General features: G+C 62.0%; 57 protein-coding genes (1 of these 57 cut by a window edge). 26 read left to right on the plus strand and 31 right to left on the minus strand.

Features of this window, described 5'->3' with window-relative positions; translation table 11 throughout:
- Positions 1-7: 7 nt before the first annotated feature.
- Positions 8-898, minus strand: a complete 891-nt coding sequence (locus AC07VU_RS13475; RefSeq protein WP_457274666.1) for a hypothetical protein — start codon at positions 896-898, stop codon at positions 8-10.
- Positions 899-1,160: 262 nt separating this feature from the next.
- Between AC07VU_RS13475 and AC07VU_RS13480 the strand changes: the two genes are divergently transcribed.
- From AC07VU_RS13480 to AC07VU_RS13495, 4 genes are all read left to right on the plus strand, one after another.
- Positions 1,161-1,820 (plus strand): hypothetical protein, encoded by a 660-nt coding sequence (locus tag AC07VU_RS13480; protein WP_457274667.1) that lies wholly within the window; start codon positions 1,161-1,163, stop codon positions 1,818-1,820.
- A gap of 478 nt (positions 1,821-2,298) precedes the next feature.
- Positions 2,299-4,224: a TnsB C-terminal domain-containing protein gene (locus AC07VU_RS13485; RefSeq protein ID WP_457274669.1), complete on the plus strand. Its 1,926-nt coding sequence runs from the start codon at positions 2,299-2,301 to the stop codon at positions 4,222-4,224.
- Complete coding sequence (locus AC07VU_RS13490) at positions 4,217-5,149, plus strand: TniB family NTP-binding protein (protein WP_457274670.1); 933 nt, start codon at positions 4,217-4,219, stop codon at positions 5,147-5,149. Before AC07VU_RS13485 ends, AC07VU_RS13490 begins: the two co-directional genes overlap by 8 nt.
- Entirely contained in the window at positions 5,146-7,422 is a 2,277-nt protein-coding gene (locus tag AC07VU_RS13495; RefSeq protein ID WP_457274671.1) for a TniQ family protein, read from the plus strand. Before AC07VU_RS13490 ends, AC07VU_RS13495 begins: the two co-directional genes overlap by 4 nt.
- A 635-nt stretch (positions 7,423-8,057) precedes the next feature.
- Here AC07VU_RS13495 and AC07VU_RS13500 read toward each other — a convergent pair.
- Entirely contained in the window at positions 8,058-8,771 is a 714-nt protein-coding gene (locus tag AC07VU_RS13500) for an acid phosphatase (RefSeq protein ID WP_495030014.1), read from the minus strand.
- A gap of 365 nt (positions 8,772-9,136) precedes the next feature.
- Positions 9,137-9,748: a phage holin family protein gene (locus AC07VU_RS13505; RefSeq protein ID WP_009045167.1), complete on the minus strand. Its 612-nt coding sequence runs from the start codon at positions 9,746-9,748 to the stop codon at positions 9,137-9,139.
- Between the two features lie 143 nt (positions 9,749-9,891).
- Between AC07VU_RS13505 and AC07VU_RS13510 the strand changes: the two genes are divergently transcribed.
- A complete protein-coding gene (locus AC07VU_RS13510; RefSeq protein ID WP_457274675.1) occupies positions 9,892-10,869 on the plus strand; it encodes a hypothetical protein in 978 nt (325 codons plus the stop codon).
- A gap of 3 nt (positions 10,870-10,872) precedes the next feature.
- On the opposite strand, the gene AC07VU_RS13515 is transcribed toward AC07VU_RS13510, so the two are convergent.
- Positions 10,873-11,685 (minus strand): sulfite exporter TauE/SafE family protein, encoded by an 813-nt coding sequence (locus AC07VU_RS13515; protein ID WP_274304392.1) that lies wholly within the window; start codon positions 11,683-11,685, stop codon positions 10,873-10,875.
- Between the two features lie 112 nt (positions 11,686-11,797).
- Between AC07VU_RS13515 and AC07VU_RS13520 the strand changes: the two genes are divergently transcribed.
- Both AC07VU_RS13520 and AC07VU_RS13525 read left to right on the plus strand, forming a co-directional pair.
- Positions 11,798-12,568, plus strand: coding sequence for an AraC family transcriptional regulator (locus tag AC07VU_RS13520; protein WP_495030015.1), 771 nt, complete (start codon positions 11,798-11,800; stop codon positions 12,566-12,568).
- A 128-nt stretch (positions 12,569-12,696) separates the two neighbouring features.
- Entirely contained in the window at positions 12,697-13,014 is a 318-nt protein-coding gene (locus AC07VU_RS13525) for a helix-turn-helix domain-containing protein (RefSeq protein ID WP_274304394.1), read from the plus strand.
- On the opposite strand, the gene AC07VU_RS13530 is transcribed toward AC07VU_RS13525, so the two are convergent.
- Positions 12,996-13,553 carry an AAA family ATPase gene (locus AC07VU_RS13530; protein WP_457274678.1) on the minus strand — a complete coding sequence of 186 codons (558 nt, stop codon included), beginning with the start codon at positions 13,551-13,553 and terminating at the stop codon, positions 12,996-12,998. The genes AC07VU_RS13525 and AC07VU_RS13530 overlap by 19 nt on opposite strands.
- 102 nt (positions 13,554-13,655) lie before the next feature.
- Entirely contained in the window at positions 13,656-14,714 is a 1,059-nt protein-coding gene (locus AC07VU_RS13535) for an MBL fold metallo-hydrolase (protein WP_274304396.1), read from the minus strand.
- A 203-nt stretch (positions 14,715-14,917) separates the two neighbouring features.
- Between AC07VU_RS13535 and AC07VU_RS13540 the strand changes: the two genes are divergently transcribed.
- From AC07VU_RS13540 to AC07VU_RS13555, 4 genes are all read left to right on the plus strand, one after another.
- Entirely contained in the window at positions 14,918-15,526 is a 609-nt protein-coding gene (locus AC07VU_RS13540; RefSeq protein ID WP_274304397.1) for a TetR/AcrR family transcriptional regulator, read from the plus strand.
- Between the two features lie 227 nt (positions 15,527-15,753).
- A complete protein-coding gene (locus tag AC07VU_RS13545) occupies positions 15,754-16,830 on the plus strand; it encodes a diguanylate cyclase (RefSeq protein ID WP_495030016.1) in 1,077 nt (358 codons plus the stop codon).
- A 343-nt stretch (positions 16,831-17,173) separates the two neighbouring features.
- Positions 17,174-18,493 (plus strand): methyl-accepting chemotaxis protein, encoded by a 1,320-nt coding sequence (locus AC07VU_RS13550; protein WP_274304399.1) that lies wholly within the window; start codon positions 17,174-17,176, stop codon positions 18,491-18,493.
- Between the two features lie 91 nt (positions 18,494-18,584).
- Complete coding sequence (locus AC07VU_RS13555; protein ID WP_274304400.1) at positions 18,585-19,124, plus strand: DUF1003 domain-containing protein; 540 nt, start codon at positions 18,585-18,587, stop codon at positions 19,122-19,124.
- Between the two features lies 1 nt (position 19,125).
- Here AC07VU_RS13555 and AC07VU_RS13560 read toward each other — a convergent pair whose 3' ends face one another.
- Complete coding sequence (locus tag AC07VU_RS13560; protein ID WP_495030017.1) at positions 19,126-20,013, minus strand: LysR family transcriptional regulator; 888 nt, start codon at positions 20,011-20,013, stop codon at positions 19,126-19,128.
- 88 nt (positions 20,014-20,101) lie between these two features.
- Between AC07VU_RS13560 and AC07VU_RS13565 the strand changes: the two genes are divergently transcribed.
- Positions 20,102-20,821, plus strand: a complete 720-nt coding sequence (locus AC07VU_RS13565; protein WP_495030018.1) for a CTP synthase C-terminal region-related (seleno)protein — start codon at positions 20,102-20,104, stop codon at positions 20,819-20,821.
- A complete protein-coding gene (locus tag AC07VU_RS13570) occupies positions 20,818-21,147 on the plus strand; it encodes an antibiotic biosynthesis monooxygenase family protein (RefSeq protein WP_495030019.1) in 330 nt (109 codons plus the stop codon). Before AC07VU_RS13565 ends, AC07VU_RS13570 begins: the two co-directional genes overlap by 4 nt.
- A 27-nt stretch (positions 21,148-21,174) precedes the next feature.
- On the opposite strand, the gene AC07VU_RS13575 is transcribed toward AC07VU_RS13570, so the two are convergent.
- Entirely contained in the window at positions 21,175-21,507 is a 333-nt protein-coding gene (locus tag AC07VU_RS13575; protein ID WP_007925175.1) for a DUF2025 family protein, read from the minus strand.
- A gap of 250 nt (positions 21,508-21,757) precedes the next feature.
- On the opposite strand from AC07VU_RS13575, the gene AC07VU_RS13580 reads away from it, so the two are divergent.
- On the plus strand, positions 21,758-22,882 hold the full coding sequence (locus tag AC07VU_RS13580; RefSeq protein WP_495030020.1) for a glycerophosphodiester phosphodiesterase: 1,125 nt from the start codon (positions 21,758-21,760) through the stop codon (positions 22,880-22,882).
- A 10-nt stretch (positions 22,883-22,892) separates the two neighbouring features.
- Positions 22,893-23,573 carry a helix-turn-helix domain-containing protein gene (locus tag AC07VU_RS13585; RefSeq protein ID WP_495030021.1) on the plus strand — a complete coding sequence of 227 codons (681 nt, stop codon included), beginning with the start codon at positions 22,893-22,895 and terminating at the stop codon, positions 23,571-23,573.
- Position 23,574: 1 nt separating this feature from the next.
- Here the strand turns inward: AC07VU_RS13585 and AC07VU_RS13590 are convergent, their stop codons facing one another.
- Positions 23,575-24,462, minus strand: a complete 888-nt coding sequence (locus AC07VU_RS13590) for a sterol desaturase family protein (RefSeq protein WP_274304405.1) — start codon at positions 24,460-24,462, stop codon at positions 23,575-23,577.
- Between the two features lie 152 nt (positions 24,463-24,614).
- On the opposite strand from AC07VU_RS13590, the gene AC07VU_RS13595 reads away from it, so the two are divergent.
- A complete protein-coding gene (locus AC07VU_RS13595) occupies positions 24,615-24,932 on the plus strand; it encodes a PepSY domain-containing protein (RefSeq protein WP_007925169.1) in 318 nt (105 codons plus the stop codon).
- A 62-nt stretch (positions 24,933-24,994) separates the two neighbouring features.
- Here the strand turns inward: AC07VU_RS13595 and AC07VU_RS13600 are convergent, their stop codons facing one another.
- Positions 24,995-26,620, minus strand: coding sequence for a methyl-accepting chemotaxis protein (locus tag AC07VU_RS13600; protein WP_495030022.1), 1,626 nt, complete (start codon positions 26,618-26,620; stop codon positions 24,995-24,997).
- Positions 26,621-26,894: 274 nt separating this feature from the next.
- Here AC07VU_RS13600 and AC07VU_RS13605 point away from each other — a divergent pair, with 274 nt between their 5' ends.
- Entirely contained in the window at positions 26,895-27,917 is a 1,023-nt protein-coding gene (locus AC07VU_RS13605; RefSeq protein ID WP_102680540.1) for a transporter, read from the plus strand.
- 149 nt (positions 27,918-28,066) lie between these two features.
- Entirely contained in the window at positions 28,067-29,683 is a 1,617-nt protein-coding gene (locus AC07VU_RS13610) for an inorganic phosphate transporter (protein WP_495030023.1), read from the plus strand.
- Between the two features lie 137 nt (positions 29,684-29,820).
- Here the strand turns inward: AC07VU_RS13610 and AC07VU_RS13615 are convergent, their stop codons facing one another.
- The 6 genes from AC07VU_RS13615 to AC07VU_RS13640 all read right to left on the minus strand — a co-directional run bounded on the left by AC07VU_RS13615 (position 29,821) and on the right by AC07VU_RS13640 (position 35,600).
- A complete protein-coding gene (locus AC07VU_RS13615; RefSeq protein ID WP_495030024.1) occupies positions 29,821-31,143 on the minus strand; it encodes a purine-cytosine permease family protein in 1,323 nt (440 codons plus the stop codon).
- 111 nt (positions 31,144-31,254) lie between these two features.
- A complete protein-coding gene (locus AC07VU_RS13620) occupies positions 31,255-32,229 on the minus strand; it encodes a 5-oxoprolinase subunit C family protein (protein ID WP_495030025.1) in 975 nt (324 codons plus the stop codon).
- Positions 32,226-33,098: a 5-oxoprolinase subunit B family protein gene (locus AC07VU_RS13625; protein ID WP_495030026.1), complete on the minus strand. Its 873-nt coding sequence runs from the start codon at positions 33,096-33,098 to the stop codon at positions 32,226-32,228. The genes AC07VU_RS13620 and AC07VU_RS13625 overlap by 4 nt, the downstream gene beginning before the upstream one ends.
- Positions 33,095-34,483, minus strand: coding sequence for an acetyl-CoA carboxylase biotin carboxylase subunit (locus AC07VU_RS13630; RefSeq protein WP_277589446.1), 1,389 nt, complete (start codon positions 34,481-34,483; stop codon positions 33,095-33,097). Before AC07VU_RS13630 ends, AC07VU_RS13625 begins: the two co-directional genes overlap by 4 nt.
- A gap of 10 nt (positions 34,484-34,493) precedes the next feature.
- Positions 34,494-34,739, minus strand: a complete 246-nt coding sequence (locus AC07VU_RS13635) for an acetyl-CoA carboxylase (RefSeq protein ID WP_053262321.1) — start codon at positions 34,737-34,739, stop codon at positions 34,494-34,496.
- Positions 34,740-34,841: 102 nt separating this feature from the next.
- Positions 34,842-35,600 (minus strand): 5-oxoprolinase subunit PxpA, encoded by a 759-nt coding sequence (locus AC07VU_RS13640; RefSeq protein ID WP_495030027.1) that lies wholly within the window; start codon positions 35,598-35,600, stop codon positions 34,842-34,844.
- 140 nt (positions 35,601-35,740) lie between these two features.
- On the opposite strand from AC07VU_RS13640, the gene AC07VU_RS13645 reads away from it, so the two are divergent.
- The gene (locus AC07VU_RS13645; RefSeq protein WP_053262323.1) at positions 35,741-36,658 is read left to right on the plus strand and encodes a LysR family transcriptional regulator; all 918 of its coding nucleotides are present in this window, start codon (positions 35,741-35,743) and stop codon (positions 36,656-36,658) included.
- Between the two features lie 103 nt (positions 36,659-36,761).
- On the opposite strand, the gene AC07VU_RS13650 is transcribed toward AC07VU_RS13645, so the two are convergent.
- The 4 genes from AC07VU_RS13650 to AC07VU_RS13665 are packed head-to-tail and all read right to left on the minus strand — an operon-like array spanning position 36,762 to position 40,264.
- Entirely contained in the window at positions 36,762-37,364 is a 603-nt protein-coding gene (locus AC07VU_RS13650; protein WP_274304412.1) for a PqiC family protein, read from the minus strand.
- On the minus strand, positions 37,361-39,049 hold the full coding sequence (locus AC07VU_RS13655; RefSeq protein WP_274304413.1) for a PqiB family protein: 1,689 nt from the start codon (positions 39,047-39,049) through the stop codon (positions 37,361-37,363). Before AC07VU_RS13655 ends, AC07VU_RS13650 begins: the two co-directional genes overlap by 4 nt.
- Positions 39,042-39,656: a paraquat-inducible protein A gene (locus AC07VU_RS13660; RefSeq protein WP_053262326.1), complete on the minus strand. Its 615-nt coding sequence runs from the start codon at positions 39,654-39,656 to the stop codon at positions 39,042-39,044. Before AC07VU_RS13660 ends, AC07VU_RS13655 begins: the two co-directional genes overlap by 8 nt.
- Positions 39,656-40,264 (minus strand): paraquat-inducible protein A, encoded by a 609-nt coding sequence (locus tag AC07VU_RS13665; RefSeq protein ID WP_007925154.1) that lies wholly within the window; start codon positions 40,262-40,264, stop codon positions 39,656-39,658. Before AC07VU_RS13665 ends, AC07VU_RS13660 begins: the two co-directional genes overlap by 1 nt.
- A gap of 144 nt (positions 40,265-40,408) precedes the next feature.
- Here AC07VU_RS13665 and AC07VU_RS13670 point away from each other — a divergent pair, with 144 nt between their 5' ends.
- Positions 40,409-41,056, plus strand: coding sequence for a TetR/AcrR family transcriptional regulator (locus AC07VU_RS13670; protein WP_009045192.1), 648 nt, complete (start codon positions 40,409-40,411; stop codon positions 41,054-41,056).
- A 12-nt stretch (positions 41,057-41,068) separates the two neighbouring features.
- Here the strand turns inward: AC07VU_RS13670 and AC07VU_RS13675 are convergent, their stop codons facing one another.
- Positions 41,069-41,512 (minus strand): multidrug/biocide efflux PACE transporter, encoded by a 444-nt coding sequence (locus AC07VU_RS13675; RefSeq protein WP_007925152.1) that lies wholly within the window; start codon positions 41,510-41,512, stop codon positions 41,069-41,071.
- Between the two features lie 90 nt (positions 41,513-41,602).
- Here AC07VU_RS13675 and AC07VU_RS13680 point away from each other — a divergent pair, with 90 nt between their 5' ends.
- Entirely contained in the window at positions 41,603-42,457 is an 855-nt protein-coding gene (locus tag AC07VU_RS13680) for a LysR family transcriptional regulator (RefSeq protein ID WP_495030028.1), read from the plus strand.
- Between the two features lie 252 nt (positions 42,458-42,709).
- On the opposite strand, the gene AC07VU_RS13685 is transcribed toward AC07VU_RS13680, so the two are convergent.
- From AC07VU_RS13685 to AC07VU_RS13700, 4 genes are all read right to left on the minus strand, one after another.
- The gene (locus AC07VU_RS13685) at positions 42,710-43,960 is read right to left on the minus strand and encodes an RNA polymerase sigma factor (protein ID WP_274304415.1); all 1,251 of its coding nucleotides are present in this window, start codon (positions 43,958-43,960) and stop codon (positions 42,710-42,712) included.
- Entirely contained in the window at positions 43,960-44,451 is a 492-nt protein-coding gene (locus AC07VU_RS13690) for an SRPBCC family protein (RefSeq protein WP_053262329.1), read from the minus strand. Before AC07VU_RS13690 ends, AC07VU_RS13685 begins: the two co-directional genes overlap by 1 nt.
- A gap of 55 nt (positions 44,452-44,506) precedes the next feature.
- Positions 44,507-44,851, minus strand: a complete 345-nt coding sequence (locus AC07VU_RS13695; RefSeq protein ID WP_007925146.1) for a YciI family protein — start codon at positions 44,849-44,851, stop codon at positions 44,507-44,509.
- Positions 44,852-44,918: 67 nt separating this feature from the next.
- Complete coding sequence (locus AC07VU_RS13700) at positions 44,919-45,353, minus strand: YybH family protein (protein ID WP_123363013.1); 435 nt, start codon at positions 45,351-45,353, stop codon at positions 44,919-44,921.
- A gap of 193 nt (positions 45,354-45,546) precedes the next feature.
- Between AC07VU_RS13700 and AC07VU_RS13705 the strand changes: the two genes are divergently transcribed.
- Positions 45,547-46,032, plus strand: coding sequence for a GNAT family N-acetyltransferase (locus AC07VU_RS13705; RefSeq protein ID WP_495030029.1), 486 nt, complete (start codon positions 45,547-45,549; stop codon positions 46,030-46,032).
- A gap of 20 nt (positions 46,033-46,052) precedes the next feature.
- A complete protein-coding gene (locus AC07VU_RS13710) occupies positions 46,053-46,658 on the plus strand; it encodes a pyridoxamine 5'-phosphate oxidase family protein (protein WP_495030030.1) in 606 nt (201 codons plus the stop codon).
- 113 nt (positions 46,659-46,771) lie between these two features.
- Here AC07VU_RS13710 and AC07VU_RS13715 read toward each other — a convergent pair whose 3' ends face one another.
- The 3 genes from AC07VU_RS13715 to AC07VU_RS13725 all read right to left on the minus strand — a co-directional run bounded on the left by AC07VU_RS13715 (position 46,772) and on the right by AC07VU_RS13725 (position 48,809).
- Positions 46,772-47,269 carry a GNAT family N-acetyltransferase gene (locus AC07VU_RS13715; protein ID WP_277589451.1) on the minus strand — a complete coding sequence of 166 codons (498 nt, stop codon included), beginning with the start codon at positions 47,267-47,269 and terminating at the stop codon, positions 46,772-46,774.
- A gap of 320 nt (positions 47,270-47,589) precedes the next feature.
- Complete coding sequence (locus AC07VU_RS13720; RefSeq protein ID WP_150052622.1) at positions 47,590-48,078, minus strand: GyrI-like domain-containing protein; 489 nt, start codon at positions 48,076-48,078, stop codon at positions 47,590-47,592.
- 68 nt (positions 48,079-48,146) lie between these two features.
- Entirely contained in the window at positions 48,147-48,809 is a 663-nt protein-coding gene (locus AC07VU_RS13725; RefSeq protein WP_007925134.1) for a LysE family translocator, read from the minus strand.
- 255 nt (positions 48,810-49,064) lie between these two features.
- Here AC07VU_RS13725 and alaC point away from each other — a divergent pair, with 255 nt between their 5' ends.
- Positions 49,065-50,276 carry an alanine transaminase gene (gene alaC / locus AC07VU_RS13730; RefSeq protein ID WP_007925133.1) on the plus strand — a complete coding sequence of 404 codons (1,212 nt, stop codon included), beginning with the start codon at positions 49,065-49,067 and terminating at the stop codon, positions 50,274-50,276.
- Between the two features lie 182 nt (positions 50,277-50,458).
- On the opposite strand, the gene AC07VU_RS13735 is transcribed toward alaC, so the two are convergent.
- Both AC07VU_RS13735 and AC07VU_RS13740 read right to left on the minus strand, forming a co-directional pair.
- Positions 50,459-51,811, minus strand: coding sequence for a GntP family permease (locus AC07VU_RS13735; RefSeq protein WP_007925132.1), 1,353 nt, complete (start codon positions 51,809-51,811; stop codon positions 50,459-50,461).
- 83 nt (positions 51,812-51,894) lie between these two features.
- Complete coding sequence (locus tag AC07VU_RS13740; RefSeq protein ID WP_007925131.1) at positions 51,895-52,428, minus strand: gluconokinase; 534 nt, start codon at positions 52,426-52,428, stop codon at positions 51,895-51,897.
- A 215-nt stretch (positions 52,429-52,643) separates the two neighbouring features.
- Here AC07VU_RS13740 and gntR point away from each other — a divergent pair, with 215 nt between their 5' ends.
- A complete protein-coding gene (gene gntR / locus AC07VU_RS13745; protein ID WP_007925129.1) occupies positions 52,644-53,675 on the plus strand; it encodes an HTH-type transcriptional regulator GntR in 1,032 nt (343 codons plus the stop codon).
- Positions 53,676-53,682: 7 nt separating this feature from the next.
- Here the strand turns inward: gntR and AC07VU_RS13750 are convergent, their stop codons facing one another.
- Entirely contained in the window at positions 53,683-54,300 is a 618-nt protein-coding gene (locus tag AC07VU_RS13750) for a LysE family transporter (RefSeq protein ID WP_495030031.1), read from the minus strand.
- A gap of 66 nt (positions 54,301-54,366) precedes the next feature.
- On the opposite strand from AC07VU_RS13750, the gene AC07VU_RS13755 reads away from it, so the two are divergent.
- Positions 54,367-55,166: the 5' portion of a LysR family transcriptional regulator gene (locus AC07VU_RS13755; protein ID WP_495030032.1), read on the plus strand. The gene runs 160 nt beyond the window's last position; only the first 800 of its 960 coding nucleotides appear in the window; it begins with the start codon at positions 54,367-54,369; its stop codon lies beyond the right edge, outside the window.

Raw genomic sequence — 55,166 nt, forward strand, 5'->3', positions numbered from 1 at the left:
ACAACACCTAACCGCAAGAAATCGCAGCCGGGGCATGATGGTCAGGGAACTCGCAGCAGACACCGTTCAGGTAGACGGGGTGATCCAGCCATTGCGCCCGCTTGCTGCACCATTTTTTCCGCAGCGGACGAGGCAATCCGCATCCTGTTTTCCCCATCAGTTTCTGCGGGCCGACATCCAATTCGTGCTGAATCTCTCGGCGAAAGTTCCAAATAAGCAACGCAAGGTGCTGGTCATCCTGAAGAAGCCACCTCCGCTGCTGCAGAATTTTAAAAAGGTCCTCATCGGCTGCCCAAGTTACGGGGCTAAACTCTCGATTAGATACCGGCGTGAACTCGTCGCCGAACATTTGAGCCGTAAGCATGGCCTGAAAGTCGACGCGAATATTGAAAATCGGTTGTTGCATGCTACCCAAGAACACCAAAGCTGCGATATTTTTCTCTAGCCACAACCGATGGATAGAAAAGCGGGGGGCGTGTGTCTGCAATAACACCAGATGGACGGCCAAACACGGCCAATCGGCACGGTCAAACAACAGCCGGCTCAACTTACCGCCATACCCATCCAAAGGCTTTCCACCAATTCGAATGGTATCTGCCAACTCATCCCATTCATTCTCCCACTCAGGGTGAGAGATAACTGTCCACAACGGATTGTCAAACAGCGCGCGCAGATGTGGGAAGTAACCAAACAATAATTTCTGGTTGTTCTTCTTTGGCTTCGCACCGTGCTGCATACCTTTCCATAGCGACACGCTATCCTGCCAGGGGCGCAATCGGTGCCAGTATTTTGCCATGCTGTATGGCGCGTGCAGGCAGCCCATTGATTGTGCTGTGGCGTGAAACAATGTCGTGCTGCGAAATAGAGAGCCTACTGATTCAACGTTCAGGGTGGACATGTTGTACACCTCCATTACGTTCGCTATGCGGTCCCCTTTGCGCGGTATTCAAACCTTATAAAATACGGACAGAACCCGCTAATTAGAGCCTTGCGCGGAAAATGGATAGAGGCCCTCCAACGTCATTAATCGATTGTATGCTAAACCCCTATTACAGCCCATAATCAAAGCCATTCAAAAACCCACTCAAAAGTGTCGACACTCCAGGTGCAGGCCCAGAACGACAAGGGAATTTATAATCTCTATCGAAGTGGAGGCTAAGATGTCTTCTATCAATTCTGGAAATATTCAAGTCCGACTAGGAGACGTTGCCAAACTCAGCTCGAGCCGTCTACCGAGGCATGGTCGGCACGGTAGCCGGGTCACAATTTTTCCCTCAAAGAAAAATAATGCCCCGCTCATGTGCGAATCACTGCTCGAGGCAGCGTTCTGTTTAGAACTGGAGCGAAGAGCCGACGTTGCCCGCTATCAAATCCACCCTTACACATTGAGTTTTATAAGAGCCAAGATTCGCTACACGCCCGACTTTGAGGTGACGTTCACCAACGGCGCCCAACAGTTGATTGAAGTGAAAAACGACCAAAGCTTTCAGTGCTCCAAAACCAAAGCGAGACTGTTGCGGATTGTTGATTTGCTGGCTGAATACGACTGCCTTCTCGAATGTTTGCCGATGCACCATTTCTACAATGCCGCACGTGCCACAAACCTTGATTATCTGTATCACCGTGGATACAGCAGCAACGGACAGGCAGACGCAGCGATCCGCCACTATTTGGCCCAGCAGCCAAAAGCCATCTCGCTGCAGCAACTACTGCAGACTGCATTTGAACCAACAGAGGTCGCACACGCTTTATTTTACAAAGCCATTTACTGCAACATGCGAGAGCCTATTACGAAAGAAACCATGTTATGGCTTAACTAACCCTTAGACAACTTAATCTATTGTTCAACATAAACTCAAGGCGATCAAAATTTTGGATCACCTTGCCCCAATTCGCCCATGCGCAGCCGGATATAAGATCATGAAGCCTTCCACAAAAGTCGTAAAAAATCACTTCAACAAGATCGGTCCCATGTCACCCAGTAGAGCCCATGTTAGACCGTTACCTTTTGTTTTGCCTGACCTCAACGATATCGTGATGCCGTGGCAACTTTCCCATAACCACCCAAAACTCGATTTTAAAATGACGCAGTGGCTATGTGAGCCGGACAAAAATGGTGAGCAAAGGCTCAAGCAGATGCCATTACTTATGCTTATTTTAGAGAATCTCAACTTAGTGGGCGTCCCAATCAAATTCGTTGGAGTGGGCACCTACAGAACAGCGGGATATCACAAGTTCGCTAGATGCTGGCGCAAATTTTAGCGAATTTCATACGTATTATTTGAGGACTAACCGATCATGTCCACACATAAAGTATTCAATATGCAGGTGGGCGAGCAATGGCGACTTTATACGGAGGTGTATCTGGTCATCGCTGTGGATGACAAGCGGGCTCAATTGCGCAGTGTGGCAAGGCGAACCCATATCGCGATTCACACCTTGGACCGCCTGCGTCAAGCTTTCGAACGCGGCAATCTGTTCCGCATGCAGGATGCTCCACTGGAACATAATGTACAGCGTATCATCGCCGACCTTAGCGACAACCAACGACGCGATCTCGACAAGCGACTCCAGTATGTCCGCCGGGCAGAAGTAAAGCTCGGAGGTAGTTTGCCGCGTCCAGCAACCGTTTCGCTGATCCGTGAAATCGCCGAACAACTCGGTGACCTGCATCCGCCCTGCTACAGCACTATGTACGGCTGGATGAGACTCTATCGGCAGTCAGGGGGCAGCCCCCTGGCATTAATCCGCTCCCCTCTGCAGCGACGGCGTCGACTGCTTGACCGTCAACCCAACGTGGTCGCTGAAATCATCGATCACTGGGTGCGCGAACTGTATTTCATCGAACTGCCACATAGCATCGTAGAGATCACCGATGTCATTCAATGCAGTCTTGATGACCTGAATAGCAAGCGGCCAGTTACAGACCAATTGAACGTTCCCAGCAATTCGACCATCTGGCGCATTATCCAGCAGTATGACACCTACGAAAAAGATCTGGCCCAATTGGGTCGACAGCGCGCCATCAAAAAACAAAAATTCAGCAGGAAAACTCAACAACCCATGCAGTTGCTGGAGCGGGTTGAATGCGACACACAGATGATTGACGTTCTGGTCGTCAATGATCGCGGGACAGTCATAGGTCGGGCTTGGCTCACGGTGCTGCTAGAGGTCCGCTCACGCGTGATTATTGGGTGGGACATCTCGATCAACCCACCCTGCATTGAAAAGACACTGCGCGCACTCAAAAACTCGCTCAGCCCCGAGGGCACGACCACCGGCTTGGCAACCACTTATGTGATGGACAACGGTAGCGAATTTGCCGGCAAAAAAATCGGCTACATCATGCACTTGCTCGGTCCCAAGGTCGTTTACTGCGAGCCGTACACACCCGATCAGAAGCCCTTCGTTGAGCGCTGGTTCAAAACTCACAACATCCGCTTCGCCCATCACCTCAGCGGTACAACCTTTTCGGACCCTGACGAAAGGGGAGACTACAACTCAGAAAAAAATGCCACATACACCATCGCTGAGCTGAAAGAAGGCTTCGGCAAATTTCTCGATACCTATCATCAGGACCTCCATCGGTCACTCAACGACTCACCACTGAATACCTGGAATAAGCTCCTCGATCCTAATTTCCCGCCGAAGAGGTACAGTGCCGAGGATGTCCAGCGCTTGTTCTGGAGCAAAATTACGGCGCTCCCCTCCAACGGCCGGATCGGATTCTCAAATCTTAAATGGACCGGGCCAGCAGTTCCCGCGCTGGCTACGCGCGGGCCCAAAAGGGTCAGACTCACGGTGTTCTATGACATCAGTGATTTGGGCACAGTCTGGATCTGCCATCCAGACCGGCCTGAAGACCTTTTTCAGCTTGAGGCCGTCGACCCAGACTACCAAAACGGACTGACTATGCAGTTGCACCGACTGGTGCTCAAGCAACTGCGCAGCGAACGGAAAACTTTCGATTTCAAGTCAGCACGTGCGCGCCGGGTCAAATATATCCTCGCTCTACGTAGCGACAAGGGCAAAGCCGCACAGAAACGCTTGGCGCGCTTGGCTGAGAACCAGAAATCGGGGGCTGAAGGACCGATCGATATTCCCCCCAGCGCCCCCACTTATGAGCAAGCCCAACTCCCAAGTCCCGCACCACTTCCACCGATCACGCTGCTCGAAGGCACCCCACTCACGCCCGTCACGACAGTACAGGTGCGCCATGAATAACACAGACACCCAATGGCTTCGCGACTTCTCGCAACAGCTAGTCTTGTTCCCCTCGTATCTGCATGCCTACACCATGTTGCAAAAAAGCGTGGAAACCGCTCGACAACGAGGTGTCCCCACGTCCGCCATGGTGGTAGGACCGTCAGGCAGTGGTAAGTCGACGCTGCTTCAACTGTTCCGGGATTCGTTTGGCTCTCCGTACGAATTGATTGAGCCGAACGGCATCATTACGGTTCGGCCGGCCTTTTATTGCAGCGTCCCATCGCCTGTCACCGTGAAGTCCTTTGCCAAAACGCTGGTTCGGGAACTGGGCTGTTCGGATACACGGGGGGATACGGTGGAACTGAGCTATCGCGTCATGGCGCTGCTGAAGACCTGCCAAGTCGCAGTATGTGAATTGGATGAATTTCACCACCTGGCCAGACCCGAAGCCGACAAAGCTCGCGGTACCGTTATCGATTGGCTCATCACCATGATGAACGAAACGATGACGCCCTTTGTACTCGCGGGTACGCCTGAATGTAAATTTCTGTTGAATCAGCGCCCTGCCCTCGCTCGACGCTTTCCTTTCCTCATTGATCTGCAATATCCCGTTTTCAGTGAGGACCGTGAGTCGGATTACATGGTGTTGCTCAACAGCCTCGACGAGCAACTCTACACCCGGGGCTCGCTCCGTTCCGGGGCCCACCTTACTGATTCGGACATAGCCGTCCGCTTGTATATCGCTACGTCAGGCAGCTTGGAGTACATCAGGCTGATTATTCATGGCGCGATCCAGAACATGCTCGCTCATCAGCGACTCACGTTGGAGCTTAATGATTTCAATCAAGCTAGCCGGTTAATCGACTTGAAGCTCTGCATGAACTCGGACCCTTTTGACCTAGACCTGTCATCCGCCTATGACAAGATTGATTGTAAACGATGAAAACACTTCACTTCATACCATTACCTCTGTTTGGCGAGAGTCCCAGAAGCCTCATTCGGCGGCTGGCAACCATGAACGGTTACAGTACCATCTCCAAGTTTACTGGGCACTTTTTTGGTTATGGAATTTCAGCGCATGGGAGTTCGCTCATCCAAGGTAACCGATACGAATCGTTGATGCTTTCACAGGTAAGCCCGATTTTCCAAGAGCGCATCCACAACTGCTTCTACCCTTTAGCAAACCAGGATAAATCTAGTGGTGCTTTTCTATTGGGCAAGCTTAAAGTCGGCAGACGACTATTGCGGGCTCACTACTTCCCGGTGTGCAGCGAGTGTTGCGATTCCGATCATTTTCAATATATAACCGACCTTTGTTTATGCAAGCATTGCCCATTGCATTTACGCAAGCTGATTTTCAAATGTCCAAGCTGCAATCGCCCCCTCAGACTGAAACATCAGGGCCGACTAAACTGTAACTGTGGTGCTGATTGGCAATCTCCCATATGCACAGAAGACGAATGCCTCCCTGAAAAGCGTTTGCTTCAGATACTAGAGCAACAAGATCAGAAAAAACTCGACGCACTTCTCTCAGCAATCAGCACATTTGGCATCGCAAGGAATAAAATCCAACGGACAAGCCATACAATCTTCGATGCCGCCGCCTCTATTGTGTTTGATGACATCCCAAGACTGGAGAAGCTTCTCCGCATCATTTGGAGCTCTCTTGACCTCACACAAGCCGAAATCCTGGCGGTTAAATTCAAAAAGTACTATCCAAAGCTCGCGCACCTCATTGAGGTGCTGCCCAAAAAATGTATGACCGCTTGTAAAGAATCTCCGTCACGGCCGCTCAGGGCCAACGGATTGAGAACCCTCTTGGGCATTTCCACAGAAGTATGGACCCAGTTTCTTGCGGCTCATCCAGCAAATGACAAACACAGCTATGATGGACAAGATGTTACACAATTAAGCCAGGCAATTGAGGACTTCAAAGCGAAAACCAGGGAACAGCGTGGCCAACTCGAATTCGACATCGTTTCGTCCTGCTACTCATTAAGCGCCACCTCTAAACTTCTCGGCCTGTCTCTCGTGGAATGCAAAATCTTATCCGATCAGGACATATTGGCGCCCCTCACCACTATTCGGACACGTCCCTACTATCGAAAAGAAGACGTCCTAAACTTCCAGACCTCATTCGTAGCCACGCGGAAGCTGGCATCTCGCTTTGGAAAAACCTATATCGAAATGATCGCTGCACTCAACCGCTGTGAAGCGGTCAAGCCGATAATTAACCGCTCTGGCTACCCATTCCTTATACGCACCGAGGATATACCAAGGATATCCTCGTCAATCGGCACCATCCCCAAAAAAACAAAATCTTTGAAAGGGCAGAAAAAGCTTCACCGTTGCGTCACAACAGTTCTAAAAACCTGCACCCTAGACCAAGCCGCTGCCATCCTAAAAACGCATAGAAATACAGTTATCTATTACCGGGATATAGGACTAATCCGATGTTCAGAGCATAACACCCGAATATTCGCGCTAGACGACGTCGCCAATTTCTATAAGCGCTTCACAACGCCACGAGTCTTGTGCAAAGAGTTAAACCTACCCAGTAACAAACTGAGCGGAATCCTTGAGACCCACAACATACGTGCTATTTCAGGAAAATTCGTCAATGGCCACTCGATAACGGTATATGACCGAAGTACCTTTCCAACTGATCTGCAAGCACAGCTAAACCCAACTTCCGACACATTCGGTATTTACCTTTCTCGCAACCAGGTTGCGAGCTTGCGAGAGGCCGCACAATTACTGGGAATAAAGTACAGTGAGATGAGGCGCCTTGCCAAGGACGAAATTCGACCTGCCCGCTCGCCGCTATATAGGTCATATCTGACCGTCTCTCACGACGAGATTAGTTCCTTAAGGAAACTGCTAGCTTCCCTAACACCATTGCCCCACATCCTCCAGACTTACGGCCTTACACACCAATCATTTTCCAGACGCTTCATCTCGCGGGGTTTCGTTCGCCTTTTGAAATTTAACGACCAAGAATACCTCACTCGAAGCGATGCAAATAAACTTAACACGTTCACTAAGCACTATTGCACATTCGAAGAAGCCTCCAAGATACTCGGACTATCTAGCGCCTATATAAGCACACTAGTTAAACAGAGAAAAATTGCGACACACTGGGTGCCCGATTACGGCTACAAATATCCACTTCTGAAGAAAAAAGACGTTCAAACCATGCTGAATTGCAGAAGATAAATTGCTGGACTATTTCAAGCAACTCTCTGAGCCAAATCGATAAAGCTAGGTCAAACAGGCCATGTGTACGCCATATAATTTACCATGTTCCTCGCAGACGGCGGACGTCTACACACCGCCACCATCAGCGATCATAGCCATACCCTGCTCGTAGATAGCACTCTCAAAATTGCAGGAGTGGCGTCATGAACATTCCGATCTCTCCCTACACCTGTCAAACACTGGGCATCAGCCTTCGATCCATCTCCACCGCTAAATTCCGCTTCGGGCGGACTACTACTAATTGATACCTTTCCCCAGTCGGCATCCCACCCTGGAGTAATCGCGCCACTGCCACAAGTATGTGAGTGTTGAGCTGGCGCCCTGTTGAACACAGGTTGAATACACACCTTAGTTTTTCAGAATTATAGAAAAATCAGTTCAAATCCTATGAACAGATTCACACAGCGGACGGTCTGGGGCAGGATTTCGTTTCACGGCGCAGTGAAAACCTACGAGCTCCAGCCCTGTGCCGATCTCGATCTGAATCGGCACAACGAAAGATCAAAAAAGCCCTGACTTGCTCAGGGCTTTTTTATTCGGGGACAGTATTCCCCCACCTCCAGACAAATCATCCGGTCAAGGTCGACACCTGCTCAATCGGCAGAGGCCAGGGCACCACGAATCTCCTGTTTCACCGCCTCGAAATCCGCCGCCGCGCGGGGATCGTCCAGCAGCCGGGCCGCCAACACCGCGGCACTGATCTTTCCGCCCTCCAGGTCGCTGGGGAAATGCACGCCGGCGATGACCCGGCTGTCGGCATTGATCTGTGCGCGGCTGAACAACTCGCTGCGTTTCTCCGGCAGCGCCATGCTCAGCAAGGTGGCATTGAGATAACCATTCATCGAATGACCGCTGGGGTAGGAATCGCCCTCCGGTGGCAGCAGTACCGGCTTCACCAGTGCCGAGGCTTCGTAAGGGCGCGGCCGACCATAGCTGTGCTTGGCCGGCATCAGGAATTGCACCAGGTCTTCCTGGGCCCGCCGGAAGAAGGCCCGGGTCAGGGGCAGGCGCTCAACGCTGAAACCGGCGCCGAGGGATTCCCTGGCGAAGTGGAACACGCTGTCTTCCCATTCATCATCCTGCTGGACCCGGCTCACCTGAGCGCTACTGCGTGCTGCCTGGGCCGCCAGCACGGCTGTCAAATCGCTTTGTTGCGACGATGAATCAACAGTTGGAGGCGGTGGCAGGTAGTCAGCTAGCCGGAACTGATTGGCCGGCAGATAAGGCAAGGCTGCCTGCTCCGCCAGGACGCCCCCCGTGCCGGACAGGGCCAGACAAAACAACAATGAACGCGCAAGAACAGGCATATGGAGGTCCTCGTTATTGTGAGGGGAAAAGCCGTCTGGCTGGTTCCCACCGGGCCTTCATTCATGAGGCCGGCGCCTTCTTATCGGCCATTTATTCGAGGCTTACTTGTCCCTCCTTGCCAAAGGTGTGACGTTCTCTGCCAGGACTGTTCAAGATACCTAAGTTTTTGTTTTTACAAGCTTTAATGCGTAGGACTCGTCTCTATATGGTGAGAGTTTTGTTAATTAGAACTGTAGGAAATTTCGTGCCTCTCATGCAGCCGCGATGACCTGGAAAGACTCAGGAAGGCTGTCAGTTTGATTGGTCCTGACAGGGATTTTTTCGCGAGCACGCTCGCCCTACCAAGGGAGTGGTTGGAACGGGGTCATGGCTTGTTCTGTTCAAGTGGACGCCAGTCGAAATGCTGCCGTTCGCCGACGCCATTGAAGTCGACGCGATAGGTGTGTTGCTTGCCGCCGATATCGCAGACGCCGATCAGATCGTGGTTATGCTGTTCGCGCGGCGGTGGCGTCTGGATACGCACGGTACCGTGGCAGTTTTCGTAATTGCAGGGCGCGGTATTGCGATACAGCAGGTAATCGCCACTTTCATCACGTTCGACCCAACGCCCATCGATGAATCGGGCCTGGTCGGGCGCAATGCTGGCGGTGGCCATCTTGCGCTTGCCGTTGCACAGCATCACCCCGCCCATGGCGGCGGCCATGATGAGGTAGGCCAGGATCCGCGATTCCACATTGAAGTAGGAAAGGATGCCCAACGCGTCGGCCAGGATCGACATGACCGAAAGCGCCAGCGCCGGCAGCGATAGAAAAAACGCCACCGCGCCTTTGATGACGCTGCCCCGGCTCACCCGCTCGACACTCCCCGGATCGATGACGAACTGAATGCTGGTGCGTTCAGGCGCCTGATTCTGGGCAATGTTGATGTGGTTGGCATCACCAATGGAGCCGATATTGATGCGGTTACCGTCAGACATGAACCTGAGCCTTTTCCGGTGATGAGTGGAACGTGCTACCTACAAGGTTATGCCGAGATCAGCGCCCATGCTTGAAAAGATCAGTGCACTCCCCTGCGCCACCCGCTATTAATAGCCTTCTTCACTTAAGGACCCGAGCCCCCATGAAATTCGACACCGCCTACTGCATCAGCCTCGACGACAAGCTGTCGATCTATGACGTGCGCGATCTGAATTTCGACGAGACCATGGCCTTCGACTCGGCCAAGGAACAGTTCCAGTGCCCCAACGATGCCTGTCGCGCCGCCTTTGCCGCTGACAATCAGTTGGGGACCTTCAATGCCAAGAACGTCAACTACATCCGCACCCCACATTTCAAGAACCTGCCTGGCACCCGGCATATCGAAGGCTGCCCGTATGGCACCAGCAGGACGCTGGCAGCCGGGGTGGAGGGTACCGAGGATGATCGGGAGGAGCATTTCCCATCGGAATTGCTGCTGGCCCGCCGCGAATATGTGCGCAAGCCTGCCAGCCCGGCAGCGGATAGCGATACGTCAGGAAGTGCCGCGCCAGCCCCCTCCTCCAGCCTGCGTACGCCGGCCCCGGCTCAGGCCGGCACCCCAGACAAGACCAGTGTCTTCGCTCATCCGGTGGAATGTTTTGTGTCGAATATCGACGACAAGGAGCTGCTCAAGCGCATGCCGCTGAAAATCGGCGAACACACGGCGTCCTATGCCTCGTTCTTCAAGAAGATCGAATACCTGCTGGACAACAAGGGGTTGATCTACTGGGGCAAGATCAAGGAGATCAAGGACTACACCCAGAGCTTTCGCATCGACTTCGAACAGAAGGTCTGGTTCAAACAGGCGGACGAGACGAAAAGGAAACCCTACTCGGTCAATGTCTACCTGAGCAAAAAACTGATCGAGAGCTACCGCAAGCGCAAAGCCTTCCTCGAAGAGATCAAGCATGCGATCGACAGCGAACAAGAGCTGTATTGCTTCTTTTATGGCGTGACCCCGGAGCTGAAACAGGTGCCGAGCAAAAAACACCCCGAACAGACGTTCGGGGTATTCAGCGCCAACATCGAGAACCTCGACCACTTCATCATTCGTGAAGCGCCGGGGTTGGCGCTGGGCTAACCCTTAGCGGACCAGCATGCCGAGCATCACCAGCACCAGCAGGCCGATATACACCCGCGCATGCAGCCGGTCGGGAATGCGCCCGATCCACGGTGAGGCCAGGCGCATGCCCAGCAATGAGCCGAGGGTCAGCACGGCAAACGCCAGCAGGTCGATATAGCCGATAAACCAGGGGCCCAGATCGAAGCGACTGAAGCCGGCCATGGCCATATAGGTCAAGGTCCCGGCCAGGGCTACCGGCACGCTCAGCGGGTTGGCCATGGAGGTGGCCTGGGTCATGCTCAAGCCACAACGGCGCAGCAGGGGCACGGTCATCACACTGCCGCCGACACCCAGGAAGGTAGCAATGGCCCCGATGCCCAGGCCTCCAGTGTTTTCCAGTCGCCCCAGGCAGCGCGGCGCACGGGTGTCGCCCTGTTCAAGAAAGCCACGACGCATCAGGCAATCGGCAATGGTCAGCGCCAGGTAGGCGATAAAGGCGTAGCGCATCGCCTCACCACTCACCGCCATTGCCAATACCGCCCCCGCAATCGCTCCCAGCCCGATGTAGCCACTCAGCGGCCACAGATACTGTCGAATCAGGTTGCCCGCGCGGCGGTGTTTGCCGGTGGCCATCAGCGCGTTGACGATCATCACGCAGGTCGAGGTGGCGACCGCTATATGCATGGCCGACTGGGCGACGGCATCGTCAGCGCCATGGCTGCTCAGCAACATGCGATACAGCAGCGGCACCACCACAAAGCCGCCGCCAAAACCGAACAGCACCGCGCTGATCCCGCTCATGCAGCCGAACACTGCCAGCCATAGATAAAACATCGAAGGTTCTCCGTTAGCGGAAGACCTCGACGATAGAGCGCCAGGGCTTGGCCGGCTTTAGCAAGTCGGCCAATACTGTTTGCATTCACGCCAACCCGCGGACGCCGACGCCATGCGTAACACTTCGATCGACCTGCTGGATCACACCCCACGCGCCGTGGTGGCGATCGGCACCGATTACCCCCAGGGCCACCTGTTGCCGAGCCACAGCCATCGTCGCGCGCAACTGTTGTATGGCGCCACCGGGGTGATGCAGGTCAGCACCACGAATGGCCGCTGGGTGGTGCCGCCACAGCGTGCAGTATGGATTCCGCCCCGGGTGGCCCATGAGGTGCTGATGCTCGGGGTCAGTACCCGCAGCCTGTACATCGAACCGGCGGCCATGCCGACCCTGGGCGATGAGTGCCAGGTGATCAGCGTGTCGCCACTGATGCGCCAGTTGCTGATGGAGGCGGTGGATCTGCCGCTGGCGTACGACGAGAACGGACGCGACGGTGTGCTGGCCAGCCTGTTGCTGCATGAACTGAGCCGTACCACCCGCCTGCCCCTGCACATTCCCCTGCCCGAAATGCCACGCCTGCTCACCCTGTGCCAGGCCTTCCTGCAACAACCCGATGCCCACCAGTCTCCCGAGCAATGGGCGCAACTGCTGCACATCAGCCTGCGCACCTTCAACCGCCTGTTCCGCGAGCAGACCGGCATGAGTTTCGTCCAGTGGCGCCAGCGCGCCTGCGTGGTCAGGGCCTTGCCCCGACTGGCCGCAGGCGAGTCGGTGACGCGAATCGCCCTCGATTTCGGTTATGACAGCCCCGCCGCCTTTTCCACCATGTTCCGCCGGGTAGCGGGGCAAGCGCCCAGCACCTACCTGGAAACCGGGGCATAGCGCCGGGACAAGACTTGTCACGAAGACGTTGAGGCGATCGGCAAAATGAGTTTGATCCGGGAGCAAAACAACTGTACAAATAAACAGTACTTTGTTAACTCATTTTCACCCGCTTCCGGAGAAATCCCATGGCCTCACTCGCGATGAAAGTCACCCTGGAACGTATCGCCCTCTTCCAGTTCACTCCAGAACACTGCATTCAGGCCCGCGCCATGCTGGGGTGGAGCCAGGAACAGCTGTCACAGGAATCCGGCGTCTCGATAGCCGCCATTCACCGCTTCGAGGTGGGCGGCGAATTACTCGACGTGACCCGGCTGGCCCTGGCCTTTCGCCTGGAAGCAGAAGGCCTGGTGTTCTTCCCCGGTTTCGCTCCGGGACGTGGCATGAACATCAAGGGTGCGACGCCCAACCCGATGGAACGGCCCGACTACGCCATGATCGAGTGATCCAGGGCGCTCAATACCTCTTCCTGTAATGCCTGCACCGAGCGGTGAGTGGCATCGAGGCGGATTACCGGGCAGCTCAGCCCGGTGATCCAGCTCTCATGCCGGCGCAGGCTGCGCGTACCTTGGCCACCCGTGTCGTAACCAGCCGCCCAGGCAAGGAAGGTTTGAGTCGCGAGATGGCGTTCGCCGCCCTCATGGATCTGCTCGCCGTAACGCTGAAACTCGCGCACCCGCAAACGCTGCAGGCGGACCTCGGGGTCCAGGCGGAGGAAAATGGCATGGGTGAAAGCCTCAATCATCGGGTCGCCCCAACCGCACAAGGAGCCGGACAACACCCAGCTTTCCAACCCGGCCACCTGCTGCTGCAACAGCTGGATGCGCTCGTCCCGGGGGCGGCGCAGGCTGAAAGGCTGTGCACTGGAGCGCCAGAAGAAGTTATCGGAATCGAAGTGCGCGATCCCCAAACGCTGGGCCAGCGCCTGGCCCAAGGTCGTGGTACCGGAACCGGATGCGCCAAACAGATGAAGCCGATAAGCCATTACCAGGTCCGTCGGGGCATTGGGGGAGTTCTCTAGATACTCCCCAGGCCCGGACACGGCAACCTGGCGATAGCCGGGCTCGGGGAGTCGCCGATGAAGGGTCTACAGATCGCTTGCCGTTACCTGCTCGGCCACGGGGTCGACCTCCATCCACCAGGCGTGCCCCCGCTGCGGGTGCAACAGGTTGAAGGCCTCGCCCATCTGCGGCGTGGTAATAGCAATGCTGCGTTCCCAGGCCAACGAAAGGATGCGGTCGAACGGTTCGTACCAGACATGCATCGACAGGTCGAATGTGCCGTTGTGGATGGGTAACAGCCAGCGGCCCTTCAAGTCGATATGCGCCTGCAGGGTCTGCTCAGGCTGCATGTGCACGCCCGGCCACTCGACGTTGTAGGCGCCGGTTTCCATCAGGGTCAGGTCGAAAGGGCCGTAACGCTCGCCGATCCGCTTGAAGCCGTCGAAGTAACCGGTATCACCGCTGAAGAAGATCCGGCTGTCGCCATCGATCATCACCCAGGAGGCCCACAGCGTGCTGTTGCCATCGAACAGGCCACGGCCGGAGAAATGCTGGGACGGCGTGGCGATAAAACGAATGCCATCGACTTCCGTGCCTTCCCACCAGTCCAGCTGACGCACTTTGTCGGCCGGCACACCCCACTTCACCAGGGTATCGCCCACGCCCAGGGGGGTGAGGAAATGGCGGGTCTTGTCCGCCAGCTTGAGCACGGTCTGGTGGTCCAGGTGATCGTAGTGATCATGGGACAGGATCACCGCTTCGATCGGTGGCAATTGCTCCAGGCTGATAGGCGGCTGGTGGAAACGTTTGGGACCGGCCCATTGCACCGGCGATGCGCGTTCGGCGAATACCGGATCCGTGATCCAGAACTTGTCATGCAGCTTCAACAGCACCGTCGAATGCCCCAGGCGGTAGACGCTCTGGTTCGGCGCCGCCAGCAGCTGTTCGTGGGTCAATGGCTGCACCGGAATGGCCCCGGTGGGGCGAGTGTTGCGCGGTTTGTGGAACAGCATGCGCCAGAAAATGCCCAGCGTCTTGCCCAGCCCCGCACGCCGGACCGGCGTGTGATTACGGAACGCACCTTGTTCCTGCAGGGACGTTTCGGGACGTGAGGCGCTGTCTGCACGGGAAGAGAGAGTGGCCATGAATCAGTGACTCCAAGGAACCCGAAAAGGCTCCGGTGATTCTCTGCGGAACGACAAAGGCCAATGCACGCAAGCGTCAGCCGACCATCATTTTTTCTGCCATGAACTACACTGCACAGTGTAGTTTTTCTAGATTGCAACAAACCCGGGACTAAGTAAACTGCCCCCGGATAACTGCCAACGACCGCCATCGAACCCAACTTATGACAGCTCCGAAGCGCCTGACCGACCTCAAACGCGAAGCCATCATCCAGGCGGCGATCACCGAATTCCATGCCAGCGGGTTCGATATCACCAGCATGGACAAGATCGCGGCAACCGCCGGAGTGTCCAAACGCACGGTGTACAACCACTTCCCCAGCAAGGAGGAGTTGTTCACCGAGATCATGCATAAGTTATGGGCGAGCATCAGGGCGCGGGCGGACATTCTTTACCACCCCGGATTAACCCTACGTGAACAGTTGCGGGAGTTGTTGATGGCCAAGCTGCAACTGCTGGCCGATGACAACTTCCTCAACCTGGCGCGGGTCGCCATTGCCGCGACCCTGCATTCCCCCGAGCGTGCCCAGTACATGGTGGCGCGCATGGGCGAGCGTGAAGAAAGCCTGATGGTGTGGATTCGCTCGGCCCGGGCGGACGGCCGACTCAAGCCCCTGGACCCGGACTTCGCCGCCCAGCAGCTCCACGGCATGCTCAAGGCGTTTGCTTTCTGGCCACAGATCACCATGAACCGGCCGCCCCTCAAGGAAGACGAACAGCAGCGCGTCGTCGAGTCCACGCTGGACATGTTCCTGGCCTGCTATCAAGCCTGATTCCCTTCTCCCTCGGTTTGCTCCGACAGCGGATCTGCCGACCGCCATGACTTGCACCGAGTGCTCTGCAATGGGCATTTGCGTACGCTCGTTCCACTAAATGGCCTGCAAGGACACTGATTATTCTTGTTGGAATAAATGACAATATTCGCCGCCTTGCCCAATGAAGGGTGACGGCCAATAAAAACACCACAAAGTGTTTCAAACCCGGGCTCGCGCAGAATTTTATGGATAACCAACAAGGCAAAGGGCTGTCGTTTGCCAAACGTATTTACCTGCCCAGGATCGTCGGGCTGGGGATTGGCAGCCTCAGCGTATTCGCCGGGTTGTACCCGGTGCCGCAACCGACCTGGGTTTGGCTGTTCCTGCTGTTTAACGGTTTTATCTGGCCGCACCTGGCGTACCTGATCTCGAGCCGCGCGGCCTTCCCCTACCAGGCCGAACGCCGCAACCTGCTGTGCGACTCGCTCTTCGGTGGTTTCTGGGCGGCGGCGATGCAGTTCAATCCGCTGCCCACGGTGACCATTCTGGCCATGATGGCGATGAACAACGTCGCGGCCGGTGGCCTGCGCCTGTTCATCCATGGCTCCATGGCACAACTGAGCGGGGTACTGCTGTTGTGGTTGCTGCTCGGTCCTGCCTTCACCGGGGATGCCACCCAGCTGCAGATCTACGCCTGCCTGCCGATGCTGACCCTCTACCCGATGGCGGTGGGTATGGTCTGCTACCGGCTGGCGATCAAGCTCTCCGAGCACAAGCGGACCCTCAGCGCGCTGAGCCGCACCGACAGCCTTACCGGCCTGCTCAACCACGGCGCCTGGAAAGACCTGCTGCACCTCAAGTTCACCAAGTGCCAGCAGCAACGCTGTCACGGCACCATTGCCTTGATCGACATCGATCACTTCAAACACATCAACGACAGCTACGGCCATATCCTCGGCGATGCCGTGCTGCATCAATTGAGCCGGGACCTCAAGCTCAACCTGCGCCAGGACGACCTGGCCGGACGCTATGGCGGCGACGAGTTCTGCGTGATCCTGCCGACGACCTCGATCCAGCAGGCCCACGAAGTGATGGAACGACTGCGGCAAGTCTTCAGCAACTATCGCCATCCGGGTGTGCCGCCACTCCGGGTCAGCCTGAGTATCGGCCTGGCCGCCTGGCACCCGGGGCTGCGCGATGCCGCAATGTGGCTCATGGAGGCCGACAAGGCCCTGTATGCCGCGAAAAACACCGGGCGCAACAAAGTCGCTGCCGCCAGCCCGATCAACGACGCGCTCCTCGCGGTGTCCAGCGATTCCTGAAAAGTTGAACAAAAATGTAAAAAACCGCAGTTTTGTACAATTTTCACCCGCATCGCTCCACACCAAGCCGGCATAATGCCGCCATGCGGTTACCCAAAAAGCCGCGCGGCACATTCGCCGCCGTGCAACATAACTTCCCTAAATTGACTCGCAGGCCCAGCGTCTCACCTCAGACGTTGAGCAAGGGTACGCGCCGGACAGGGGCGTGCCCCTTCCAAGGGGTATCTGTCAGTCATGGAATGCTGGCATTGAGCAGACAAGGCCGAGGCCCAGGGGGCTTTCGGCATGCAGGCGCACACCAAAGGGACTGACTCCAGGTTTTTCCCACTGAGCACCAGCCATCATGCTATTCAACCGCCATAATAAAACCATCGACGCCTTGCACCACACCATCGTCCAGCAAGCCAGCCTGCTCGAGGCCATCGACCGTTCGATGGCAGTGATCGAGTTCGACCTGGAAGGAACGGTCCTGAGGGCCAACGACAACTTCCTCAAGACCATGGGCTATCGCGCGGAGCAGGTCATCGGCCACCCCCATCGGCAATTCTGCAATGCCGAATTCGCCCGCGGCAATCAATACCGCGAGCTCTGGACGCGCCTGAAAAACGGCCAGTTCCAATCGGGGACCTTCGAGCGCGTCAATGCCCAAGGCCAGCCGGTATGGCTGGAGGCCAGCTACAACCCGATCAGGGATGCCGACGGCAAGGTCTTCAAGGTGGTCAAGTACGCCCTCGACGTCACCGAAAAGGTCCAACAGGAAAGCGAGTCCAGAGGCAAGCTGCACGCCATCGACCGCGCCATGGCGGTGATCGAGTTCAACCTCGACGGCAGCGTCATCACGGCCAACCAGAACTTCCTCGATCGCCTCGGCTACAGCCTCGCCGAACTCAAGGGCAAGCATCACCGGATCTTCTGCAAGCCCGAGCTGGCCAACAGCAGCGCCTACCAGGACTTCTGGCAGCGTCTCAACCAGGGCGAGTTCTTCAGCGGGCAGTTCGAGCGTGTCGACAAACGCGGGCAATCGCTGTGGCTGGAGGCCAATTACAACCCGGTGTACGACGCCGCCGGGCGCCTGTGCAAGGTGGTGAAGTTTGCCTCCGACGTAACCGCGAGGGTGGAGAAACACGCCCAGGACGCCCAGAGCGCGACCCAGGCCTATCACATCTCGGTGGAAACCCGGCAAGTCGCCGAACAGGGCACCGCGGTGATCCAGCAGGCGGCCAGCGAGATGCGCCAGATCGCCGCCAATATCGAAGACTCCTCGACCCTGATCGCCAAGCTCGGCGAGCGCTCCGAGCAGATCACCGCCATCGTCAACACCATCCGCGCGATCGCCGAACAGACCAACCTACTGGCGCTCAACGCCGCGATCGAAGCCGCGCGTGCTGGCGAACAGGGCCGGGGGTTTGCCGTGGTCGCCGACGAAGTCCGGCAACTGGCCGCCCGTACCAGCGGCTCGACCGCGGAAATCTCGGGGATGATCGACATGATCCAGCAAGAAACCCAGCAGGCCATCATAAGCATGGACGGGACCCGGGACCGGGCGGCCAAGGGCGTGGACCTGGCGGATCAGGCCGGCACGGTGATCCTGCAGATTCGCGACGGTGCCAGCGAGGCGGTACAGGCGGTGAGCATGTTTGCCAACGAACGTGCCACGTTCTGAGCCGGCGCCTCTGACTCAACGATGTCGACGCCAGGGAAGGCGTCGGGCAACGGGCTATAGTGACCGGCAGTCCCATCGCCCCGAGCCCGCCATGAACCCGACTCCATCCGAAACCGCCTCAGCCGCCCCTATCGACCACCTGCGTTTCCACCGTCCCCATGCCCATCTGGCCCCGACCTTCGGCACCGACCGCTTTGCCCTGAAGGCCGAAGCCTTCGCCCGCTTTTTCGGCACCCCGACCTTTCTCGGCGCGCAAACCCTGATCGTACTGATCTGGATCGGGCTCAACCTGAGCGGTGTGACGCACTTCGACGTCTACCCCTTCATCCTTCTCAACCTGGCTTTCAGTCTGCAAGCGGCCTATGCCGCACCACTGATCCTGCTGGCCCAGACTCGCCAGGCCGCGCGCGACAAAGCCCAGACCGACGCCGATGCCCAGCACCGCGAAGCCATCGCTATCGCCAACAGCGAACGTCAGGCGCAAGCCGCGCAACACAGCGCGCAACTGCTCGAACTGCTGGAGCAGAACACCCGCCTGACCGAGATGACCAAACAGCTGAGCGAACGCATCGAGGGCCTGACCTCGGAAATGCACCGGCACGTCCTGCACAAGGACCCGCCCCAGGCATGACTCACTGCGGCGCGCGCAGACGCTGGCTCAATTCGTCGAACAGCGTCACCACCGCGCGCAACGCCCGGCAGTCGGCCCGGGTCAGCAACCAGAGCGCGGTGTCGCACCCCGGCAGCGGGTCGCTCAGGGGTTGCAGGGCGGTGGTGTCGTCGAGCAGGAAATCCGGCAACACCGCCACCCCCAGCCCGGCCTTCACCAGTTCGCTGACCGCCAGCATGCTGTTGCAGCGATAGCCCGGTACCACACCGGGCAACGCCTGCCGGCGCCAGGCGACCGTGGCGTGGTCCGGGAGAAAATCGTCCGGGGCGATCCAGGTCAGCCCGGCCAGATCCGTCGAGGCGACCGACTGCCTGTAGGCCGGGCTGGCACAGACCCGGTAAGACACCGCCCGCAACTGCCGGCCCACCAGGTGCTCGGGCGGCATGCGTGTCAGGCGCAGGGCCAGGTCGGCGTCGCGCCGGCTGAGGTTGGCGAAATCATTGGAGGTGCTGAGCTCCAGGGCCAGTGCCGGATAGCGCGGCATGAAGTGCGCCAGCGCTGGTAACAACAGGCCCAGCAGCACCGAGTCGGTACAAGTCAGGCGCACCGTGCCGCTGACCACCGCGCCGCCCTGCTCCACCCCGACCCGTGCCGCGTCCAGTGCCTGTTCCGCGCGTTCGGCCTGCTCGGCCAGTGTGCGGGCCAGGCCGGTGGGCAGGTAGCCGGCGCGGCTCTTGTCGAACAGCTGCTGACCCAGCGCGGCCTCGAGGCGGCGCACCGCACGGAACACCGTGGACACATCGACTTTCAACAACGCCGCCGCGCGGGCCAGGGAGCCGCCGCGCACCAGGGCGAGGATCAGCGACAGGTCGGGGTAGTCGAGCCGATAGTGCGTGACTGCATTGATCACTTGGATAAACGCCAATATTGAGTGCGTGAGCGCCAATCTATAGTGGCGTCCAGCAACCGACAAGCGTTGGCCCTACCAGGAGAAATCCATGCCGCACATCGCACATCCGCCGACCCTGCACATCGCCCTGGTGGGCGACTACGACCCTCAGGTCACCGCGCACCAGGCCATTCCCCTGGCCCTGGAAATGGCCGCCGAGGAAACCAGCCTCAAGGTGCACTATCGCTGGCTGGCCACCGACAGCCTCACCAGCGATGCGCCACTGCAAGCGGTCGACGGTATCTGGTGTGTGCCCGCCAGCCCCTACCGCTCGATGGACGGCGCCTTGCGGGCGATCCGCTTTGCCCGCGAGCAGCACCGCCCCTTCCTCGGCACCTGCGGCGGTTTTCAGCACGCGGTGCTGGAGTACGCGCGCAACGTGCTGGGCTGGGCCGATGCCGAACACGGCGAAACCCATCCCGAAGCAGCACGCGCCTTGCTCACGCCGCTGACCTGCTCCTTGGTGGAGGCCACCGACAGCATTCATCTGAGCGAAGGCAGCCGCATCGCCGAAGCCTATGGCGAGCGCCAGATCAGCGAGGGGTATCGCTGTCGCTACGGGGTCAATCCGCAGTTCGCGGTGCAACTGCTCAAGCACGACCTGCGCCCCAGCGGCTACGACTCGGCCGGCGACCTGCGGGCGGTGGAACTGCGCGACCAGCGGTTTTTTGTCGCCACCCTGTTCCAGCCGGAACGGGCAGCGCTCAAAGGCGTCGTGCCGCCCCTGGTCAGCGCCCTGCTCGCTGCTTGCCTGGAGCGGCGCGCATGATCGCCCATACCCCCGAGGCCCCCTATTACGCGGTGATCTTCAGCGCCCAGCGCCGCGAACCGGACCCGGCCTACGAGCAGACCGCCGAACGCATGGTCGAACTGGCGCGGCAGCAACCGGGGTTTCTCGGCATGGAGTTCGCGCGTAACGAGGAGGGCTTCGGCATCACAGTCTCCTATTGGCGGGACCAGGCCTCGATCCTCGCCTGGAAGCAGCAGGCCGAACACCGCATCGCCCGCGAACGCGGGCGCAGCGACTGGTACGCGGCCTGTCACACCCGGGTGTGCAAGGTCGAACGCGCCTACCTGTTCGAACGCTCGCGATAGCACCAGCCCGGCCACCGCGCATCCCGGTTATTGCGCCGCCGGCAGCAGATTGCGCACCGCCGAAATCTCCGGCAGGTCGGTGCGGCGCATGTACACGCGCAAGGGTTCGCTGATGTTGATGCGGTCGTCGATGTTCTGCTCCAGCAGCAGCTGGATCAGCTCGCGCTTGAGCACCATGACCTGGCCCTCGGCGCTGGCCCAGACGAATTCGCTGGCGGGGGTGATAGCGTCGTCGGCGACGTCCATGCCGAAGGAGTCTTCGCTGAAGCGCACGATGTGCTGGCCGCTCTTGCGGTTGAAACCGACAAACCCCTTGAGCTGGTCAGCGGCCTGGCAGATGAGTTCGGATGTGATGCGCATGGTAAACCTCACTGAGTGTCCCGAAGGACAGGTGATCGATGGTTTACACGCCAGGCAAGAGTGGAAATGTTTTCGCGCTTCCCTCTGACGGGGAAACTTCAGGGCGCAAGCGTACTGCAAAGCACCCCACAAAAGCGTCGGAAAATTTGCCGCAGGTGCAGATTTATGTCGGTTTCGCGATAGCACAACGGCCATTCAATTGTTAAAAGGTAGTCCTTTGAAAATCGCCCTCCACGAAAGGACCTCGACCATGCCTGCCACCTTCACCAAAAGCGCCCTGATGCTGAGCCTGATGCTTGGCCTGGGCCAGGCACAGGCCGCCAACCCAAGCCCCACCGCACTGGCTGTCAGCCAAGGCATTCCACACCCCGCGGTGATCGCTCACCGGGGCGCGTCCTTCGATGCACCGGAGTCCACCGCCGCCGCCTACAAACTGGCCCGCGACCTGGGCGCCGACTACCTGGAAATGGACCTGCAACGCAGCAAGGACGGCGTGCTGTTCGCCCTGCACGACAACAACCTGCAGCGCACCACCGACGTCGCCAGCAAGTTTCCCGAGCGCAAGGACAGCCCGGCCAACGCCTTCACCATGGCCGAGCTGAAAACCCTCGACGCCGGCAGCTGGTTCAACCAGGCCTATCCCGACCGTGCCCGTGCGAGCTACGTCGGCCTGAAGATCCTGACCCTCGACGAAATCATCGACATCGCCCAGAGCAACCCGCATCACAAACCCGGCCTGTACATCGAGACCAAGGAGCCCAAGCAGTTCCCCGGCATCGAGCACGACCTCAAGGAAAAACTCCAGGACCGCGGCTGGCTCAGCCCGGCCGGCTCCAAGCTGGCGAAAAGCGACCTGGCAGTAGGCCAGGGCAAAGGCAAGGTGGTGTTGCAGACCTTCGAGAAGAGCAGCCTGGAACTGCTGCAGAAAGAAATGCCGAAAGTGCCGAAGATCCTCCTGCTGTGGATCGGTGAAGGCGGCATGCAGCCCAAGTCCGACGTGACCTTCGCCAACAGCGGCGAGAAGGACAAGGCGGCCTACTACGCCAAGCAGGAGCCCAAGGACAAAGCCGAGTTCGAGCAGTGGGTCAGCTACGCCAAGGCCCAGGGCGCCATCGGCACCGGCCCGTCGGCGGCACTGGCCAAGGGTGGAGACCAGAGCTATTTCGACCTGGTGCAACCCTGGATGAACCAGTTCACCCACGACCAGGGCCTGCTGGTGCACGTCTACACCATCGACGAGCCGGTGGACTTCAAGAAGGTCCTGGACTCCGGTGTCGACGGCATCTTCACCAACCGCGCCGCGGAGCTGCTCAAGTACGTCAAGCGCCCGGCCAGCGGCAGCGTCAGCCAGTTGCTCGAGGCCAACGGCTACTGAGCCGGTCGCCGTGCGCACGCCCGAGTGGACAGGCCAGCTGTGGCTCGGGCGTGACTACGGACTGATCCAGGGCGAGCTGGGGCGTACCGCACCTCACGCCCACTACGCCCATCAACTGATCCTCGCCCCCACCGCACCGGTCACCGTCAGCCTCGACGGCCTGCCCTGCACCGCCCGACAGGTGTTTATCCCGGCCATGCAACGGCATGCCATCCTCGATGCGCCCGGGCCCCTGTTCACCCTCTACGCCGAACCGCTGACGATTGACGCCCAGGCCCTGCAAGACAGCCTGCTGAGTGTCGAGCTGACGCTGCCGGCACTGACCGAGGCGCTGCGGCGTTGCCCGCGCCGAATCTTGCAGGACCGGCGGATCGAAAAGGCCCTGGCCGCCCTCGACCGACAATTGGCCGGCAAGGTCTCGGCCAGCGCCCTGGCGGCCCATGCGCACCTGTCCCTGAGCCAGCTCGAGCGGCTGTTCAGCGGCCAGCTCGGGTTGCCGGTGCGGCGCCTGGTGCTGTGGCGGCGCCTGCGCCTGGCGATGGGCCTGGTGCTGGCGGGCCAGGCCATCACCGAGGCGGCTCATGGCGCCGGGTTCGCCGATTCCGCGCATTTCTCCCGCACCCTGAAAACCCTGTTCGGCGTCACCGCGCGCCAGGCCCTGCAACATATCGAGTTGCGCCTGCTGGACTGACTCAACGGCGCAACGGCAAGGGCACCGGCGGCTCCTCCTGCACGGCTTGCCTGCTGAAGGGTGCCAGCAACTGTCGCCAATACGCCTGCGGATAATCCGGCTGGCTGCCGATGCCCAGGTCGCCCTGGCGGATCGGGTAGGCCGAGGAATAAAACGCCGTGCCCAGCAACCAGTCCCAGACATTCAGGAACAGGCCGAAATTCACATTGCCGGCGGTGCCGTACTTCATGTGGTGAAAGCGATGCATCGGCGCCCAGGCAAACACCCAGCCCAGGGGACCGGGGCGCATGTCGACATTGGAGTGCTGCAACAGCAGCTGGATGGCAATGGCAAACGCCAGCAGTTGCGCCACCGGCAAGGGGATTCCCAAGAACAGCAGCGGCAATAGTCCGGCGCTGGCTTCCAGCAACTGATGCAGCGGGTGCTTCATCAAGCCGTTGAAGCCATACAAGCGCTGCACGCTGTGATGCACCGCATGCAGGCGCCACAGCCAGGGCAGCCGATGGCTGAAGTAATGTGCCAGGGTCAGGCCGCAGTCGGCGATGACCATCGCCAGCGCCAACTGCGCCCACAGCGGCCAGCCGCGCGGCCACAGGCCATCGAACGCCAGCAGGCTCACCAGCCCCGGCAACAGCAGCAACCCCAGGGCGTTCAGGCTTTCATTGACCAGCGCGTGCAACACGTCGCGCAAGCGATCCTGTTGCGGGCGGTTCCAGTCCACCTCATAGGGCAACCACCACTCCGCCAGAAAGGACACCCCGAGCGCCCCGGCGAACACCAGTAGCAACCAGCCCGGGGCCAGCCCCGGCGTGCCCATCACCCACACGCCAGCGCCGATGAAGCCGGCGAAAAACGCGGGACCGTACAAGCCTTTGATCATTGCTTTCATCACTGCCTCTCCTGTTCGAGAGCACAGCTTGAAAGACCCGAGGGCCACTGCAATTGAACAAACGGCGCAAAGCTTGCGCTGAATTAAGGGTGAATTAAGTTGTACCGGCTAACCTGAACCCACTTAAACGAATCACCCCAAGGAAAGACCCTATGAAAACGTTGACTGCCCTGTTCGCCGCTACCGCCCTGACCCTGACCGCCGGCCTGGCCCAGGCCGACGTGCGCCCGGACCTGATCCCGGGCCTGCTCAAGGCTGGCACCATCATGGACCTGGAAAAACTCAACCAGGCAGCACTGGCCGAACACCCTGGCACCACCGCCGCCAACATCACCGACACCGAGCTTGAGCAAACAGCGGCCGGCGCCTACGTCTACCAGGTGGAACTGCGTGACGCCAAGGGCGTCGAGTGGGACGTCGACCTGGATGCCAAGACCGGCAAGGTCCTGAGCAACAAGCAAGACAAGTAATTCTTCAGGACAAAAAAGCCGCGCGGCCGAAAGGCCACGCGGCTTTTTCATGCGCTGGCGCATCAGGCACTCAGGCGTGCCGTCACCTCGTTCAACTGCCCCGACAGCTCGTGCAGGTTCTGGCTGGCGCGCTCGGTGCGCTGCACATTATCCAGGTTGGTGCTGGCGATCGTGGTGATCTCGGTCAGGTTGCGCGAGATGTCCTCGGCCACCGAGGTCTGCTCTTCCGCCGCCGTGGCGATCTGCCGGTTCATGTCGCGGATCGCCTCGACCGCCTCGGTGATCCGCTCCAGCATGGCGCCGGCCTGGGTCACCTGCTCGACGCTGGCATCGCTGCGCGCCTGGCCACTCTCGATCGCATGGGCGGCGTCCAGCGCGCCGGTCTGCACGCTCTGGATAATCTGGTTGATCTCGATGATCGACGCCGCGGTGCGCTGCGCCAGGCTGCGTACCTCGTCGGCGACCACGGCGAAACCACGCCCGGCCTCGCCGGCCCGCGCCGCCTCGATGGCCGCGTTGAGCGCCAGCAGGTTGGTCTGCTCGGCGATGCCGCGGATCACTTCCAGGACCTTGCCGATGCGCCCGCTGTCGGCTTCCAGACGGCGGATCACCTCGGCGGTGTTGGCGATTTCGCCACGCATTAGGGTGATGGTGTGGATGGTGCCCTGCATCACCTGCTCGCCCTGCTGGGCCGATTGGTCGGCGTCATCGGCGGCGCGCGCCGCATCCACCGCATGGCGCGCCACTTCCTGGGCGGTGGCGGACATTTCGTTCATCGCCGTGGCGACCTGATCGGTGCGATTGAACTGATCGTTGGTGCCCTGGGACATCAGGGTGGCAATCGCATTCAGCTCGCCGCTGGAGCTGTCCAGGTCGGTGGCGCTGCGCTGCAGGCGGCTGAAGGTTTCAGCGAGGAAATCGCGCAAGGTGTTGGCGGCCACCGCCAGCTTGCCCAGCTCGTCCTGACGACTGCTGGCCACGCGCTCGGCAATCCGCCCACGGCTGAGTTGCGCCACGTAGTCGATCAACTGGCGGATCGGCTCCACCAGGCTGCGGTTGACCAGCCACAGGCTCAGCAGGCCAATCAGCAACCCCGAGGCCAGCATCACCAGCAGGCCGATCCACACCGTGCGCTGGGCGGCGGCGCTGATGTCGCGCGACCGCTCGCTGCCCTGCTTGCGCAGCTCACTCACCAGTTCGCTCATCTGCTCGCTGGTGGCGCGGTCCACGCCCTTGACCGCTGCATCGCCGGCGGCCGGATCGGCACCGGCGGCGACAAAGGCATCGCGGCCTTTCTGGTACGCCGTGCCCAGCACCCGGTGCTCTTCACGCAAGCGCTCGATACGGCCCTTGAGCGCCGCATCGATGCCGGGCTCGGCCGCCAGCTGGCCAAGAATGCCCTGCACATCGCGCTGGCGATCCTCGAACTGCTGCCAGTATTTGCTCAGGTCGGCGCTCTGCTTGCCACGCAGCAACACGTTTTTCCATTCCTGCACCTGGACCTTGAATTGCAGGTTGGCTTCATCGATCAACTGCGAGGTGCGCAACGGCCCCTCGATCAGTTCGCGATAACTTTGCACGCCGTTGGACAGGAAGTGAAAACACGCCAGCGCGATCAACAGCACCGCCAGCAGGCTGCCACTCAACAAAGCCAGAACTTGCGCTCTCAGGGATTTTTGCAAGGACATCGAATGAGATCTCTCAACAGGGATAGAGCACGCCCGAGGCGGGCATGGGTAGCGTGCGAACATCCCTGTCAGGCAAACCGGGGCAAGCCGATCGCGCAGTCGTCGTAGGCGTGATCGGCCTGAAACAGGCTTTCTTGAGCGCCTCCGACAGCCGGTTATAACCGCCGAATATTGCACTTCGAACCATCACAAAATGGTCATGAAGCCTTGCGATGATCGGGCTCAAGTGAACCTGTAAAACCGCCTACAGGTGCCTTCCCTCCTGCGAGCCTCCATGAACCACAGCCTCGACCATGCCCATCGCGATTCGGATCTGTTCGGCCTGCTCTACGGCTTTGCGTTCCGCCCCGGCGAGCGGGGTCGCGAACTGGATTCGGCCAAGGCCCTGCAAGCCCTGCAACAGCCGGACGATGGCGAGGCGTTTCTCTGGCTGCACCTGAACCTGGCCCATGCCGCCTGCGAACGCTGGATGCAGACTCACCTGGCCCTGCCCGAGGAATTCTTCGAGGCCTTGCACGAAGGCTCGCGCTCGACCCGTATCGAGCATGTGGACTCGGCCCTGCTGGCGGTGGTCAACGACGTGGTGTTCAACTTCGGCAGCATGGTTTCCTCGGACATCTCCACCCTGTGGGTCTGCGTGCGCAGCCGGCTGATCGTCAGCGCGCGCCTGCAACCCTTGCATTCGGTGGACAAGCTGCGCTCCTCGGTCAAGGCCGGCGAACGTTTCCGCTCGCCCCTGGAACTGCTGGTGCACCTGCTGCGCGACCAGGGCGAAGTGCTGACCCAGATCGTGCGCAAGACCAGCCTCAACGTCGACCAGATCGAAGACCAGTTGCTGGCCGCGCGGATCTCCACCAACCGTGCCGAGCTGGGGGCCATGCGCCGGGTGCTGGTGCGCCTGCAACGCCTGCTGGCGCTGGAGCCGGGCTCGCTGCTGCGGCTGCTCAACCGTCCGCCGCAGTGGCTGCAGAAGGAGGACGTCAAGGAGCTGCGCAAGTCCACCGAGGAGTTCGCCCTGATCATCAACGACCTCACCGCCCTCGGCGAACGGATCAAGCTGCTGCAGGAAGAAATCGCCGCCAATATCAACGAACAGACCAACCGCACCCTGTTCACCCTGACCGTGGTCACGGTGCTGGCGCTGCCGATCAACATCATCGCCGGCTTCTTCGGCATGAACGTCGGCGGCATCCCCTTCTCCGAGGACCCGGAGGGCTTCTGGATCCTCGTCGCGCTGGTCGCCACCTTCACCGTCATCGCCGGCCGCTGGGCGTTTCGCAAGCGCCAGGATATGTAGGCCGCCGCCCGCTCGCTCCTACAGAAAATGGGGCTGCTTCTTGACCAATGGTTAAAGGATTCACCCAAACACTGACCTGAGGCAGCCTCTCTGTAATATTTGGCAACGATCATGGGCGACACTCCTCCCTGCCACAGGATTGTCCGGCAATGGCCACCCCTTCCCTGACCGCCACCTCCCCTTCCCCCGCCCTCGAAGCCAGACCGCAGCTGGAGAAAAAAGCCAGCCCCTTCACCCTGGTGGTGTTCTTCGCGGTCCTCGCCATGGGCCTGTTGTTCACCGCCTACAGCCTGATGCACGACGTGCACGAGCTGGGCACCACGGTCACCACCTGGACCCCGTTCCTGCTGCTCGGCGTGGCGCTGCTGATCGCCCTGGGCTTCGAGTTCGTCAATGGCTTCCACGACACCGCCAACGCCGTGGCCACGGTGATCTATACCCACTCGCTGCCGCCGCATTTCGCGGTGGTCTGGTCGGGTTTCTTCAATTTCCTCGGCGTGCTGCTGTCCAGCGGCGCGGTGGCCTTCGGCATCATCGCCCTGCTGCCGGTGGAGCTGATCCTGCAGGTCGGTTCGTCGGCCGGCTTCGCCATGATCTTCGCCCTGCTGATCGCCGCCATCCTATGGAACCTCGGCACCTGGTGGCTGGGCCTGCCAGCCTCGTCGTCCCACACCCTGATCGGCTCGATCATCGGCGTCGGCGTGGCCAACGCCCTGATGCACGGCCGCGACGGCACCAGCGGCGTGGACTGGAGCCAGGCCACCAAGGTCGGCTACGCCCTGCTGTTCTCGCCGCTGATCGGCCTCGCCTTCGCCGCCCTGCTGCTCCTGGCCCTGCGCCTGTTCGTGAAGAACCGCGCGCTGTACAAGGCGCCCAAGGGCAATACCCCGCCGCCGTGGTGGATTCGCGGCATGCTGATCGTCACCTGCACCGGCGTGTCCTTCGCCCATGGTTCCAACGACGGCCAGAAAGGCATGGGCCTGATCATGCTGATCCTGGTCGGCACCCTGCCCATGGCCTACGCGCTGAACCGCACCATGCCGGCCGACCAGGCCCTGCAATTCGCCGCGGTGGCCGAGGTCACCCAGCAAGCCCTGGTGAAAAACGCCCCGCAACCGGCCCCGGCCGACCCGCGCGCGGTGCTTTCCGACTACGTGCGCAGCAAGGAAGCCACGCCGCAGCTGGTCCCGGCCCTGGCCGCCCTGACCGGTCATATCGGTGACGAAGTGAAGGGCTACGGCTCGTTGGCCAAGGTGCCGGCCGAAGCCATGGGCAACGTGCGCAACGACATGTACCTGAGCAGCGAAACCATCCGCCTGATGGACAAGTACCAGGTCGGCGATTTCGACGCCGACACCCAGGGCAAGCTGCAACTGTTCAAGCAGCAGATCGACAACGCCACGCGCTTCATTCCGCTGTGGGTGAAGATCGCCGTGGCCATCGCCCTCGGCCTGGGCACCATGGTCGGCTGGAAACGCATCGTGGTCACCGTCGGCGAGAAGATCGGCAAGACCCACCTGACCTACGCCCAGGGCGCCTCGGCGGAAACCGTGGCGATGCTGACCATCGGCGCCGCCGATCTGTTCGGCCTGCCGGTGTCCACCACCCACGTGCTGTCCTCGGGCGTGGCCGGGACCATGGTCGCCAACGGCGGCGGCCTGCAGATGCAGACCATCCGCAACCTGCTGATGGCCTGGGTACTGACCCTGCCGGCGGCGATCCTGCTGTCCGGCAGCCTGTACTGGCTGTTCACCCAATTGTTCTGAACACCGGCCCTGTAGCCGCTGCCGCAGGCTGCGATGGGCCGCGCAGCGGCCCCAAAACCTGACTCCGCGATCTTCCTGATATTGTGTGTTGTCCGGTTTGCCAGTCCTGCGGACTGGATCGCAGCCTGCGGCAGCGGCTACACGGACTGTGGCAGTCTGGGGTGAATACGGCTGGACAGCCCCACTTGCAAGACAAACGCCAACCCCCCGGTCAGCGGTGCGGAAAAACTCGCCAGCCCACCGCCGGCCCACATCAGCAACAGCCCCAGGGCGGTCCCGCCGAACCAGGCGCTCAGCCCCACACCGTTGAACGCTGCGACACGCTCGATGGCCGCCACCTCGGTGCGCCCGAACAGGATCTGCGCCAGCGCCACGCCAACCCAGGCGACGACGAAGATACCCTGGTAGGCCAGCGCCTTGAGCAGATAGGCGAACACGTCCGCCAGCATCAGGACGTAGACGATCCCCCCTACCGCCAGCGCCCACATCAGGTATGAACCGCGCACGCCGAAGCGGCCGAAGAACGCCTGCATGTTCAGGGTCGCCAGGTAGTAATTGGCAGTGTTGATCCGGGTTTGCGTGGCCCAGACGAACAGCAGCCCCCACAGCCCCATGAGTTGCAGGATCGCCATCACCACCGAGACTTCGTTGAGCGCGCCTTCGTGGGGAATGCTGCTGACCAGGTAGATGCCCGCCGCGCCGTTGAGCAGGAAAGTCACCGCGTAGAACGGCATGCCGAAGTTCCAGCGCCCGTGGTAGCCGGCGTCTTCAGGCTTGCCGAAGCGCGCGTAGTCGAAGGTGAACAGCATCAGGATCCACACCCCCATGTACGCCACGAAACAGTCCCACCAGGCAAAGGCGCCGGGGCTGGCCGGGCCGAAATCCAGCCACTGCGGTTGGTAGCCATAACGCGCGATTGACAGCCCCACCGCCACCAGCAGCCCGCCCAGGTACACCGGCAGCAGCACGCCGTTGAGCTTGTCCAGCCAGTGCTGCACGCTGCCCAGAATCAGCGGCACGCTGTACAGCACCACCAGCAGGGCCGCCAGCGGATACACCAACTGCGGGTACAGATGATTGAGCGCCACCGCGATCACCGAGCCTTCGAACACTGCGTAGTAGATCGCCGTGGAGAAGAAAATCAGCGTCGCCAGGCAGGCCCCGCTGCTGCCGAACAGCAGCCGGGAAAACAGCGCCACCGACAACCCGCTGCGCATGGCAAAACGGCTGAGCACGCTGTTGACCAGGCCATAGCAAAGCACCGACAGCAGCATGCCGATCAGCGCATTGCGGGAGCCGTGGGCCAACGCCAGGGACGCACCGACCACGATGTAGAACATGGCGCTGCACACGGCCCACCAGGCCATGGTCAGCGACAGCTTGCCCATGCGCGCATCCGCGGCGACAGGGAGATTGGCCGGGTCCTGCCCGGTTTGATTCGCTTGCGATAAAGCAGCCATATGCGTGAACTCCAGGACCAGTCAAAGGTTGAAGCGCGGGCAGCCGCCACCGCACCGAAGCGCAGTGGCACCAACCTTTTGGCATTTACCCGCGCCAGGCGGCGGGCAGAATCAGGAAGGGAACAGCTTGCTCAGACAGGCGAGCTTTTTCTTGTAGGAGCGCCGGGCCTCCAGCGCTTCTTCCAGGGTCACCGCGACGAAACGGGCCTTCTGGTTGGGTTGCATCTGGCCGATCAGGTCGAGGTCGGAGCTGATCACCGTGCCGATCATGGCGTAGCCGCCACCGGACACCGCATCGCGGTGCAGCACTATGGGTTCGAGCCCGGCGGGGACCTGGATCGAACCTATGGGGTAACAGCTGTCGACGATATTCGACGGATCGGAACCGGCGCCGAACGGCTGCTCTCGTGGCTGGAAGCCCAGGGCGCTGCCGCCCTTGAAGCGATAGCCGATGCGGTCGGCTTCCGAACCCACGGTCCAGGGCTCGGCAAAGAAGCTGGCCTTGGCCGCGTCGGTCAGGCGCTCGTAGTACAGACCAGGCACCACCCGCAGGCTGATCTCGCCACCCAGCGCCTGGCGCAGGGCCATGGGCAGGCTGGCGCCCGGCCGGCTCTTGGCGCTGTCGACACCCACCGGCAACTCGTCCCCCGCCACCAGCCGCCGCCCCTGGAAACCACCGAGGCCGCCCAGGGCATAGGTCGAGCGACTGCCCAGCACCAGCGGCACATCGATGCCACCGGCGACCGCCAGGTAGGCCCGGGCGCCGGCCTTGGGAAAATCGAAGCGCAACACTTGCCCGGCCTTGACCGCAAAGGCAGTGTCCAGGTGCATGTCCACGCCATCGACCTTGGGTGTCATGTGGGCGCCACAGACCGCCACCAGCGCATCGCGGGTGAATGCCAGTTCCGGGCCGAGCAATGTGCACTCCAGCCCCGCCGCGCCAGCCGGGTTGCCCACCAACTGGTTGGCCGCGCTCAGGGCGTACTGGTCCAGGGCTCCGGATGGTGGAATGCCCAGGTGGTAATAACCTTCGCGGCCCAGGTCCTGCACCGAGGTGGCCAGGCCGGGTTTGATGACCTTGATCATGCCAGCACCTCCTGCAACGACTTGGGATAACCGACCGGGTCGGCGAGGAACGCATCCAGGGAGAACTCCACCGGACGGATGCGCAGGTCGAACCGCCCGGCCTCGACCTCGGCCACCGCCCGGTCATAGGCCTCGCGGTCCATGGGCTTGAACTGCACGATGTCGCCCGGGCGGAAGAACACCATGTGTTCCTTGAGGTACGCCAGGTTCTGCTGCGGGTCGTAGATCGGCGCCGGGGTGACGCCAAACATCTGGTAGCCGCCGGCGCCGCGCACCGAGTAGATGCAGCCGAAACAGCCACCGTGGCCGAGGGTCAGCTTTGGCGTGTCGGTGCGCGGCCGCAGGTACTTGGGCACCTGCAACTGGCGCTCGCGCTCGACCATCTGGAACATGAACGGCAGGCCGGCGACGAAACCCACCATCGACACGAACCAGGGCGCGCCACTGTGGGCGGCGATAAACGCCTCGACGTCCGCCAAGCCATTGATCCGCGCCGCGTACTCCAGGTCGGTGGCGCTCGGGTCCTGGTGCCGGTCGCGAAAACGCATCAGGGTTTCATGGGTCCAGGGGTCGTTGTACAGCACCGGGATCTCGATGATCCGGGTGTGCAGGGTGCGCTCGGCCACCGCCTCGGCCTCGGCCCCTTGCACGGCTTCGAGCAGCGCACGGGGGGCAATGCGGTCGAGGTCGAAACGGATCTGGAACGAGGCGTTGGCCAGGCACACATCGAGTACGCCATCGAGTTCCAGGCGCTCCACGGCGCGGGTCACCGCCATGCCCTTGAAGAAGGCTTCCAGGGACATGCTGTCGCTGACCTCGGCGAACAGGTGCTCGTCGGCACCGAAGCTGTAGCGGATCGAGGTGTTCATGCGGCACCTCCCATACGGCGCGCGGCCAGCCAGGTCTCCAGGGTGCCGGTATGGAAGTCGGCATGGTGCAGCCAGGGCTCGGCGAGCAATTCCCGGTGCAGGTCCAGGGTGCTGGCCATGCCGCTCAATGTGCAGTGTTCCAGGGCGATCCGCGCCCGGGCCAAGGCCTCGCCACGGTCGCGACCATGGACAATCAGCTTGGCCAGCAGCGAGTCATAGTACGGCGGCACACGGTATCCCGGGTACAGATGGCTGTCGACCCGTACACCCGCCTCTTGCGGCCAGATCAACTCTTGCACCACACCGGGGCTGGGGAAGAAGTCCCGGGCCGGGTCTTCGGCGTTGATGCGCATCTGCAAGGCCGCGCCATTGAGTCGGATATCGCTTTGCCGCAACCCCAGCGGTTCGCCGCCGGCAATGCGCAACTGGGCCTGGACCAGGTCGATGCCGGTCACCAGTTCGCTGACCGGATGCTCGACCTGGATCCGCGTGTTCATCTCGATGAAAAAGAACTCGCCGCTGGTCTCGTCATACAGGTATTCCAGGGTACCCGCGCCCCTGTAGCCGAGGGCTTCGCTGAGGCGCACGGCGCTGGCGCACAGGGTTTCCCGCTGCAGGTTGTTGAGGACCGGCGATGGCGCTTCCTCGAAGATTTTCTGCCGCCGCCGTTGCAGCGAACACTCACGCTCGAACAGGTGCACCGCGTGCTTGCCATCGCCCAGCACCTGCACTTCGATATGCCGGGCCTTGCCGATAAAACGCTCCAGGTACAGCGCGCCATTACCGAAGGCGGTCTGCGCCTCGCGCTGGGCACGGGGGAATTCTTCCGCCAGTTGGCTGGCGTTTTCCGCCAGGCGAATACCCCGTCCGCCGCCACCGGCCGAGGCCTTGATCAGCAGCGGAAAACCCACGGCCTCGGCGGCTTGCAGGGTCATGTCGAGTTCGAACAGTTCCCCGGGCGAACCCGGCACCACCGGCACCCCGGCGGCCTGGGCAGTGCGCCGGGCTTCAGCCTTGTCGCCCATGCGGCGAATGGTGTCCGGGCTGGGCCCGACGAAGATCGCCCCCGTCGCTTCCACAGCTGCGGCGAACTCGGCGTTCTCCGAGAGAAACCCGTAGCCGGGGTGCACCGCATTGGCGCCGCTGGCCTGCAAGGCGCCCAGCAACGCCTGCACGTTCAGGTAGCTCTGGTCGGCGCGGGCGGGGCCCAGCACCTGCACCTCATCGGCCAGGCGCGCGGCCATGGAGTCGACGTCCGCTTCGCTGCACGCGGCCACGGTGGGGATACCCAGGGCCTTGGCCGCGCGAATGATGCGCACGGCGATTTCGCCACGGTTGGCCACCAGCAGTTTGCTGATGGCTTGAGTACTGATGGTTCGAGTCATGGGCCTGCCCTCACTGGTCATCGAGCGTGGCAACGACCTGACCCGGTTCCACCGGATCGCCGTCCTCTACCGCGAAGGCCTTGAGGCGACCGGCCGTCCCGGCGGTCAGTTCGGAAAACTGCTTCATGACTTCGATCAGGCCGATCACGGTGGCGGCGTCGACGCGCTCGCCAACCTCGACGAAGGGCGCCGACTCGGGCGTGGCCTTGCGATAGAAGGTGCCCGGCAAGGGGGTGATAACGGAATGTTCGGCCATGTCTGTTCCTCTTGGAATAGTTGTAGAAAGGCAGGCAAAAAATCTTCGGCGAACCCCGGCGTCTTCGCGCCTGGTGTTGTGTCTGGGGGGTTGCGGATCGGCTCAGCGCGGCGCACGCACCTCGATTCCGGCCTGGTCCAGGGCGGCGCGGGTGGCCTCCACCAGACACAGGGCGCCAGGGGTGTCGCTGTGCAGGCAGATGGAGTCGAACTCGATCTCCAGGTCCTCACCCTCCACGGTGCGCACCAGGCCTTGCTGGCAAGCGCGCACCACACGGGCGGCGACCGTGGTCGGATCGAGGGCGCGAACATTGCGGGTGAAGACGATGGAGCCGCTGAGGTCGTACTCGCGGTCGGCGTAGAACTCGCGGATCACTGGCTGGCCCAGCTCCCTGGCCACCCGCCAGATCACCGAACCGGGCATGCAATACAGCAGCAGCCCGGGCTCCAGGACTTGCAGGTGTTCAACCAACAAGCGGGCGGCTTCTTCATTCCGCGCCAGGTGCATGTAGAGCGCGCCATGGGGCTTGATGTGTTGCAGCGCCGCGCCCTGGACCCGCGCCAGTTCGCGCAGGGCGCCGAGCTGATAGAACATGTCGTCCACCAGTTCCTGGGCCGGGGCATTGATGTGCCGGCGGCCGAACCCCACCAGGTCGCGGAACCCCGGATGGGCACCGATGGCCACGCCCAGGCGCTTGGCCTGCTCGACGGTACGCCGCATGGTACCGGGGTCGCCGGCATGAAAGCCGGTGGCGATGTTGGCTGAGCTGATGAAGCCCATCAGCTCGTTATCGACGCCATCGCCGATGGTCCAGGGGCCAAAGCTCTCGCCCATGTCCGAATTGAAATCCACTGCCTGCATCACTGTTGCTCCAACTTCTCGTGACTTCGTGCAGTGGAAATTACGGCCGCCCTTGACCCCTTGGGAAGATCTATTATCAGATACGGCATCTTCTGAAAAACAGATATCTATTCCCCTGTAGAAGCCTTGAGGAGTTCGTGATGTCCCTCACCTTGCGCCAGGTCCGCTACTTCGTCGCCACCGCCGAGATCGGACAGATTTCCCAGGCGGCGATCCACCTGAACATCTCCCAGTCGGCGGTGACCACGGCGATCAAGGAACTGGAAGCCATGCTCGGCGTGCAGCTGTTCTTGCGTTCGGCCCAGGGCATGAACCTGACCGACGCCGGACGGCACTTTCTCAACCGCGCCTATGTGATCCTGCGCAGCGTCGATGACGCGCTGAACAGCCCGCTGCCGGACTACCGCGCCAGCGGCGTGCTACACCTGGCGGCCAGCTACACGGTGATCGGCTACTTCCTGCCGCACCACCTGCAACGCCTGGAACACTGGCATCCGGACGTGACCATCGAGGTCCACGAACAGGAACGCCAGGCCATCGAACAGGGCCTGCTGGAAGGTCGCTTCGACATGGCCGTGGTGCTGACCGCCAACCTCACCCACCCGGACATCGTCTCCGAAACCCTGTTCAACTCCGAACGCCGCCTGTGGCTGCCCAGCCATCACCCGCTGTGCGAGCGCGCCACCGTCAGCCTCGCCGACGTGGCGCAGGAACCCTACATCTTGCTGACCGTCGACGAAGCCGAACAGAGCGCCATGCGCTATTGGGAAAACGCCCGGCAGAAACCCCGGGTGCGGGTGCGCACCAGTTCGGTGGAGGCGGTGCGCAGCATGGTGGCCAACGGTAGCGGCGTGGCGATCCTTTCGGACCTGGTGCACCGCCCCTGGTCGCTGGAAGGTAAACGCATCGAAACCCTGACCGTGAGCGACCCGGTGACGCCCATGAGCGTCGGCCTGGCCTGGCATCGCGAACGGGTGTTCACCCCGGCGATGCAGGCGTTTCGCGACTACTTCCACGACGCGTTCCTCGCGCCGCAGCAGCTGTCGGCACGGCGTTAAGTCTCGCCAGAGCGCCAGGAGCGAGCTGGCTCGCGATGAGGTACGCGGTGCATCCGATCGACCGCGTTACGTGCATCGCGAACCCGCTCGCTCCTACAGGGTGTCAGGAACAGCGCGTGGCGGGGTTTTGCGCCCAGCGTTTGGCGGTGCCGGCAATGCGCTTGGCCAGCTCGTCGATGGCCCGCTGATGGGCCTGGACCAGGCTCGACAGCTCGACGCTGGCCGGTTGGCTGATGCGGCTGCTGCAGGTCAGGCTGCGGCGCTCGACGCCATCACCGCGCAGGCGCAGGTTCCACACCACGTCGATCAACGCATAACGTCCCGGCACCGATTCGAAGCGGCGCACATCGGTCTGCAACGACAGGATCGGCTGACCCGCGGACTTGGGCAGGCCTTCCAGGTTGCGCGTACCCAATTGCTGCTCCATCTGGCTGGCCAGGGCGTCGTGGAACTCGTCCACCAGCGGCGCGCTCCAGCGCGCGGTTTCCAGGATCGCCAGGGTGCCGCCGTCCTGGCGCACCACGACTTGCGGCTGGTCGACCTGCATCGGAATGCGCACCCCGGCCATCTCGAACTGCAGGCCCGACGCCGTGCCACCAGCCGCCAGCTCGGGCGCCGGCGGCATCAGGGTGTAGTAATGGGTCGGCGCCGAGCTGCAGGCCGCCAGGCCCAGGGACGCGATCAGCAACACTAGAGTTTTTTTCATGGCTGGACTTCCGATTCAGGCTCACGAGAAGACGAGGTCGAGGATTTGTAGGCGTCCGGCTGATTGTCCTTGAGCCGCCCACGGATCAGTGCTTCGGGATGACGACTGAGGAAGTCGGTGAGCACCCGCACCGAACGGGCGGTGCGCTGCACTTCGTCCATCGCCTGGCCCAGTTGCAGACGCTGCGGCGAGTCCTCGGCGAAGCTGTCGTTGGCCGTGGTCAGGGTTTTCTTGGTCTGCTCCAGGGTGTCGCGCATTTCTGGCAATACCTTGCCGTTAACGTTCTGCAAGGTCTTCTGCATCTCGGTCAGGCTGCCGTTGAGGTTATTGGCGATGGTATCGATCGGCAATTTGCTGATCTTCTCCACCACCCGCTGCAACTGCTCTTGCAGCTTGTCGAGGCCGCCCGGCACGGTAGGAATTTCCAGCGGCCGCGCGGTCGCATCGAAAGCCACCGGCTTGGCGTTGGGGATGAAGTCCAGGGAGATAAGCAACTGGCCAGTCAGCAGGTTGCCGCTGCGCGCCTGGGCCCGCAGGCCGTGCTGGACAAAGGTACTGATCAGGTAGCCCGCGCGACTTTCGTCGGCGCCGCTGAGCTTCTCCAGTTGCTGATGGACCTTGCCCAGGCGTGCCGGGTAGATCACCACGCCGACCACGGTGGAGAAGGTCTTTTTCTGCTCGTCGTAATCCAGGTCCATCGACACCACCCGGCCGATGTTCACCCCCAGGAACTCCACCGGCGCATTGAGCGCCAGCCCGCGCAGGGTCTGGTCGAAACGCATGCGCATGTAGTACGGGTCGCCATCGGGCGGCGCCAGCGCGGTGTCCTGGTCGGCGAACAGCTGGTAGCTGGCGTTTTCCTCGGCCGGCTTGGCGTTGGGGCTGTACTTGGGTTCGACGAAGGCGATGCCGCCGGCGAGGATCGACGACATGGATTCGGTGTTGACCTTCAGGCCGTTGGCGCCCAGGGTCACGTCCACGCCGCTGGCGTTCCAGAAACGCGAGTCGGTGGTGACGAACTGGTCGTTGGGGGCATTGACGAAGATCCGCACGTCCACGCCCTTGCCGTTTTCCGACAGTTTGTAGGAAATCACCTGGCCCACCTCGATGCGCCGGTAATAGACCGGTGAACCGACGTCCAGCGAGCCCAGGTCATCGGTGCGCAGGGTGAAGCGCTTGCCCTTTTGCCCGTAAGTCACCGGGGGCGGCGTTTCCAGGCCGACGAAGCTCTTCTTGCGTTTTTCTTCCTGGCCGGCGTCGGCGCCGATAAAGGCCCCCGACAGCAGGGTGTCGACCCCGGACACACCGCCCGCGCCAATGCGCGGGCGCACCACCCAGAACATCGAGTCGGCGGCGGTGAAGGACTCCGCCGACTGGTCCAGCTCGACCTTGGCGATCACCTTGCTGCGGTTCTTGCTCAAAGCGATGGAGGTGACCTTGCCGATTACCACGTTCTTGTATTTGACCTGAGTCTTGTTGGCTTCCAGGCCTTCGGCGGTCTGGAAGCTGATGGAGATCTCGGGCCCGGCCGACAGCGATTTGTGCACCAGCATCGACAGGCCGACCAGGGCCGCGACTATGGGCACGATCCACACCAGCGAGATATTGAACCGGCGCGTCCTGACCGCGGGGGTACCCGGCCTCGCTGGCGCGCTTGAAGCGTTGGAACCTGGATGATCAGACATCTTCAACCTCTACATCCCAGATAAGCCGGGGATCGAAACTCATGGCCGCGAACATCGTCAGGACCACGACCAAACCAAAAAACAGGATGCCCATGCGCGGCTCGATCGAGCTCAGGGCGTGGAATTGCACCAGCGCCGCCACCAGGGCGACCACCAGCACGTCGAGCATCGACCAGTAGCCGATCACCTCGATAAAGCGGTACAGCTTGGCGCGCTCGCGCATCGCCCAATGGCTGCGGCGCTGGCAGGTGATCAGCAGCATCCCCAGGACCAGGAACTTGCTGCACGGCACCACCACGCTGGCGATGAAGATCAACAGGGCAATGTCCCAGGAGCCGTGCTGCCAGAACTCCAGCACGCCGCTGAGAATGGTGTTTTCGCTGCCGCTGCCGAAGATCTGGGTATACATCACCGGCAGCACGTTGGCCGGGATGTAGAGAATCAGGCTGGCCACGAGAAAGGCCCAGGTACGGCTCAGGCTGTTGGGTTTGCGCGCATGCACCACAGCCTCGCAGCGCGGGCAGTAGTGAACGTCCTGGGGGCAGGTCTGGCCGCAGGTGTGGCACAGCATCAGGCCCAGGTCGCGGGCATAGGGAGGCTGGTTCATCAGTAGCGGCCCTCCAGGTCGTCCCAGAGGCGGCGGATGCCCTTGCCGGAAATCAGGATGATCAGCACCGTCAGCATCGCCAGCGACCACAGCCCCAGGCCCGGGTGCACGTCGAGCATGCCGGCCAGCTTGACGATGGCCACCAGGATGCCCAGCAGGCACACCTCCAGCATGCTCCACGGCCGCAGGTGTTCCAGGGCCCGCATGCAGGCCTTGAAGCCCGGCGCCGCGCGCCCGATGTTGGCAAAGCCCAGCACCCAGCACAGCAGGGCAATCTGCAGGCCGGGGGCAAGGATGATGGCCAGGCCGGTGACGGCGGCGATCAGGCTGATGCGGCCCTGGGCCAGGGCCTCGACCGACTGCCAGAGGGTGGCTTCGTTGCTCAGGCCTTCGAGGCTGATGCCGATCACCGGAAAGGCGTTGGCGAACACGAACAGCAGCGCCGCAGTGATCGACAGGGCAAGCAGCTGCTGCACGTTCAGGTGCCGGGCGCGCTCCAGCACCGCCCCGCAGCGCGAGCACTGGGAGGTCTGGCCTTTTGCAAGCGGCACGGATTCGTACAGCGAATCGCAATGCTCGCAGATGATCCAGTTGGGAGAGAGTGTCATGGTCTTCGAGTCAGGTGGGACAGCGGAGGGCGCTGATCCATGGCGCGTATTCTCTGCAAAAGTAGAGGATGGTGTCTAGTTTTACCTGAGGACTGCAAACGCCCTGGTGCGCCATAATGTATGCCCCTTGCTGCCTCTCAGACCATGAACGATTCAAAAATGCTCCCGGCCAAAAACCCGCGCTCGCCGAAACAGACTCGTGGCCATGAACGGGTCACGGCGATTCTCGACGCCTGCGCCCACCTGCTGGTCAGCCAGGGAGTGGCCAGCCTGACCATGCATGGCCTCGCGCGCGAAGCCGGCACCTCCATCGGTTCGCTGTACCACTTCTTCAGCGACAAGCAGAGCGTGCTCGACGCCCTGGGCCAGCGCCATATCGACGCCTTCGAACAGATCACCGCCAACCTCCTGGCCATCGACCCGGCCACCTGGGTCGAGTCGAGCAGCCAGGAGGTGATCGACCGGATGATCATGCCGATCATGGAATACCTCGAGACCCATCCCGACCTGCTGCAGATGATCAGCCCCACCTTCACGCCCTGCCAGCTCCAGGCCCCGACCATCCAGGCGCGAATCCAGGAAACCTACGACCGCATGCTCGCCCTGCGCCTGCCCACCGCCAGCGCCGCGGAGCGCGACGCCTACGTGACGGCCATGCGCGGATTGCCCATCGGCCTGTTCCAGGTTGCTCTGGAGAATAGTCAGCTCAAGAGCATTCTGCTGTTGCAGGAAGTCCCCCGGGCGATGAAGGCCTACCTCGAAGCCATCGAGCGGCACCACGCCGCCCGCTGACCCCTGCGGTTTTCAACTGGCGCGATCGAGCGGGCGACGCAGCATCAAGCGCTCCCGCACCAGGTCGTAACCCCAGTGATAGACATAGGTGTACGGCAGGAAGAACAGCAGCACGCCGATGTCGAGAATCAACGCTTGCATCAGGCTGACCTGCAGCCACCAGGCGATCAGCGGCACGCTTACCGCCACCAGGCCACCTTCGAACAGCAGCGCATGGGCGACCCGGGTCCAGCCGCTGGGTGCCAGGGCCAGGCGCTTGAGCAGGCGGTCGAACAGACCATTGAAGACCACGTTCCAGGCCAGGGCGATCAGGCCGATGGCGATAGTCGCCACGCCCATGTCGACAAAGGGTTTGTCCATGATCCAGGCCAGCAGCGGCGTACACAGCGCGAACGCCAGCAGCTCGAAGCCCACGGCCTGGAAAACCCGTTCGGTCAAGGATTTGGTGTTGCTCATGATCCGGCTCCCGCCAGTGAATGTGGTTGCCATGATCACCTTATGTTCCGATACTTCATAATCATTAACCATCGATCAAGGCGATAGTTCATGGCCTCACACGAAGTACTGCTGGCCTTTGTCCAGGCGGCCACCCAAGGCTCGTTTTCCGCGGCCGCGCGCAAGCTCGGCAAGAGCCAGTCGACCATCAGCGCGGCGGTGGCGAGCCTGGAGATCGACCTCGACCTGCAGCTGTTCGACCGCAGCAGCCGCAAGCCCGCCCTCACCCCGCAAGGCTACGTCATGCTGCAGCGGGCCGAAGACATCCTGGCCGCCACCAGCCGCCTGGAAATGGCCGCCAGCCAGCTGGCCCAGGGCGTGGAAGCCAAGCTCACGGTGGCCCTGTCCGACACCTATCAGTCGGATCGTTTCGAAACCTCGCTGAGCGCCTTCGAACAACGCTACCCGGACCTGGAGCTGGAATGCCTGATCGCCGAATGCGACGACCTGATCGAGCTGGTCCAGCGCGGTCGGGCGCAGATCGCCTTTGCCGAGATGCAGCCCGAATACCCGGCGGACCTCGACCATTCGACGGTGGACGAGCGCACCGAAATCACCCTGTTCGTGTCGCGCAACCACCCCTTGGCGGCGCTAAAAAATATCGATCAGGCACGCCTGCAACAGCACCGCGAGCTGCGCCTGGCGACCATCGTCAACCCCTACGACAGCCGGGCCCGGGGCCGGGTGTGGTCGGCGCCGAGCTACCTGATGCTGCTGGAAATGGCCCAGGGCGGCTTTGGCTGGGCGCCCCTGCCGCGCTGGCTGGTGGAACGTTTCGGCGCCGACAGCCTGGTGGAACTCGATGCCCGTGGCTGGCCGCGCAACGTGGCGGTCGATGCCCTGTGGTCGCGCCTGCATCCGCCAGGCCCGGCGGGCAGCTGGTTGCTGGGGCGGATGCTGGAATAAGCGTTTTTTTGCAGAGGCTCGCCCCGCTGGCGGCCGCTCCGCGCCCGATCGCAGCCTGCGGCAGCGGCTACAGGGCTCGGCTGATCTGGAGAACAGCGCATCGTTGCAACGTTTCCGAGCTCGCTCCCGGTCCCTGCTCGCGCCACCCTCCCTGTAGCCGCTGCCGTAGGCTGCGATAAGGCCGCAGGCCTTCAACGATCGCCAATAGACCACGACCGCTCGGCCGACCGCAGTCTTCGGATCGGCAAGAGTTCAGAGGGTTTTCAGAGCCTCGAGCTTGTTCTCGATAAAACGCCGCTCCGGTTCCTGCCGGGTCAGTTCCAGGGCGCGCAGATAGGCCTGGCGCGCCGGCTCCACCCGGCCCAATTGCCGACAGAACTCGGCCCGCGCCGAATGGGCCAGGTGGTAATCCTGCAACTCGCCCCGGGCGAGGATCGCCTCGACCCGTTCCAGGCCGGCCAGCGGCCCGTCCCGCTGGGCGATGGCGACCGCGCGGTTCAGTTCGATCACCGGCGAGGGCATGGCGCGCAACAGCACGTCATACAGGCCGACGATCTGCTGCCAGTCGGTTTCCCCGGCGGTCGCCGCCTCGGCATGCACCGCGGCGATCGCCGCCTGCAGGCAGTACGGGCCGAAACGGCGGGTGCCCAGGGCGTGTTCCACCAGGGCGCAGCCCTCGGCGATCAGTTCGCGGTCCCACAGCGAACGGTCCTGTTCGTCCAGCAGCACCAGCTCCCCGGTGGCCGAGGTCCGCGCCAGGCGCCGCGACTCATGCAGCAGCATCAAGGCCAGCAGGCCCATCACTTCGGGTTCCGGCAGCAGTTCCAGCAACAGACGGCCGAGGCGGATCGCCTCATGGGTCAGGTCTTCACGGGTCAGCTCGGCGCCCATCGACGCCGAATAGCCTTCGTTGAACACCAGGTAAATCACCCGTAACACGCTGTCCAGGCGCTCGGGCAGTTCGCTCAGGGACGGCACCTGATAAGGAATCCGTGCATCGCGGATCTTGGCCTTGGCGCGCACGATGCGCTGGGCGATGGTGGCCGGCGTCGAGAGAAAGGCCCGGGCGATTTCCTCGGTGGTCAGGTCGCAGATCTCCCGCAACGTCAGCGGCACCTGGGCGTCCGCCGCCAGCGCCGGGTGGCAGCAGGTGAAGATCAGGCGCAGGCGGTCGTCTTCCAGGTCCTCCTCGCTCCAGTCAGCCTGCTCCAGCTCTTCGAGCTGGCTGACCAGCGCCGCCTGGGACGCGGCGAAACGCGCCCGCCGACGCAAACCGTCGATGGCCTTGAAACGCCCGGCCGATACCAGCCAGGCCCGCGGGTTGTCCGGTACGCCGTCGCGCTGCCAGCGCTCGACCGCGACGAAGAACGCCTCGTGCAAGGCCTCTTCGGCAAGGTCGAAATCCCCCAGCAGGCGAATCAGGGTCGCCAGGATCCGCCGCGACTCGTTGCGGTAGACCGTTTCCACCAGCGCCTTGACGCTGTCTTGCGCCACCGCCGGCATCAGTCCGGCATGCCTCGGGTCACCAGGCTTTCCAGGCGATCCAGGCTCTGCCCCCAGCCCTCGTGAAAGCCCATGGCTTCATGGGCCTGGCGATCCTCTTCGCTCCAGTGCATGGCGCGAGCGGTGTAGAGGGTCTTGCCGTCCAGGTCGTCGAAGGTCACTTCGGCGCTCATGAAGGCCTTGCCCGAAGGAATCCAGCCCGGCAGGAAGGCATCGGTGAACACCAGCCGCCGCGGCGCGACGATCTCCAGGAACACGCCCATGGTCGGGTATTCGTTGCCGTCCGGGGCGCGCATCAGGGTGCGAAACTGGCCGCCGACCCACAGGTCCATTTCGCACTCCGGGGTGGTCATGCCGTGGGGTCCCCACCATTGCACCAGCAACTGCGGTTCGGTCCAGGCACGGAACAGCTTGCCGGGCGGCGCATCGATCAGGCGGCTGATGGACAACTCATATTGGGCGGGCGCACGGCCCACGCTGTGCTCGGTCATGGCGAAACTCCTGCTTATGCTTGTTTTTTCAGGGCTCGTTTTTCCAGGGTGGCGATCAGGGATTCAACTCGCGCACCGGGCGTACCTCGACGCTGCCGACCCGGGCCGCCGGAATGTTGCCGGCGACCTGGATGGCTTCGTTGAGGTCCTTGGCATCGATCAGGTAGAACCCGGCCAACTGTTCCTTGGTTTCGGCGAACGGGCCGTCGGTGATCGACAGCCGGCCGCCGCGCATGCGCACCGTGGTCGCGGTCTGCACCGACTCTAGGGCCTCGGCGGCGAGCATCCGGCCGCTGCCCTGCACCGACTCGGCGTACGCCATGCACTCGGCGTCCTTCGGGCTCTCCGGCAGGCTGTGCAACAGCTGTTCGTCGCTGTAGACCAGGCATAGGTATTTCATGGGGCTCTCCTCGATCGGGCTGATCAACTATGGCTGCAGTTTCAGGCTTTGGCGAAAAACCCGACGATCAGGGTTGCAGGTCGAACAAGGCGGTGCCGCTCTGCATGTCGAACGGCGCCGACCAGTGTTCGTGGACCACTTTCCACTGGCCGCCCAGGCGCTGGTAACCGGCGGTCACGCGCATCCAGCAGGCCTTGGTCTCGCCCTTGTCATCGGTGCCGCCGCAGTGGGCCAGCCAGTGGGCGAAGGCGCTGTCGCTGGCGCCGACTATGTGCAGTTGTTCGAAGTCGAAGATGCCAGGGCCGGGGCAGAACTCCATGCAGGCCTTCCAGTGCGCGCGGTAGGCTTGCTTGCCCTTGAATTGCAACGCGGCCACGGCGTCGAACGCGGTGATGTCGTCGGCGTAATAGCTGACGATGCGCTCGATGTCCTTGGCCATCACGGCCTGGCGCCAGGCGTCGATCAGGCTGCGGATTTCGCTTTCGGTGGTTTGGGCGTTCATGGCGATTCTCCTTGCGATTGAGTGATACAGGCTCAAGGTGGCCGCCACAGGCGACCGTTAAATCGTGAAGACACCCTTAGTCGTCTGGCCGCCTGGCAAATCGACAGGGCCAGGAAAAAAACCGGAACCCTGGGCAAAATCGCTAGAATCGCCACTTACCCAGCCCCCTCAGTGCCCGGATATGGACAGCCCAGTGACCACCCGACTCGTGCCCTACGAACAGCTCGACGCCAGGCAATTGCAGCAGCTCGACGCGCTCGAAGTGCACCCGCGGCAGAAGAATTATTCCGGCGATATCTACACCGCGCTGCATACCCTGCTCAAGGCGCCGGAGCCCGGGATCAAGGGCTTCGCCCTGCTGGCCGACGAGGTCCCGGTGGCCTTCCTGCTGCTCAAGCGCCCACCGTTCCTGCCCCATTGGGCCGACCCCGACACCGCCACCCTGCATGCCTTGCAGGTCGATCACCGGGTCCAGGGCCAGGGCTACGGCCGGGCCTGCCTGCAAGCCCTGCCCGCCGCCGCGCGCCAGGCGTGGCCAGAAATCAAGGGACTGATGCTGTCGGTGGACGCGGACAACGCCGCGGCCTTCAGCCTCTACCTGAAGCAAGGCTGGGTCGACAGCGGCGAGGCCTACAGGGGCCGCATCGGCTATGAACGCCGTCTGGTCCTGATGTTCTGACATGACCCAGGAGAAGCATGATGCTGACCACCCTCGAGCAACTGGAAGCAATCTACGGCCAGCCCATTGAGCGCGCCGTGCGCAAGGAAATTCCCTTCCTCAACCCGGACTACCAGGCCATGGTGTGCGCCTCGCCGCTGGTGATCCTGAGCACCAGCGGCCCCGACGGTATCGACGGCTCGCCCCGCGGCGATACCCCGGGTTTCGTGCGGATCATCGACGAGCGCACCCTGGCCCTGCCCGACCGCCCGGGCAACAACCGCATCGACAGCCTGCGCAATATCGTCAGCGACCCGCGGGTGGCCCTGCTGTTCATCATTCCGGGCATCGGCGAGACCCTGCGGGTCAATGGCCGGGCGCGGATCTCGGCCGAGCCGGCGCTGCTGGACAGCTTCGCGGTGAATGGCAAGCCGGCGCGCACGGTGATCCTGGTGGACATCGAGGCGGCCTACTTCCACTGCTCCAAGGCCATCGTGCGCTCCGACCTGTGGAACCCCGAGCACTACCTGGAACGCTCGGCCCTGCCCTCGGCCGGCGCCATCCTCAAGCGCCTCTGCGACGGCCAGTTCGACGCCGACCGCTACGACCGGGAGATGCCGGAACGGGTGCGCAACAGCCTGTATTGAATGCTTCTGCAGGAGCGAAGCTTGCTCGCGATGAAGGCTGACGCGGTACATCAGCCAGACCGCGGCGCCCTTTTCGCGGGCAAGCCTCGCTCCTGCGCCGTGGCGTTACGACCTCACAACTCCAGCACCATCTCGTGCCAGGCCATGCCGCCATGGTCCGACGCCGAAGCCTTGAGGTAGACGAAGCCGAAGCGCTCGTACAAGGGCACATGCCGCTCCTTGCACATCAGGTTGATGCTGGCCTTGCCCAGGCCGCGCATGTGCTCGATAAAGGCCTCCAGCAGACGCCGGGAAACACCCTGGCCCTGATAGTCCGGATGCACCACCACCGACATGATCACCACATGGGGCCCGGCCGGGTCGTGGCCGATCAGTTCCTTGAAGGCCTCGTCGGCCATCTCCACCTCGAAGGCCGCTCCGGAGTTGATGAAGCCGGCCACCACGCCCTCCACTTCGGCGACGATGAAGCCCTCGGGCCAGGTGGCGATGCGGGTGGCGATCTTTTCCCGGGTGGCGGCTTCGTCGCCTTCGTAGGCCAGGGTTTCGATGGCAAAGCAGCGGTCCAGGTCAGCGGCGGCGACCTGACGGATCAACAGGCTGGATAAGGTCATGGGGAACAGATCGGCTATGGGAAATGCCGCCGATCATAAAGTAATAAGGCTTGCATATCGAATGACGGCAAGCCCGTAAAACCTGCGTAGAGTCGCTGTCATCCGCGCGCCGACCGGGTTATTTGTCAGGGCTCAATCAATCCCATCCTGGTCGAGTACGGAAGTCGCCATGAGCAATGTTCAGATCGGTTTGCTGGTGCTGTTCGGTATCAGTGCGTTCGGTTTTGTCACCCTGTCCATCGACCTGTGGCGCGCCCGCCGGCCGAACAAAGGCAAATGACCGGGCCCACCGCGGGCCCGGCCGGTACTCGCGGCGCGGCTCACTGCTCCTTGAGCGGCAGCCAGATTTCCAGCACGCCCTGGCCGGTGTCGGGGTTGAAGTCGGCGCTGTAGCGTTCGAATTCCGGCGCATCGGCGGCTTCGCGCCCGGACTGCGGCAGCCAGGTTTTCCAGATGTACTGGAAGGTCTGCGGCAGGCTCGCCAGCGGCCCCTGGTGCTCGAACACCGCGTAGTGCTGCGGCGGCACCTCGACCCAGCGGTACAGCTCGGGCAAATCGTCGAGTTTGCTGATTTCGACCCCGGCGATGTATTCGAACCCGCCCTTGCCGTCGGGGTTGCAGCAGAGGCCGTAGGTCTCCTCCCCGACCTGGCCGGGAACCTTGCCGATATGGGGAATGAAGCGTTCCCAGAGTTCAGGAATGCCCTGCGTCGTCTCGGGAGTGAAACGCCCGCCCAGACCGGCGATCAGCAGAAAGCGCCCCTTCTCGAAACGCGGCACCGGCCCGCCGACCTGTTTTTGCTCATCCATGATGCGACTCCTGCCTGAAAAATGGGTTCGGCAGGGAGTATAGAGGCCAAACAACCCGAATCGCTGGGTCAGAGCGCGGGAAGCTCCGCGACCGCCGCGCCGACGATGAACTCCTGGTAACCGGACAGGATCACGTAGACCGCGAAATAGCAGAAGATCGCCGCAGATGCCAGGTAGGAGTAGCGCAACAATTTGTCGCCCAGCAGCTTGCCGCCCTGGGTCGCGGCAAAGCACAGGCCCACGACCCAGGCCAGCCCGGCACAGAAGAAACCGCTGAGGAACAGCCCGGAACTGAGCAGGTCACCACCACCGGAACGGGCAATCAGGGTACCGCCCACTGCGGCGAACCAGAGGATCGCGCTGGGGGACGACATGGCCAGGAAAATGCCGCGGAAAAACTCCTTGCGCGGCGAACCGTTGTCCACCTCCCCGGCCTCGGCCAGCACCGCGCTGTGGTGGATCGCCGAATAGATCATCTTCGCCGCGAAGTACACCAGCAGCGCCGATCCGCCGATCCACAGCACCCAGCGCACCGCTTCGTACTGCAGCAGCACGGTCATCCCGGCCAGCGCCAGCACGGCGTAGACCAGGTCACCGACACAGGTGCCCAGGCCCAGGCAGAAACCCTGGAAATAACCACGCTGCATGGCCAGGGTAATCATCGCGATATTGGCCACGCCTATGTCCAGGCACAGCGAAAGGCTCAGCAGAAAGCCGCTGGTAAACTCCATCATTCATCCTGTTCGATGCGGTTGTTCGAGTGGGGGGTATTTAACGCGGGAGGGCACGGCAAACACAATGCGCGGGCTGCGAATCCAGCCTGCATGATGCAAATCCCTGTCCAGGCAACGCCGCTGCCGGCAAAAAAATAGTTGTCGCGCCCCTCTGGACAGCCTGGCGCCACAGCCCTTATCGTCTGCCCCCAGGCCACCGCAGTGGCCGACGTCGCTCGGACGGTTCCGGGCGCTCACGTACTCGAGGCAACAATGGCCGAACAAGGTTCGCCGCGCCGCTTTGCGCGCATAGATCGACTCCCCCCCTACGTATTCAATATCACTGCCGAGCTGAAGATGGCTGCGCGTCGGCGCGGCGAAGACATCATCGACTTGAGCATGGGTAACCCCGACGGTGCGACTCCGCCGCACATCGTCGAGAAACTGGTCACCGTCGCCCAGCGCGAAGACACCCACGGCTACTCCACCTCCAAGGGTATTCCGCGTCTGCGCCGGGCCATTTCGCGCTGGTACAAGGATCGCTACGAGGTCGATATCGACCCGGAAAGCGAAGCCATCGTCACCATCGGCTCCAAGGAAGGCCTGGCGCACCTGATGCTCGCCACCCTGGACCAGGGCGACACCGTGCTGGTGCCCAACCCCAGCTACCCGATTCACATTTACGGCGCGGTGATCGCCGGCGCCCAGGTGCGTTCGGTGCCGCTGGTGCCAGGCGTGGACTTCTTCGACGAGCTGGAGCGGGCCATCCGCGGCTCGATCCCGAAACCGAAGATGATGATCCTCGGCTTCCCGTCCAACCCTACCGCGCAGTGCGTCGAGCTGGACTTCTTCGAGCGGGTGATCGCCCTGGCCAAGCAGTACGACGTGCTGGTGATCCACGACCTGGCCTACGCCGACATCGTCTACGACGGCTGGAAAGCCCCGTCGATCATGCAGGTGCCGGGCGCCAAGGACATCGCGGTGGAGTTCTTCACCCTGTCCAAGAGCTACAACATGGCCGGCTGGCGCATCGGTTTCATGGTCGGCAACCCGGAGCTGGTCAGTGCCCTGGCGCGGATCAAGAGCTACCACGACTACGGCACTTTCACCCCGCTGCAGGTGGCGGCCATTGCTGCGCTGGAAGGCGACCAGCAGTGCGTGAAAGACATCGCCGAGCAGTACCGCCAGCGCCGCAATGTGCTGGTCAAGGGCCTGCATGAGCTGGGCTGGATGGTCGAGAACCCCAAGGCCTCGATGTACGTCTGGGCGAAGATTCCCGAGGCCTACGCGCACCTGGGCTCGCTGGAGTTCGCCAAGAAGCTGCTGGCCGAGGCCAAGGTCTGCGTCTCGCCAGGGGTGGGTTTCGGTGAGTACGGCGACGACCATGTGCGCTTCGCCCTGATCGAAAACCAGGACCGTATCCGCCAGGCCGTGCGCGGCATCCGCGGCATGTTCCGCGCCGATGGCCTGGTGCAGAAAGGCTGATCCGCGTCGCCCTATAAGCAGGCACAAAAAAACCGCAGCGATGCGGTTTTTTTGTGCCTGTCTGTCGCCCCTGTAGCCGCTGCCGCAGGCTGCGATAAGGACCGAAGGGCCTTCAGCGATTGCAAGATCGCTACGGCCGTACCGGCCGATCGCAGCCTTCGGCAGCGGCTACAGGGCTCGGGTCACACCACCAGCGACAACAGCAGGATGAAGATCAGGCCCACCACCGAGAGGATGGTTTCCATCGCGGTCCAGGTCTTGAAGGTTTCCGCCACGGTCATGTTGAAGTACTGCTTCACCAGCCAGAAACCGGCGTCGTTGACGTGGGACAGGATCAGCGAGCCGGCACCGGTGGCCAGCACCAGCAGCTCGCGATTGACCCCAGGGATCATGCCGACCACCGGTACCACGATGCCCGCGCCGGTGATGGTCGCCACGGTCGCCGAACCGGTGGCGATCCGGATCACCGCCGCCACCAGCCACGCCAACAGGATCGGCGAGATCTGCGCGTTGACCGCCATGTGGCCGATCACGTCACCCACGCCGCTGGTCACCAGCATCTGCTTGAAGCCACCGCCGGCACCGATGATCAGGATGATCGCCGCGGTCGGCGCCAGGCTGGCGTCGAGCAGCTTGAGGATCTGCTTGGAGCCGATGCCCTGGCGCGAACCGAAGGTGTAGAGCGACAGCAGCAAGGCCAGCAGCAGCGCGCTGATCGGGTGACCGATCATGTCCATCCAGATACGGAAGAAATGCCCGTCCGGGAAGGCCACGTCGGCGAAGGTCTTGAGCAGCATCAGGAACACCGGCAGCAGCACGGTCAGCAGGGTCACGCTGAAGCTCGGCAGGTTGGCCGAGGTGTTTTCGCGCGCCAGCTGGTCGACCAGTTCCTGGTTCGGATGACCCGGGATGTGCTTGGCGATGAAGGTGCCGTAGATCGGACCGGCGATGATCGCGGTCGGCAGGGCCACGATCAGGCCGTAGAGAATGGTCTTGCCGATGTCGGCGCCGAATACGCCAATGGCCAGCAGCGGGCCCGGATGCGGCGGCACCAGGCCGTGCACCGCGGACAGGCCGGCCAGCAGCGGGATACCGATCTTGATGATCGACACGCCGGTGCGCCGGGCGACGATGAACACCAGAGGAATCAGCAGCACGAAGCCGATCTCGAAGAACAGCGGGATGCCCACCAGGAAGGCGGCGAACATCATCGCCCATTGCACCCGCTCCTTGCCGAACGAGCGGATCAGGGTCTGGGCGATCTGATCCGCGCCGCCGGATTCGGCCATCATTTTGCCGAGCATGGTGCCCAGCGCGAGGATGATCCCGACGAAACCGAGTACCCCACCGAAGCCGTCCTGGAACGCCTTGATGATCTTGTCCACCGGCATGCCCGACGTCAGGCCGAGGAAACCCGCGGCGATGGTCAGGGCGATGAAGGGATGTAGCTTGAATCGAGTGATCAGCACGATCAGCCCGATAATGGTGACCACTGCGTCTACCAGCAGATAGGTCTCTTGGGACATGCCAAACATGGGGTTGCCTCCGGTTTGTTGTTTTTATTCAAGCGTTAAAAACGTGAGCCGAGTGGGATAGCGCTATCTAGGTGAACCGAAGCTTATCGGGATGAATCCAGCCCGTGCTCCAGCCACCAGCCATGGGCCTGTTCGGCCAGCCGGTCAACGCTGTGGATGGTGGCGTCCAATGCCAGGGTCAGGGGTTCGCCCACGGGAGATTCGAGGGTCGCGAACTGACTGTCGATCAGGGTCGAAGGCATGAAATGCCCCGGACGGTGGGCCACGCGATCGGCGGCCACTTGTGGTGTCAATTGCAGGAAAACGAAGCCCAGGCCGGGCGTGGCGCTGCGCAGGCGGTCGCGGTACTTGCGCTTGAGCGCCGAGCAGGTCAGCACCGGACGTTGTCCGGCGGCCAGGGCGCGACGCAACTCGTCGCACAGGCTGTCGAGCCAGCCGGCACGGTCGTCGTCGTTCAGGGGAATACCGGCACTCATCTTGGCGATATTGGCGGCAGGGTGGAACGTATCGCCTTCAATGGCCGTGGCGCCGCTGCGCTGGCACAGCGCTTCACTGACGCTGGACTTGCCGCAGCCGGCAACGCCCATGATGACCAGGGCGGTGATGGGTTGACTCATGAAACACCTCAGCGCGCAGACAGCGCTACCTTCGCTCTTCGAAACTCTAGTGCAAAAATAGTTTCTGCCGACGCCTTCTTGTCATTTTTGTGGGTTGCCGCGTATATAGGCCGCGAAACCAAAGAGTGCGGGTCAGGCCGACCGCGCTCACGCATTGCAGCTGTTTCGAGACAGCGCTACCTTAGTGACTTGAATTTTGTTTGGCAAGCCGTCTGATGACCTCCTCCAAGAACGATAAAAATACCCGCACCACGGGGCGCCCTACCCTCAACGAAGTCGCGCGCCTGGCCGGCGTCAGCCCGATCACCGCCTCGCGAGCGCTGCGCGGCATCGACACGGTGGCCACCGAACTGGTGGAAAAGGTGCAGAAGGCCGCCCGCGAACTCAACTACGTGGTCAACCCCGCCGCCCGCGCCCTGGCCTCGGCCCAGAGCCATTCGGTGGTGGTGCTGGTGCCGTCGCTGTCCAACCTGCTGTTCATCGATACCCTGGAAGCCATTCATCAGGTTCTGCGGCCCAAGGGCTTCGAAGTGCTGATCGGCAACTTCCACTATTCCCCCGACGAAGAAGAAAACCTGCTGCGCAACTACATGGCCTACCAGCCCCGCGGCCTGTTGCTGACCGGCTTCGACCGGACCGAAAGCGCCCGACGGATGGTCGAAGCCAGCAACGTTCCCTGCGTCTACATGATGGACCTCAACCCCGAGGCCGGCCTGAACTGCGTGGGTTTCTCCCAGCACAACGCCGGGGAAACCGCCGCCGAGCACCTGATCTCCCGCGGCCGCAAGCGCCTGGCCTATATCGGCGCCCAGCTCGACCAGCGCACCCTGATGCGCGGCGAAGGTTTCCGCCGCGGCCTAGAAAAAGCCGGCCTCTACGACCCGAAACTGGAAGTCCTCACCCCGCGCCCCTCGTCGGTGGGCCTGGGCGGTGAACTCTTCCTGCAACTGATGCACAGCCACCCGGACGTCGACGCGATTTTCTTCGGTAACGACGACCTGGCCCACGGCGCCCTGCTGGAAGCCATGCGCTGCGGTATCAGGATCCCCGAGCAAGTGGCGGTGATGGGCTTCAACGACCTGCCCGCCTCGGCGCACATGGTGCCGCGCCTGAGCAGCATCAGCACCCCGCGCGAAGCCATCGGCCGCCGCGCCGCGGAACAGCTGCTGACCCTGATGGCCGGCAACAGCGTGGCCAAGCCGGTGGTGGACATGGGCTTCGAGCTGATGGTGCGCGAGAGCACCTGAGCCGCGTTCAGGAACGCAGGCTCAGGGCGCTGAGCAGCACGCCGAAGCCCACCAGCAGAACGCCGAACAACTGGTCGATACGCCGTTTGTAAGCCATGAGCCGGGCCCGGATGCCCGGCGCCGAAAAGAACAGCACCACCGCCACGAACCACAGCACATGGGCCAGGACAATGATCGCGCCATAGCCGATCTGCACACCCGGCGCGGTACCTGGCTGCATCACCTGCATGAACAGGCTGACCACGAAAATCATAGTCTTGGGGTTTAGCGCATTGGTCAAAAACCCCGTACGCAATGCCACCCACGCCGAGACCCGCGGCGCATCGACCGCTATCTCTTCCTCGACCGCGCGGCTGCGCAGCATGCCGATACCGAGATAAACCAGGTACAGCGCCCCGGCGATTTTCAGCACGCTGAACAGCAGCAGCGATTCCTTGACCAGCAGGCCGACGCCCAACAGCGTGTAGCCGATATGCAGCATCACTCCGAGCCCGATCCCCAGCGCCGTGAACACCCCATGCCGACGCGACAGCACCAGGCTGTTACGCGTGACCATGGCGAAATCCGGCCCCGGGCTGAGCACCGCGAGGATGGTGATGGTGATTACTACTAACAGTTCAGTCATTTTCAAGCGCCTTCGCTATAGAATCCGGCCCATACTTTATGGGCACGAACCGTCACAGAGCGAACGATGAAAACTGACATTCTCGGTGATAAAAACTCACAGATAACCCATCGCCGCCTGCCACCCCTGAGCGCCCTGCGCTGTTTCGAGGCCGCCGCTCGCCTGGAAAGCTTCACCCGCGCCGGCGAAGCCCTGCACCTGACCCACGGCGCCATCAGCCGTGCCGTCCGCACCCTGGAAGAAGACCTCGGCACACGGCTGTTCGAGCGTCGCAGCCATCGGGTCTTTCTCACCGAAGCTGGCCGCGAATTGCTGCACAGCGTGGAGCATGCCTTCGACCTGATCGACGCCGCCGCCCGCAAACTGCGAACGCCCGACAAGGCCGCGGCCCTGGTGCTGTCCTGCGAACCGACCCTGCTGATGCGCTGGCTGATTCCACGGATCCCGGCCTTCTTCGCCGCTCATCCGGATATCCCCCTGCAACTGGTGGCCGGCGGCGGGCCCTTCGCCTTTGCTCAAGGCATCGACCTGGCGATCCGCCGCAACGACTTTCCCTGGCCGCCCCACACCCATGCGCAGTGGCTGCTCGATGAAGCCATCGGCCCGGTGTGTCGCCCGGACCAGGCCGTCGGCTGGACCCGCGACGCAAGCGGCAGAGTGCGGCTATCGGATACGGCGCCACGCCTGCACAGCGCGACCCGGGCAGCGGCCTGGGAGCAATGGTTGACCCTCAAGGGAATGCAACAGGCGCCGGGCACGGAGCAGGTCTTCGAGCATTTCTACTTCAGCCTGCAAGCGGCGGTGGCTGGGTTGGGGCTGGCCATCGCGCCCTGGCAACTGGTGCGCGACGACCTGGAGTCGGGCCT

The organism is Pseudomonas sp. GW821-FHT02B10 (genome assembly GCF_059421865.1).

Coding starts and splice junctions, on each gene's coding strand:
- AC07VU_RS13475 (WP_457274666.1), bottom strand. CDS start 898: ATGTCCACCCTGAACGTTGAATCAGTAGGCTCTCTATTTCGCAGCACG.
- AC07VU_RS13480 (WP_457274667.1), top strand. CDS start 1,161: ATGTCTTCTATCAATTCTGGAAATATTCAAGTCCGACTAGGAGACGTT.
- AC07VU_RS13485 (WP_457274669.1), top strand. CDS start 2,299: ATGTCCACACATAAAGTATTCAATATGCAGGTGGGCGAGCAATGGCGA.
- AC07VU_RS13490 (WP_457274670.1), top strand. CDS start 4,217: ATGAATAACACAGACACCCAATGGCTTCGCGACTTCTCGCAACAGCTA.
- AC07VU_RS13495 (WP_457274671.1), top strand. CDS start 5,146: ATGAAAACACTTCACTTCATACCATTACCTCTGTTTGGCGAGAGTCCC.
- AC07VU_RS13500 (WP_495030014.1), bottom strand. CDS start 8,771: ATGCCTGTTCTTGCGCGTTCATTGTTGTTTTGTCTGGCCCTGTCCGGC.
- AC07VU_RS13505 (WP_009045167.1), bottom strand. CDS start 9,748: ATGTCTGACGGTAACCGCATCAATATCGGCTCCATTGGTGATGCCAAC.
- AC07VU_RS13510 (WP_457274675.1), top strand. CDS start 9,892: ATGAAATTCGACACCGCCTACTGCATCAGCCTCGACGACAAGCTGTCG.
- AC07VU_RS13515 (WP_274304392.1), bottom strand. CDS start 11,685: ATGTTTTATCTATGGCTGGCAGTGTTCGGCTGCATGAGCGGGATCAGC.
- AC07VU_RS13520 (WP_495030015.1), top strand. CDS start 11,798: ATGCGTAACACTTCGATCGACCTGCTGGATCACACCCCACGCGCCGTG.
- AC07VU_RS13525 (WP_274304394.1), top strand. CDS start 12,697: ATGGCCTCACTCGCGATGAAAGTCACCCTGGAACGTATCGCCCTCTTC.
- AC07VU_RS13530 (WP_457274678.1), bottom strand. CDS start 13,553: ATGGCTTATCGGCTTCATCTGTTTGGCGCATCCGGTTCCGGTACCACG.
- AC07VU_RS13535 (WP_274304396.1), bottom strand. CDS start 14,714: ATGGCCACTCTCTCTTCCCGTGCAGACAGCGCCTCACGTCCCGAAACG.
- AC07VU_RS13540 (WP_274304397.1), top strand. CDS start 14,918: ATGACAGCTCCGAAGCGCCTGACCGACCTCAAACGCGAAGCCATCATC.
- AC07VU_RS13545 (WP_495030016.1), top strand. CDS start 15,754: ATGGATAACCAACAAGGCAAAGGGCTGTCGTTTGCCAAACGTATTTAC.
- AC07VU_RS13550 (WP_274304399.1), top strand. CDS start 17,174: ATGCTATTCAACCGCCATAATAAAACCATCGACGCCTTGCACCACACC.
- AC07VU_RS13555 (WP_274304400.1), top strand. CDS start 18,585: ATGAACCCGACTCCATCCGAAACCGCCTCAGCCGCCCCTATCGACCAC.
- AC07VU_RS13565 (WP_495030018.1), top strand. CDS start 20,102: ATGCCGCACATCGCACATCCGCCGACCCTGCACATCGCCCTGGTGGGC.
- AC07VU_RS13570 (WP_495030019.1), top strand. CDS start 20,818: ATGATCGCCCATACCCCCGAGGCCCCCTATTACGCGGTGATCTTCAGC.
- AC07VU_RS13575 (WP_007925175.1), bottom strand. CDS start 21,507: ATGCGCATCACATCCGAACTCATCTGCCAGGCCGCTGACCAGCTCAAG.
- AC07VU_RS13580 (WP_495030020.1), top strand. CDS start 21,758: ATGCCTGCCACCTTCACCAAAAGCGCCCTGATGCTGAGCCTGATGCTT.
- AC07VU_RS13590 (WP_274304405.1), bottom strand. CDS start 24,462: ATGAAAGCAATGATCAAAGGCTTGTACGGTCCCGCGTTTTTCGCCGGC.
- AC07VU_RS13595 (WP_007925169.1), top strand. CDS start 24,615: ATGAAAACGTTGACTGCCCTGTTCGCCGCTACCGCCCTGACCCTGACC.
- AC07VU_RS13600 (WP_495030022.1), bottom strand. CDS start 26,620: ATGTCCTTGCAAAAATCCCTGAGAGCGCAAGTTCTGGCTTTGTTGAGT.
- AC07VU_RS13605 (WP_102680540.1), top strand. CDS start 26,895: ATGAACCACAGCCTCGACCATGCCCATCGCGATTCGGATCTGTTCGGC.
- AC07VU_RS13610 (WP_495030023.1), top strand. CDS start 28,067: ATGGCCACCCCTTCCCTGACCGCCACCTCCCCTTCCCCCGCCCTCGAA.
- AC07VU_RS13615 (WP_495030024.1), bottom strand. CDS start 31,143: ATGGCTGCTTTATCGCAAGCGAATCAAACCGGGCAGGACCCGGCCAAT.
- AC07VU_RS13620 (WP_495030025.1), bottom strand. CDS start 32,229: ATGATCAAGGTCATCAAACCCGGCCTGGCCACCTCGGTGCAGGACCTG.
- AC07VU_RS13625 (WP_495030026.1), bottom strand. CDS start 33,098: ATGAACACCTCGATCCGCTACAGCTTCGGTGCCGACGAGCACCTGTTC.
- AC07VU_RS13630 (WP_277589446.1), bottom strand. CDS start 34,483: ATGACTCGAACCATCAGTACTCAAGCCATCAGCAAACTGCTGGTGGCC.
- AC07VU_RS13635 (WP_053262321.1), bottom strand. CDS start 34,739: ATGGCCGAACATTCCGTTATCACCCCCTTGCCGGGCACCTTCTATCGC.
- AC07VU_RS13640 (WP_495030027.1), bottom strand. CDS start 35,600: ATGCAGGCAGTGGATTTCAATTCGGACATGGGCGAGAGCTTTGGCCCC.
- AC07VU_RS13645 (WP_053262323.1), top strand. CDS start 35,741: ATGTCCCTCACCTTGCGCCAGGTCCGCTACTTCGTCGCCACCGCCGAG.
- AC07VU_RS13650 (WP_274304412.1), bottom strand. CDS start 37,364: ATGAAAAAAACTCTAGTGTTGCTGATCGCGTCCCTGGGCCTGGCGGCC.
- AC07VU_RS13655 (WP_274304413.1), bottom strand. CDS start 39,049: ATGTCTGATCATCCAGGTTCCAACGCTTCAAGCGCGCCAGCGAGGCCG.
- AC07VU_RS13660 (WP_053262326.1), bottom strand. CDS start 39,656: ATGAACCAGCCTCCCTATGCCCGCGACCTGGGCCTGATGCTGTGCCAC.
- AC07VU_RS13665 (WP_007925154.1), bottom strand. CDS start 40,264: ATGACACTCTCTCCCAACTGGATCATCTGCGAGCATTGCGATTCGCTG.
- AC07VU_RS13670 (WP_009045192.1), top strand. CDS start 40,409: ATGAACGATTCAAAAATGCTCCCGGCCAAAAACCCGCGCTCGCCGAAA.
- AC07VU_RS13675 (WP_007925152.1), bottom strand. CDS start 41,512: ATGAGCAACACCAAATCCTTGACCGAACGGGTTTTCCAGGCCGTGGGC.
- AC07VU_RS13680 (WP_495030028.1), top strand. CDS start 41,603: ATGGCCTCACACGAAGTACTGCTGGCCTTTGTCCAGGCGGCCACCCAA.
- AC07VU_RS13685 (WP_274304415.1), bottom strand. CDS start 43,960: ATGCCGGCGGTGGCGCAAGACAGCGTCAAGGCGCTGGTGGAAACGGTC.
- AC07VU_RS13690 (WP_053262329.1), bottom strand. CDS start 44,451: ATGACCGAGCACAGCGTGGGCCGTGCGCCCGCCCAATATGAGTTGTCC.
- AC07VU_RS13695 (WP_007925146.1), bottom strand. CDS start 44,851: ATGAAATACCTATGCCTGGTCTACAGCGACGAACAGCTGTTGCACAGC.
- AC07VU_RS13700 (WP_123363013.1), bottom strand. CDS start 45,353: ATGAACGCCCAAACCACCGAAAGCGAAATCCGCAGCCTGATCGACGCC.
- AC07VU_RS13710 (WP_495030030.1), top strand. CDS start 46,053: ATGCTGACCACCCTCGAGCAACTGGAAGCAATCTACGGCCAGCCCATT.
- AC07VU_RS13715 (WP_277589451.1), bottom strand. CDS start 47,269: ATGACCTTATCCAGCCTGTTGATCCGTCAGGTCGCCGCCGCTGACCTG.
- AC07VU_RS13720 (WP_150052622.1), bottom strand. CDS start 48,078: ATGGATGAGCAAAAACAGGTCGGCGGGCCGGTGCCGCGTTTCGAGAAG.
- AC07VU_RS13725 (WP_007925134.1), bottom strand. CDS start 48,809: ATGGAGTTTACCAGCGGCTTTCTGCTGAGCCTTTCGCTGTGCCTGGAC.
- alaC (WP_007925133.1), top strand. CDS start 49,065: ATGGCCGAACAAGGTTCGCCGCGCCGCTTTGCGCGCATAGATCGACTC.
- AC07VU_RS13735 (WP_007925132.1), bottom strand. CDS start 51,811: ATGTTTGGCATGTCCCAAGAGACCTATCTGCTGGTAGACGCAGTGGTC.
- AC07VU_RS13740 (WP_007925131.1), bottom strand. CDS start 52,428: ATGAGTCAACCCATCACCGCCCTGGTCATCATGGGCGTTGCCGGCTGC.
- gntR (WP_007925129.1), top strand. CDS start 52,644: ATGACCTCCTCCAAGAACGATAAAAATACCCGCACCACGGGGCGCCCT.
- AC07VU_RS13750 (WP_495030031.1), bottom strand. CDS start 54,300: ATGACTGAACTGTTAGTAGTAATCACCATCACCATCCTCGCGGTGCTC.